Source organism: Leeuwenhoekiella marinoflava DSM 3653 (assembly GCF_900129005.1).
GTDB lineage: Bacteria > Bacteroidota > Bacteroidia > Flavobacteriales > Flavobacteriaceae > Leeuwenhoekiella > Leeuwenhoekiella marinoflava.
This window is the reverse complement of record NZ_FQUN01000008.1, coordinates 230,686-276,008: the sequence shown is the minus strand read 5'-3', so window position 1 is coordinate 276,008 and position 45,323 is coordinate 230,686. Positions and strand designations below refer to the sequence as shown.

The window sequence follows — 45,323 nt, the reverse complement described above, 5'->3', positions numbered from 1 at the left end:
ATTGAGTTTGTAAAATAAAGAAAGCCAGCTGCGAGAGCTGGCTTTCACCCCAAATCATAATTGATTATTACAAGTCAATTATAACAGTCTTGAATATTTTTCGCCATAAGGCACGAAACAAAACTAAGTTATTTTTTTCGTTTTAAAAAAGAGTAGAATACAAAAAAAGCCTTAAAATAAACTAATGATTTTCATTATTTTAGGTGACTGCCTGCAGCAATCGGATTGTTTTTTCCGTTGCTATATTTCATCATTTTGAACCCCGGGTGTATGCAGTAACATCCCGTTTCACCTTCTTTGTTGATTGCGATATAGGCTACTTGAAAATTAGTATGGTTAGGATTTGTAGTCACAATACGGCTTACCGCTTCTTCACAAGCTTCTTGCGGAGACATGCCATTGCGCATCAATTCTACAATTAAAAAACTACCTACAGTTTTAATGACTTCTTCTCCCATGCCTGTTGCAGCAGCTCCACCTATAGCATTGTCTATAAAGAGACCGCTTCCTATCACCGGGCTGTCACCTACGCGACCTTTCATCTTATAAGCCAGACCGGAAGTTGTGCAGGCTCCTGAAATGTTACCGTCTTTATCAAGACCTAACATCCCAATGGTATCGTGGTTTTCAATATTAATGACTGGTTTGTAGTCAGAAGTTTTTAACCATTCTTTCCAAGCTTTTTCGGTTTCGGGGGTTAAAAGATCTTCTGCTGTAAAACCGCTTTGCACTGCAAATTCTTCAGCGCCTTTGCCGGCAAGAATTACGTGCGGCGTGTCTTCCATTACTTTACGTGCTAATGCTGCAACATTGGTTATGTTTTCCACAGCCATTACAGATCCGCAATTGCCGGTATGATCCATAACGCATGCGTCTAATGTTACATTGCCTTCGCGGTCTGGTGAACCTCCCTTACCTACTGTTGTATTTTTTATATTTTCTTCCTCTACAGCAACACCTTTTATAACAGCGTCAAGAGCGGGCAAACCTTGGTCTAATAAAGCACCTGCAGTGGCATTTGCTTGTGTAAATTCCCAGGTGCAAATAGCAACCGGATCGCTGGCAGGTTTATTTGATGTTTTCAATTTTAGGTTTTTTTGTTTGGAATTGGCATTAGCCAGACTGTTAATTCCCAAACCTAAAGCGAGGGTGTTTAAACTGGTTTTAGTAATAAAATTACGGCGTTTCATGTGTGTAGTAGTTAAAAAAGGAAAGTTACTAAAGCGTTAAATAATCTCAGTGTTTTTATTCTCAAAAAAATAAGATCATATTTAAATATTCTGTACGAGGCTTTGCTAATATTGCTGTTCTTAAAATTGAATTATGCGTTGGTTTCTTTTTATTGTCTTTTATATTCTGGTAGATCTTTATGCATTTCAGGCATTTAGAACCTTTTCTAAAGGTTTACTGATTAACGCTCTTTACATAATAGTGTCTCTTGCTGTTCTCGCAGTCCTTATCTATACACTTTCAACAATGGATCGTTCTGAAGGAATCACAACAAAAGAGATGTATGTATTTGGGTGGTTTCTGGTTTTCTTCGTGCCAAAATTGCTTTTAGTGCTGTTTATGTGTGGAGAAGATGTCGTTCGATTCTTTATAGCAGTATTTTCCAGGATGTTCAATAGTCAATCTTCATTTCATTTTCCGTCAAGGCGGAAATTTGTCAGTGCTCTTGCGCTTGGTGTTGCGGCGATTCCTTTTGTTTCTTTGATCTACGGAATGTATAAAGGGAAATACAGATACCGGGTGTTGTCTTATGATTTAGAATTTGAAGACCTGCCGGAAGCTTTTGATGGGTACACCATTACCCAAATAAGCGATGTGCATAGCGGTAGTTTTGATGATGAAGAGAAGATTGCTTATGGTGTGGATTTGATAAATAAACAACAGAGCGACGTGATTTTATTTACAGGAGATCTGGTAAATAATTTTGCAAAGGAGGTGGAGGGGTGGACTTCCTTATTTTCTACTCTTAAAGCAAAAGATGGCGTCTATTCGGTTTTAGGTAACCACGATTATGGGGATTATGCCAATTGGGAATTTCAAAATGCTAAAGCTCAAAATCTTGAGAGTCTAAAAGATTTGCAGCGTAAAATGGGTTGGCATCTTTTACTAAACGAACATGTTTGGTTAGAGAAAGGTAGTGGACGTATAGCATTAATAGGTGTTGAGAATTGGGGCGCAGGTTTTAAGCAAGCCGGTGATATAGATAAAGCTTCAGAGGGTTTAACTGAAAGAGATTTTAAAGTCTTGATGAGTCACGATCCATCGTACTGGGCAGAGCGTCTAAAAAAAGATCCTAAAAATTATCAGTTAACTTTGAGCGGTCATACACACGGGATGCAATTTGGTATCGAAATTCCCGGGTTTATAAGATGGAGCCCGGTGCAATACAGGTATGAGAATTGGGCCGGTATTTACAAAGAAAATAATCGTATTTTAAATGTAAATCGAGGTTTTGGCTATTTAGGCTATCCCGGAAGAGTAGGTATTTGGCCAGAAGTTACCGTGATTAAGCTTAAAAAGAAGATTTAATACTAAATCGATTAACGAAAGGTATTTCTTACTTAAATTTAATTTTTTTCTGTTAAAAGGATTTAAAGTGTTTATTTTGATCGTTTAAATACATAATTTAATAGAAAATAATAACTATTGATTTATGTATTTGAGAAGATTTCTCTTTTGTGTTATGCTCCTGTTGAGTATAACTGGTTTTGCTCAGATAGGTATAGGAACTACCAGTCCTGATGCTTCTTCATTGCTTGATGTAAACTCTACTACTCAAGGTATTCTTACACCCAGAATGACTACCACTCAGCGCTTGGCAATAAGTGACCCTGCTGAGGGTCTTTTAGTTTATGATACCGACGAATCTGCATTTTACTATTATGAAACAGGTTCTTGGTCTCAATTAAAAGGAGCTGAAACTCGTGATAATTTTGTATTAGTAAAGAGCGAGGCAGATTTTCCGGCCGTTTCGGGAAGTGCTATTACGTTAGAAGAAAATACGTATTATGAAATAAATGGTACAATTGAATTATCTGCTCCCATAAATCTTAATGGCGCGTATGTTTCTGGTTTGGACGCTAATGAAGACGTTCTGAGTTATAGCGGAGGGGTGGTTTTTAAAGGTTCTAAAGGAGGGAGTATCCGTAATGTAACCATTACAGGTCAAAAAGCTTTTGAGATTGCCGGTACAGCTGCTGAAACCTTATTGGTTCAAAACACGGTGATTGTTAATACAACAACCAGTGTAGGTTCAATTTCCGGCTTGGGATTGTTTTTTGGGAATATTGTTCAATTTGTAGGTAATGCTAATGGAATTACCTATTCAGATATTGGAAATCTGTTGCTTAATAATCAGGCGTGGCTGAGTTCAAATAGTGGAACTTATGAAAAACTAACAGGTGCTTTTAGTCTGGTTCAAAAAGTGAGTGGATTTAGCACGGTCAATGGATCGGCTATTGCTTTTGATGTAAGTGCAAATCCTACCGTAAGTAATGGGGTTTTGTTGAGTACTGTTTTTTCAGGTACGTCTAGTAATCCTTATGTTAGCAGGTATACAGCCGGGAGCTATACGGGCTATAATTTTACAAATAACTGGACGGTGAACTGTCCCGGAATACCTGTGGAATCTGATAATGCAGCTACAGGAGATATTAATTTTTCATTTCCTGTGGGTTCTGGTGCTATTACAACCTTTTCTACTACAGGAAGCTCTGGTAGAACAAAGATTCAAGGGACAACAGCATCAAATAACCTATTTAGATTTGAAAAAGTAGGAGAAAATAGAATTACTTATCGTGGAAAAAAAACACGCTATTTCCAAATAAACGCTTCAGTTTCTTATCAGGCATCGGCAGACTTAACGCTTATTCTATATATTGCTAAAAATGGAACTGTTTTAACTGATACTAAGGTTTACGGTAGAGGAGCCAGTGGTTTTTTTGTAAGTGATTCGGGGATTCTGGCACTTCCTATAGTAGGTACAGTTCAGCTTGCTCCTGGTGATTATATAGAAATTTTCGGAGAGCGTTTTTCTGGATCTGGTAGTATATCTGTTGTTTCTGCTAATTTAGCCATTAAATAAACATAATTTAAGTTTTAGAAATGAGTGTGTAAGTCAGGTTATTTCTGAAAATCTGACTAAAGTTACTTTATTTAAATATTACAAATACTTTTTAGCTATAAACCTTATCTTTAGGTTTCTAAAGACCAGAAGCTATGTCAAAATTTGGAGCACTTATTGATCAGGACGTACCGGTTTTGTTAGATTTTTATACTGAATCTGATGAGCGATCAGCAATTATGAATCCTATATTGCGTGATGTGGCGGCTGCATTGGGAGATCAGGTAAAAGTGGTAAAAATTGACATAAATAAAAATCTTGAACTTGCAGAAGCATTGCGCATAAAAGGCTTGCCTACGCTTGTTATTTACAAAAAGGGTGAGATGAAGTGGCGTCAGAGCGGTGAGCAAGATGCTCAGACTCTCATTACAGTTTTTCAAAAATTTATCTAAAGCTTTTCAAAAGTATATCCTAGTTTACTGAAATGATCTAAAACTTTTGGTAACGCGTGTCTCATATTTTTTTCAGCTTTGAGACTGTCGTGAAAAACTACGATGCTTCCTGATTCAGCATTGTTGATTACATTAGCAGCACAAGCATCTCCACTTAGTTCTTTTTCCCAATCGCAAGCAATGGTGTCATACATGATGATCTCATAGCCTATTTTCTGTATTGTTTTTGCCTGATTGCGCTTGATTTTTCCGTAAGGAGGTCTGAAGAGTTTTTGGGGCTTCGCGTAAGTGGTAATCTCGGTTTCAGTCTTCAGCATATTATTGATGTAAGCAGTTTTGCTGCAACCCCAACCTTTTAAGTGGTTATAGGTGTGATTGCCTATGCTGTGCTCACTATCTGTAAGTTGCTGAAAAATGTGTGGATTTTTTTTGATGTTTTCACCAATGCAAAAAAAAGTTGCTTTAGCATCGTATAGAGCTAACGTCTCTAATACCCATGGAGTAACTTTAGGAATGGGGCCATCATCAAAAGTGAGGTAGAGTTTTTTTTGACTTTTATTGTCTTGGGTTTTATCCCATACGTACCCGGAATAAAGACGCTTAAGTAGCTTAGGCGTCTTTACGGGTAAGTTAATTTTAAATGACATTACTCTGTGGTGTCTGTCCCGGCAGGTATCGCAATTGAGGAGTCTAAAGTCTGCTCGGTGGGTTGCACAGTTTCCGGTTCGGTCTCGTCTTCACCATAAAACTGACTGAATTTACGCAGGTATGCGTTGAACTCTTTAGCTTTCTCAGGGATGATCTCCTGATCTTGATTTATAATCAAAAGATCAACAAGACTGCGGTAGCGTTCAATATCAGTGATGATATCTTGAGCATACTTGTATTGTCTCTCGAGATTTAAGGAGCTCCAGTAATCCAGTTTTTCCTGATATTTACCTGCAACGGCATTCCATAGTTCACGAGCTTTTGCTTGTTCGCCTACTTCATAATACCCGCTGATATAGGGTTCTAAAAGTGTGTAGTATTCAAAAATATCTACCGGCATCTTTTCCATTGCCAGATCTAAGATATTCTTTGCTTTATCAAACTTTTGCTCTTGGATTAGTTTTTCGGTAAGACGTGCCAAATTTCCTCTATAGGTGATTCCATTTCGGCGGGTTTCTGTATCGTGATAAATATCAGGATCACCACTGTTACCCCAGTACCAGTTGGTTGCAATGTCATAAAACTTATCAGCATCTATTCGCCCCATATCATAAGGAGCCTGAGGATCTATAGGGGTTCTAATAGGAACCAGTTTATAACAAACTCCATCTAGTTGTAAATAATCTTTCATCCAGAGGTAATCGTCATCACCAAAGCTTCCGCCGGTGAAATAGATTGGACGTTCCCAGTTGTTATTTGCGATAACGTCTAGCATCAAGAGTCTGTTCTTGTAAATAACCGTTTCTTTAAGATTGATTACAATTTCAGAGACTATTTCATCTGCATCTTCTTGAGATACTATTCCGTTAGCTAAAACACTTTGTTTGTCTACCGGTATGCTGATGTGTTGCGTAGGGAAGGAGTGAACCATACTGCCACTTTGTAATTCTTCCATAGTTCTGGGGTCGTCACTGGCAATCCAGTTCATCCAGGTTTTGATATCTAAGGTGTCATTAGGACGTAATTCGTTATAAAAAATGGCATCCCTGTTTCCTGCGACATACTTATCATGAGTTAGTTGTGAAGGAATAGGAGCGCTTTCATAAGCTTTGCGTTTCATGTCATCTATATACCACGCAGTTTGAAATAAGCTGGTATTTACAATACGAACATCGCGGCGGTAACCTTCAATTTCTTGAGCATACCAAAGTGCAAAAGTGTCGTTGTCGCCTATAGTAAATAGTATGGCGTTTTCATCACAGCTGTCTAAATACATTTTTGCCATTGCAAGAGCGGTCTTTCGGTTGGAGCGATCGTGATCATCCCAGTTTTGAGCGGCTAGAATTACGGGGGCTGCTAGTAAGCAAACTACCGTGACAACCGGCAATACAATTTTTGCACTAATTTTTTCTTTAAGCATATCGTATAGTGCATATACACCAAAACCTATCCAGATTGCAAAAACGTAAAACGAAGCTACAAGGGCATAATCGCGTTCGCGAGGTTCAAATGCACGCTCATTGAGATAGATCTTTAAGGCAATACCGGTAAAAAGGAAAAGCACAAGCAAAACCCAAAAACTCTTCTTGTCTTTACTTGCCTGAAAAACCAAGCCTAATAATCCAAGGATAAGCGGTAAGAAGAAATACGTGTTTCTTGCCTTATTGTCTAAAACGTCGGTAGGGAGATTTTCCTGTGGTCCTAGTCGAGCTTCATCAATAAAAGGGATTCCGCTTAACCAATTTCCGTGGAGGTCGTCGTATTTCCCCTGAACGTCATCCTGGCGTCCGGTGAAATTCCACATAAAATACCGCCAGTACATATAGCCGAATTGAAAATCAAACATATATGCCAGGTTGTCTCCAAAAGAAGGTGGATTTACATTTATATATTGTCTAATACGCATTAGAAAGGACTGAAATCCTTCGTTGTCTATTCTGCCTTGCGCATAATCTGTCTTAAATTTAGCAACAGCTTGCTGTAGTTCTTGATTGTCTGCGTATTCAGGTTTTACCTGAAAATCAAGCGGACCGGTAAACTGCATGTAATTGGCTATGTGGTCTGTACTCCACATTCTGGGTAAAAATACCTTGTGACGGTCTTCGGAATTTTGAACGGAGTTTTTCCATTCATTTATGATGACGTATTTGCCGCTTTCTTCATCTTTCTCATAATTGGGCTTTCCATCTATATATGGATTTTCAGCATCTAATCCGCCAAAAATCTCAGTAAACTGAGGGCCATAAAATAAATGTGTTTCCGGATATTGCTCCCTGTTGTAGTATGCTAGTAATTTACGAGCGTTATTTGGGTTGTTCTCGTTAATGGTTGTGCCTGCGTTTGCACGTATGGGTAGCATGAGCCAACTCGAAAAGCCAATGAATATAAAAAGTATAGAAAGTATTAAGGTGTTTAACTGGTAATACGACTTCTTTCTGGTGAAGCTTAGTAAGTAGTAGAAGATGCCTATAAATACAATTCCTGCTACGATGGTTCCGCTATTAAATGGAAGTCCAAAGGTGTTGACGAAGAAAACTTCGGCGTAGCCAAAAAAGCTTAGTGTATAGGGTAGTAGGAATTTGAATATGAACATCAAAATACCAACAACGATAATGTTGGCTAAGATGAAATTCTTGATGGTAATCTTTTTATAATTCTTGAAAAAATACAGGAATCCAATTGCGGGTATAGCAAGCAATGCCATAAAGTGAACCCCAAAAGATAAACCGATGATGAAGCAGATAAGCATGAGCCAGCGGTTTCCGCGAGATTTAAACATATCGCGTTCCCAAAGTAAAGCAACATAAAATAAAGCAGAGAACATAAACATCGCCATCGCGTAAACTTCAGCTTCAACAGCGCTAAACCAGAAACTGTCTGTAAACCCATATGCTGTAGCGCCAATAAATGAAGCTGCTAAAATTGCTATCTCATCATAAGAAGTTAATACTTCTTTGTTTCGCTTGAGTAATTTACGCAAGAGTAATGCGATTGACCAGCACATAAATAAAACGGTAAATGCTGAGGCTAAGCATGACATAAAGTTGACGCAAAGCGCAACATAGGTGCTGTCTGGAGCAAAAATTGAGAAAAAGGCTCCAAGCATTTGGTATAATGGTGCTCCGGGTGGGTGGCCAATTTCTAACTTAGACGAAGTAGAGATGTATTCTCCCGCGTCCCAAAAACTGGCAGTAGGTTCTACAGTTAAGCTATACGAGATGAGCGCGATGGCAAAAGCACACCATCCTACTATTTTAGTATACTTCGGGAAATTGAAGTTTGTCATAAGGCAGATTTAACTCACAAGTGAGATTTGAACGTTTCGAGGGTTTCCTCGATATAAATTGGTTTAATCGTAAAGACCTTAGCAAAGCCTTGGTTTTATATTCGGGCGAATTTAAGAATTAATACGATAATGAATTCTATATTTATGAACTAACTAAATCGTTGAATTGCTGAAGCGTTGATTTTGATTGATTTTAAGCGTAACTATACAGGTCTTTAAACGCTTGGGGAGGAGAAATATTTTTCAATTAAATTTTTCCTGAAAAAATATTTGCTGAACAAAAACTTTGTTTTAAATTTGCAGCCGCATTCGCAAGTCAGGTGAGTGTCTCCTTTTTTAAAAGGAAAGGTTAATGGCCTATGGTGTAACTGGCAACACGTCTGGTTTTGGTCCAGAAGAGTCTAGGTTCGAGCCCTAGTAGGCCAACTGCAATAAAACCCGCATCTCAAAAGAGTGCGGGTTTTTTATTCTCTTTTGTGTGGCCGAATGTACCGTAAACCAGTCGTTGTATTGTTAATAAAATCTTAATTTTACACTTTTAAAAAGCGGTTTTCATACACTCTTCATACACTATCCTAGGGGATGCCTAGGCTTTGCCTGGGAGTTGCCCTACTTTTGGCTTGAATTTGCCCTACCTTTAGGATCATTTTTAATGCAATCCTGTAACAACGAAGCGATGTGTTTTTGAGGTATTTCAAGGGTCACTTCTGTTTCCGGTGCGCTTGATAATACGGGTTTCATCGTGATGTGAAAGGTGTTTTCTCTTTCAGTAATTATAACTTCAGATGCTTTAAAGAATTTTTTCAAGATTGCTTTCTGAATAATTCTGGCTTTAGCAGATTTGTCAGTACAATTTTGGTTTATTAATTGAAATAGGTTTGCGGTGATGTTTTGACCTTCGATATGCATAGCTTTAGTTTTTAACTCAATAATCAGATTTAAAAGTTTGGTGTGTTTTATTAAGTTGAATGTTCACTCACAAAGCACTTCAATACTTTAATTAATTGATGATTTGAAGCTACTTTTATTTTTAATTCTTAAATTTTAAAAGAATGTTATTTAGAGATTTATTAACCTTTTTGAGTCAATAGCTATCCAATCATATTTTAAAAGTCAATACCGGTCTTTTAGCATGGTTGACCAAATCTTCACTTAAGGAACCGTTAAAAAAATGTGCTAGTCCTTTTCTGCCGTGTGTGCCAATAGCTATGAGATCTGCATTTAAATTTTTTGCATAATTCATAATGCCACGCTCCACTTTAAGATCGTTATAAATTTCAAAATCATTTATGGTTTTATTGATTTTTGCAGAAAAGGTTTCGAATAAGCTTGTAATCTTTTCGGTAGTTTCAAAACGATCTGGTGTGTTTATGTAAACCAATTTTAGGGTGGCTTCCTCAGCTTCTGCGAATTCAAAAGCCTTTTTTAAGGGTTTTACATTGTCATCGTCAAGATCTGTGGCAAAAACTAATGTTTTGACTTTAAAATGGATGTGTTGTTTTTTAATTACTAAAACCGGTCGTGTTGCGTGTCTTACAATTTTTTCGGTATTAGAGCCTATAAAAAGTTCTTCGAAGCCGCTGGTTCCGTGAGAGCCCATGATAATTGTGTCAATAGATTCGCTTTTTGCATAATCTAAAATTCCTTGATAGATATTATTGAATTTCACCATCTCGATGATTTCAATACCTTTAGCGCAAGGTTGAGATTTCAACTCCTGAAAACTTTTCTGTGCCATCTTTAGAAAAAACAATGCTTCTGGGGGCTCAAAACGTTGAGTTCCGGTCACAGATTCTAAAATCGTGTGGGGAAATTCAATCAGATGAATCAGGTGCAATTGAGCGTTGTAACGCTTAGCAAGCTGGCATGCAACTTCAAAGGCTTGGTCTGCTTGCTCAGAAAAATCTGTAGGTACTAGTAGTTTTTTTATCATAACAAACTGTTTTTAAAAGGTATAGGGTTTAAAATGGGCTTATTAAAGTTAAGCATTTAATAGAGAGGTTGTTCTATTTTATATGTTGATAAATATTATTATATTTGCAGTGTTGAATTAAGAAAATTAATCGAGGGGACACATTGAGTCCCCTCTTTTTATAGGAACATGTTGAAGGAACGCGTAAAAACTCTTTTAGAAGAGGCATTTGAAGAGTATGGCTCTTTATTTTTGATAGATATGACCATTAAAGGTAACAATGAGATTGTTGTTACTATTGATGGAGACGAAGGTGTAACCGTACAAGACTGCATTAATGTAAGTCGTAAGGTAGAGCATAACTTGGATAGAGAGGAAGAAGATTTTTCTCTTGATGTTATGTCTGCGGGAGCTACAGAGCCTTTGGTAAATCAAAGACAATACAAAAAAAATGAAGGTAGAGATCTTGAAGTGAAGCTTCAAGACGGCTCAAAAATAACCGGCGAACTTATTGCTGTGGCAGATGATGCTGTTACACTTGCGTGGAAAGAGCGCGTGCCTAAAGAGGTGGGTAAAGGTAAGGTTACTTTAGAGCGTGAAGAGGTGATTGCATACGACACCATCAAGCAAGCAAAAGTTAAGATAAAATTTTAAGTACACACAATGGAAAATATTGCGTTAATCGAATCATTTTCTGAGTTTAAAGATGATAAACTCATAGATAGAGTAATGCTAATGGCAATACTCGAAGAAGTTTTTAGAAGTACGTTAAAAAAACGTTTTGGAAGTGATGATAATTTTGATATAATTATTAATCCTGATAAAGGGGATTTAGAGATTTGGCGTAATCGTGTTGTTGTTGCAGATGGGGAGGTTGAAGATGAGAATTCTGAGATTAGTCTTGAAGAGGCGCGTAGAATAGAGCCTGACTTTGAGGTTGGGGAAGATGTTTCTGAAGAAGTTAAGCTGATAGATTTAGGGCGTCGCTCTATTTTGGCTTTACGTCAGAATTTGATCAGTAAAATTCACGAGCACGACAATACTAACATTTATAAGCAGTTTAAAGATCTTGAAGGAGAGCTTTATAATGCGGAAGTGCATCATATTAGACATCGTGCTATTATTTTGCTTGATGATGAGGGTAACGAGATTATTATGCCTAAAGACAAGCAGATTCCTTCAGATTTCTTTAGAAAAGGAGAAAACGTACGTGGTATCATTGAAAGTGTAGAACTTAAAGGAAATAAGCCTGCAATTATAATGTCTCGTACTTCGCCATTATTCTTAGAGAAATTATTTGAATCTGAGATTCCGGAAGTTTTTGACGGTTTGATTACCGTTAAAAAAGTAGTTCGTATTCCGGGAGAGAAGGCAAAAGTTGCTGTTGACTCTTATGATGATCGTATTGATCCGGTGGGAGCTTGTGTAGGTATGAAAGGTTCAAGAATTCATGGAATAGTTCGTGAATTGGGTAATGAGAATATAGATGTAATTAATTTTACAAATAACCTGCAGCTTTATATCACGAGAGCTTTGAGTCCTGCAAAAATCACGTCTATTAAGATAGATGATGAGAATAAAACAGCAGAGGTTATGCTGAAGCCTGAGGAGGTTTCTAAAGCGATAGGTCGTGGTGGTCATAACATCAGACTAGCTGGCCAGCTTACGGGTTATGAGATTGATGTATTTAGAGAAGGTGTGGAAGAGGATGTTGAGCTTTCTGAATTCTCTGATGAAATAGAAGATTGGGTGATTGCCGAATTTTCAAAAATAGGTTTAGATACCGCAAAAAGTATTTTAGAACAAGACGTAGAAGATCTGGTTAGAAGAACAGACCTTGAAGAGGAAACCATTGCAGATGTAATGAGAATTCTTCGTGAAGAGTTTGAATAATTTTAGGACTGTACAGGTTTTTTAGGTTAATTTTATAGCGAATTAAAGCATTTTATGGCAGAAGTAAAGAACATGAGGTTAAATAAGGTATTGCGTGAACTTAATATTTCACTAGATCGTGCTGTTGATTTCCTTAAGGAAAAAGGGCATGATATAGAGGCGCGTCCTACCACAAAAATCTCTGCCGAAATCTACGGGGTGTTATCTGATCAATTTCAGACTGATGCCAGTAAAAAAGTAGCGTCAAAAGAGGTTGCTCAGGAGAAACAGAAGGAGAAAGAAGCTATACGCCAAGCTCGCGAAGAAGAGATTGAAGAAAAACGCCAGGAGCGTGAGCCTCAGCAAGAGGTTATACGTGCTAAGACAAATCTTCAGGGACCTAAGCAGGTTGGTAAAATTGATTTAGATAAATCTGGAAAGCCTAAAGCTCCTGAAGCTGAAAAACCAAAAGCAGAAGAAACTCCTGTTAAAAAGGAGGAGCCTGTTGCGGAGGTTAAAAAAGAGGAAGTGAAAGAGGTTAAGGCTGAGAAGCCTGCCGAAGTTGAAAAGGTGGAAGAGAAGCCGGTTCCAAAAGCAGAAGATCCTGTAGAGAAAGCCCCTGCTAAGGAGAAGGCTGTTGAAGAGAGATCTGCTCCTAAAGTTGAAGCTCCTAAAGCTAAAGAGGCAGGAAAGCCTTCTGAGGCTAAGGCAGAAGAGCCGAAATTAGGTGATGACGTTTTAAAAACCGACTATAAGAAATTAGACGGACCTAACTTTACTGGTCAGAAGATTGATCTTTCTCAGTTTAAAAAACCAGAGAAAAAGAAAAAGCCTGTAGCTAGCAAAGACGATAAAAAGCGTAAGCGTAAGCGTATAAGTAAGTCTCTTGGTGCTAATCCTAGTACTGGAGGGAATAATAACAATACCAGAAGCAGGAATCAAAGAGGCGGAAGTCGAAGAAATGCTCCTGTTGTTAAGGAAGAGCCTACAGAAGAAGAAGTTCAAAAACAAGTGCGTGAAACGCTTGAAAAGCTTCAAGGTAAATCTAGTAAAGGTAAGGGTGCTAAATATCGTAGAGATAAAAGAGATCAGCACCGTCAGAAGAATGAGACTGAGCAAGCTCAGCAAGAAGCTGATAATAAAGTATTGAAGGTAACAGAGTTTGTGACGGTAAGTGAAGTTGCAACAATGATGGATGTTTCGGTAACACAAATTATATCTGCGTGTATGTCACTGGGTATGATGGTGACGATGAATCAACGTCTTGATGCAGAAACACTTTCAATTGTTGCTGATGAATTTGGTTACGAGGTGGACTTTGTTAATGCAGATATCGAAGAATCTGTGGCTGTTGAGGTAGATGCAGAAGAAGATCTTAAGCCAAGAGCTCCTATTGTAACGGTAATGGGTCACGTTGACCACGGTAAGACATCGCTTCTGGATTATATTCGAGAAGAAAATGTTATTGCTGGTGAAAGTGGTGGTATTACGCAGCATATTGGTGCTTACGGTGTTACTTTAAAAGATGGTCAAAAGATAGCTTTCTTAGATACACCGGGTCACGAGGCTTTTACAGCGATGCGTGCGCGTGGTGCTCAGGTTACAGATATTGCAATTATTGTAATTGCAGCAGATGATGATGTGATGCCGCAAACTAAAGAAGCGATTTCTCACGCTCAGGCGGCGGGAGTTCCTATCGTCTTTGCGATAAATAAAGTTGATAAGCCAACTGCAAATCCTGAGAAAATTAAGGAGCAGTTAGCAAGTATGAACTTACTTGTTGAAGATTGGGGTGGTAAAATACAGTCTCATGATATTTCAGCAAAAACGGGAATAGGTGTTCCTGAATTATTAGAAAAAGTATTGCTTGAAGCAGAGATATTAGAGCTTAAGGCTAATCCTGATAAACGTGCTAATGGTACTGTTGTTGAAGCTTTCTTGGATAAAGGTCGTGGATACGTTTCTACAATACTTGTTGAAGGTGGTACACTTAAGATTGGGGATTATGTTCTTGCCGGTACAAATAGCGGTAAGGTGAAAGCAATGCACGATGAGCGCGGTAAGGAAGTTAAGGAAGCGGGTCCTTCGACTCCGGTTTCTATTCTAGGTCTTGATGGAGCTCCTCAGGCAGGTGATAAGTTTAATGTGATGTTGGATGAGCGTGAAGCTAAAGACATTGCTAACAAGCGTACGCAGTTGCAACGTGAGCAGTCTGTTAGAACTCAGAAGCATATTACGCTTGATGAAATCGGTAGACGTATTGCTTTAGGAGACTTTAAGGAGCTTAATATTATCTTGAAAGGTGATGTTGATGGTTCTGTTGAAGCCTTAACGGATAGTTTTGGTAAGTTATCTACAGAAGAGATTGTTGTGAATATCATACATAAAGGAGTTGGTGCAATTACTGAAAGTGATGTGTTACTTGCTTCGGCATCAGATGCGATTATTATCGGATTTAACGTACGTCCTGCAGGTAATGCGAGACAGGTTGCTGATAAAGAAGAAATCGACATCCGTACGTATTCAATCATTTATGATGCGATAAATGATCTTAAGGATGCGATGGAGGGTATGCTTTCTCCAGTGATGAAAGAAGAGATTACGGGTAACGCTGAAATTAGAGAAACGTTTAAAATCTCTAAAATTGGTACGATTGCAGGTTGTATGGTTACCTCAGGTAAGATATTCCGTAACAATGGAGTTCGTTTAATTCGGGATGGAGTAGTGGTTTATACCGGAGAGCTAGCATCTTTGAAACGCTTTAAAGATGATGTACGCGAAGTTGCCAAAGGTTATGATTGTGGTATGCAAATTAAAAACTACAATGATATACGAGAAGGTGATATTGTAGAATCTTACCATGAAGTAGCTGTTAAGAAGAAGTTGAAATAAGATTTAAATTCCTATAAACAAAAAAAAGCCTTTGAAAATTTCAAGGGCTTTTTTTGTTATTTGATGTTTAGGTTTAACGCTCTGGTTTCATAACAAAAGCATTCGGGAAACTTTTTTGAATTTGTAAAAGCGCTTGATCAGCTTCCAGGCGATTTCTAAAGTTTCCTACCCAAACTTTATAGTTAGGGCTTTCATATACAATCTTAGGTTTCCATTCGGGATACTGCGAATTGTACTTGCTGTGTATCTTGTTTGCTTCGGTTATATTCCCGTAAAACAGCTGAATCTTATAGCGATCAGTTAATTCGTCATTGACAGTCATTTCGGACTTAAGTTTCAGTAATTCAGGCAGTCTGTCATCTTGAATGATTTTAGTAGTTGCTGATTGACTGTATATTGAAGTTGTTAAAAATCCACCAAAAATGCAGGATATTGAAAGTTTTAAAAGGGTTCTTTTCATAAGAAAAAATGTTTAAGCAAAAGTAAAAGTTATAACTCAAAATGTGCTCTTTTTATTATTTAGAACTTATATAAATTACCTTTTAACGCTTTGGTAACACTTCAAAAATCCACTTCTAAGTGTTACTTTTGCCATCAAATTTGTTGGCATTCTTTTTGGTTTATAGATGCTTTTAATCGCTGAGATTAGTGCCGCGCTAAGATGACAATTCTATCATACTATGAAACAGGGTAAATACCTTAATTCAGCTTCTCGATTTTCTTTAATCACTTTAGCATTATTGCTTTCTTTTTCGTCGATTGTGTTTGCTCAAGAAGCTACCGCAGATGAAGGTGCTGCTGAGTCTGAAACTACAGCTGCAGCTCAAGGTGGTGATGCTGCTGCCGGAAAGGCTTTGTTTAACGCTAATTGTGCTGCGTGTCATAAGTTGTACAGTCGTGCTACCGGGCCTGAGCTATACAATGTTACTGAGCGCCGCGATCGTGATTGGTTGTACCGGTGGATTAAAAACAATAAAGAGTTAAGAGATTCAGGAGATCCTGAAGCTATAGCTATTTATGAAGAGTATAATCAAACTGCGATGAACTTGTTTCCGCAGTTGACTAATGCTGATATTGATGATATCTTAGCTTATACGGATACTCCTAAGCCAGAGCCTAAAGCTCCTGTTAATGCAGGTGGTGGTGCTCAAGGTGGAGGCGGTGGTGTCTCAAGTACAATTATTTTGGCAATTCTTGCTGTGGTATTGGTTATGCTTGTGGCGGTATTGTTTCTCGTGAATAATACGCTTAGAAAATTCGCCGTAGCTCAAGGTGTTGAGCTTCCTGTTAAAGAATCTCGCAAGCCTATCTGGAAAGCATTTGTTGAAAATCAATTCCTTGTTTTGGTTTGTGTGATTGTTTTGTTGTTGGGTGGTGCTTATTTCGCCTACGGGTGGATGATGCAGGTAGGTGTTGATCAGGGCTATCAGCCAATTCAGCCAATTCATTATTCGCATAGAATTCATGCTGGTGATAATCAAATTGAATGTAAGTATTGTCACTCTTCTGCCAGAACCAGTAAAACATCAGGGATACCTTCTTTGAATGTTTGTATGAATTGTCATAAGAGTATTAGTGAGGTTGCAGATCAAACATCAGAGTTTAGTTCTGTTACTGAAGATTATTCAAAAGAATTCTACGATAAGGAAATTCAGAAATTATATAAAGCAACAGGATGGGATCCTGCAACTCAGTCTTATTCTGGGGAGACTCAGGCTGTAGAGTGGGTGCGCATTCATAAGCTTCCTGACTTTGCATATTTTAATCACTCTCAGCACGTAAGTGTAGCAGGTGTGCAATGTCAAACTTGTCACGGTCCTGTTGAGGAGATGGAGATTATGTATCAAAACGCTCCGCTGACAATGGGGTGGTGTATTAACTGTCATCGTGAGACTGATGTAAAAATGGATGGTAATCCTTATTACGAAAAGATTCATGAAGAGCTTTCTAAGAAGTATGGAGTTGAGCAATTGACTGCGGCTCAAATGGGAGGTCTTGAATGTGGTAAGTGTCACTATTAATAGAGTTTAAGAATACGTGTAGTCTAACTCGCGTTCCAAAATAAATAACAATAGATTTTATGTCATCAAACAAGAAATACTGGAAAAGTGTTGAGGAGCTAAATGAAAACAGCTCTATTGTTGAGGCGCTTAAACAGAATGAGTTTGCGCAAGAGATTCCGATGGATGAATTTCTTGGCGATAAAGATTCGTTAGATGCTTCATCTACTACGCGTCGTGATTTCTTAAAGTATGTAGGTTTTTCTACAGCTGCGGCAACTCTTGCTGCGTGTGAAGGGCCTGTGAATAAATCAATTCCTTATGTGGTTGCTCCGGAGCGTATTACTGCTGGTAAGGCAGATTATTATGCTACAACAATGGCAGATGGTTTTGATTTTGCAAGTGTTTTGGTAAAAACACGTGAAGGAAGACCTATTAAGATTGAAAATAACAAGCTTGCTGCTTCTTTAGGGGGTAATAATGCAAGGGTTCATGCTTCTGTATTGTCAATGTATGATACGAAGCGTTTGCAAGGGCCTAAAATTGACGGAGCTGATGCTTCTTGGGAAGAGTTGGATAGTCAGTTGGGTGATAAATTAAAGAATTTAGGAGGTAAAAGTATTGTGTTGTTGACGCAGACTTTTGCAAGTCCTTCTACTTCTAAATTAATTTCTGAATTCAGTGCAGCGTATCCAAATGTTAAGCATGTGGTTTACGATGCTGTTTCAGAAAATGATGCTTTAGATGCTTTTGAAAGTAAGTTTGGAATGCGTGCATTGCCAGACTATGATTTTTCTGAAGCTGAAGTTATAATTTCTGTTGGTGCTGATATTCTTGGTGATTGGCAAGGTGGTGGTTTTGGACCGAGTTATTCTAAAAGCCGTGTTCCTAAGAATGGGAAAATGTCACGTCACGTTCAGTTCGAAGCTAATATGACATTGTCTGGTGCGAATGCTGATAAGCGCGTACCGATGACTCCTAGTGAGCAGAAAAAAGCTGTGGCTGCAATACAGCGTATTGTTGCTGGAGGTAGTTCTGATACAGGTCTTTCTCCTGAGCTTGATGAGGCTGTTAAGAATGCTGCTAAGCAATTAAAGAATGCCGGAAGTAAAGGTGTTTTTGTTACTGGTGTGCAGGATGTAAATGCTCAGACAGTAGCGCTTTCAATAAATGAGACCATAGGTAGTACTATTATTGATACTCAAGCGCCAAAAATGACTCGTGAGGGTGATGCTCAGGCAGTTCAGCAATTGATTCAAGATATGAATGCTGGGTCTGTAGGGGCTGTTCTTATAGCAGGTGTTAACCCTGCTTATAGTTTGCCAAATGTTGAAGCGTTTAAAACGGGTTTGGAAAAGGTTGATGTGAAGGTTTCTTTCAATATGAAAGAAGATGAGACTGGCTTGCTTTGTAATTATTTAGCTCCTGCTCCGCATTATTTGGAGTCTTGGGGAGATGTTGAGATTAAAAAAGGTCAGATCTGCTTAACGCAGCCTACAATTAGACCTTTGTTTAATACAAGACAATTTCAAGACACGTTGTTGGCTTGGGTTGGTCAGGATGTAAGCTATTACGATTATCTAAAAAATAACTGGAGTAATACTTCTGTAAGTTGGAATCAGGCTTTACATGACGGTTTTGTTGCTGGTACTGTTCAGGCTTCAACTGGTGAAGAAGAAACTGCAGAGGTGTCTAGTTCTTCTCAAAATGGAGCTGTTTCTTTATCAAGTGCTTTAGCTGCCTTGAATCAGGAAGGTGGTGCTTCTGGTTATGAATTGACCCTGTATTCTAGTACAGGTCTTGGTGATGGTCAACAAGCAAATAACCCTTGGTTGCAAGAGTTTCCTGATCCTATTACCAGAACGTCTTGGGATAACTATTTGACGATGTCAAAAGTTGATGCTGATAAGTTGGGTGTTGAGAATGAAATTACTTCTAAAGGTGCTCTAAATGGTAGTTATGTAAATCTTACTCTAGATGATGTTGCTTTAGAGAATGTGCCGGTTTATATTCAGCCTGGTCAGGCTCCTGGTTCAGTTGGTTTGGCTTTAGGTTATGGTAAAAAGGCTGCCGTACAAGAAGAAATGCAGGTTGGTGTTAATGCTTACCCGTTATATAAAGAATTTAGTGCTACTCAATCTGTTCAGATCGAGAAAGCTAGCGGATGGCACGAGTTTGCTTGTGTTCAGATGCAAAATACAATGGCTGGTCGTGCAGATGATATCGTTCGTGAGACCACCTTGGAGATTTTTAATACAAAAGATGTTCACGCTTGGAATCCGGTAGGGGAGGTAGATTACAACCACTCTGAGATCTCTGTTCGTGATAAAAATGCGGATATTTGGGAGTCTTTTGACGACACGATGGGGCCTCATTTTAATCTTTCTATTGACTTGAATGCTTGTACTGGTTGTGGTGCTTGTGTTATTGCTTGTCATGCAGAAAACAACGTTCCTGTTGTAGGTAAGCAAGAAGTTAGAAACTTTAGAGATATGCACTGGTTGCGTATTGACCGTTACTATTCTTCTGCTGATACTTTTGAAGAGGAAACAAAAACACTTGAAGAGTTGCCGGCTTTTGATAGTTATTCTGTTGTTGAAAAACAATCTTACGACAATCCAGAGGTTGCGTTTCAGCCTGTGATGTGTCAGCATTGTAACCACGCACCTTGTGAAACTGTTTGTCCGGTTGCTGCAATTGGTCACGGAAGACAAGGTCAAAACCAAATGACGTATAATCGCTGTGTAGGTACGCGTTACTGTGCTAACAACTGTCCTTATAAAGTACGTCGTTTTAACTGGTTCTTGTATAGTGAAAATGATGAGTTTGATTACAATATGAACAATGACTTAGGTCGTATGGTTCTTAATCCAGACGTGACTGTACGTTCTCGTGGTGTGATGGAGAAATGTTCTTTCTGTATTCAAATGACTCAGAAAACAATTCTTGATGCTAAACGTGAAGGCAGAGCTGTTGAGGATGGAGAGTTTGCAACTGCTTGTAGTAACGCTTGTGATAACGGTGCTATTAAGTTTGGTGATGTGAACATGGAAGACTCTGAGATTGTAGCGTTGAAAAATGATAAACGTAAGTATTATTTACTGGAAGATATAGGTGTGAAGCCTAATGTATTCTACCACGTAAAAGTTAAGAATACTGCTGAAGTTTAAATTTAGTTTAAAATAAATATCAATATATTAATATGTCGTCACACTACGAAGCACCCATAAGAGAGCCTTTGATTCTTGGAGAGAAATCTTACCACGACATCAGCGTGGACGTAGGTGCTCCTATCTTAGGGAAGGCCAATAAATCTTGGTGGATTGTTTTTTCTATAGCGCTAATCGCATTCTTGTGGGGTCTTGGCTGTATTGTTTATACAGTAACTACAGGTATTGGGGTTTGGGGTCTTAATAAAACTATAGGATGGGCCTGGGATATTACCAACTTTGTATGGTGGGTAGGTATTGGTCACGCAGGAACACTTATCTCTGCAGTATTATTATTATTTCGTCAAAAGTGGCGTATGGCAATTAACCGTTCTGCAGAGGCGATGACAATATTCGCAGTAGTTCAGGCAGGTTTGTTTCCTATTATTCATATGGGGCGTCCTTGGTTAGCATATTGGGTATTGCCTATTCCTAATCAGTTTGGTTCACTTTGGGTAAACTTCAACTCACCGCTGCTTTGGGATGTATTTGCGATTTCTACTTATCTTTCTGTATCATTGGTTTTCTGGTGGACAGGTTTATTACCAGATTTTGCGATGATCAGAGACCGTACTAAGAGTCCTTTTCAGCAAAAAATCTATGGAATATTAAGTTTCGGATGGAGTGGTCGTGCAAAAGACTGGCAGCGTTTTGAAGAGGTTTCGTTAGTTCTTGCGGGTCTTGCAACACCTTTGGTACTTTCGGTACATACCATTGTATCTTTTGACTTTGCTACATCAGTAGTTCCTGGATGGCACAGTACAATTTTCCCTCCTTATTTCGTGGCGGGTGCGATTTTTTCAGGATTCGCAATGGTGCAAACATTACTTCTTGTAATGCGTAAGGTGGTAAACCTTGAAAATTATATAACAATCGTTCATATTGAATTTATGAACAAAGTAATCTTACTTACCGGTGGTATTGTAACGGTTGCTTATTTAACAGAATATTTTATCGGATGGTATTCTGGTGTTCCTTATGAGAATTACACATATCTTTCTTTTGGTGCAGCAACTGGTCCTTACTGGTGGGCTTTCTGGGCACTTATTATTTGTAACCTTATTGTGCCACTTACACTTTGGGTTAAGAAGTGGAGAAGAAATATCGTCTGGACTTTTATCGTAGCCTTAATTATAAATATAGGTATGTGGTTTGAGCGTTTTGATATTATTGTAATCTGTTTGAGTAAAGACCGCTTGGCTTCCTCTTGGTCAATGTTTCAGCCAACATTTGTAGATATAGGTGTATTTGTTGGGACAATAGGATTCTTCTTTGTATTATTCTTATTGTATGCAAGAACATTCCCGGTGATAGCGCAAGCTGAGGTTAAGAGTATTCTGAAGTCTTCTGGGGCACGCTACAAGAGAATAAGAGAGTCTGGTGAAGATTTAGCAGGTACTGCTACAGACGCTCGTACTTCTAATTACGCTGAACGAACAAGTTTGGCTTCAGCTTCAAATGCTTCTGATACGTATCACCAGTCAACTGTACACGCAGATGCATTGGTAGATACCGAAGCTAAAAAATCTGAAATAGATTTAATGCTAGCTAAAATCGGTACGTATAATCCGGCAACGCAAGCGGCAGATGATCTTAAGAAGATAAGTGGAGTAGGACCGGTGCTAGAGCAAAAGCTTCATCAGCTTGGGATTTATACCTATGATCAGGTGAGTAAAATGACAAAAACAGAATATGACCTTCTAGATGAGATTATCGATGCGTTTCCTGGTAGAGCAGAACGTGATGATTGGGCAGGTCAGGCACAAAATCTTAAACAATAATTATGGCATCAGGAAACGTATTACACGTGCTTTATAATGATGATGATATTCTCATGAGAGCGGTTAAAGAGTTGCGTTCTAAGCATTATAGGATTATTGAGGTATATACACCTTTTCCGGTTCACGGATTGGACAAGGCAATGGGTCTTCCTCATACACGTCTTGCTATATGCGCTTTTATTTACGGACTTATAGGTCTTAGCGTAGCAACTTTGATGATGAATTATATAATGATCGAAGACTGGCCAAGAAATATAGGTGGTAAACCTAGTTTTTCTTATTTGCAGAATATGCCTGCTTTTGTGCCAATTATGTTTGAATTGACTGTGTTTTTTGCAGCTCACTTAATGGTTATTACTTTTTATATGAGAAGTAAAATATGGCCTTTTAGAAAAGCTGAAAATCCTGATGTTAGAACAACAGATGATCATTTTCTAATTGAAGTAGATGCAGCTGATCACGATCTTGATGCGCTTTCTAAGTTTCTTTATGATACTGGAGCATCTGAGATAAGTCTAATTCATAATGAAGAACACGCTTAACAAATGAGAAATAGTATTCAAATATTAGGTTCATTGGTAATGCTGGTTTTATTGGCCTCTTGTCAAGATAAAGACTATAGAAATTACCAGTACATGCCTAACATGTATGAAGAGGTGAGTTACGAGACTTACGGTAATTATGATGTGTTTCCTAACGGAATGGAAGCGATGTTACCTGCTGAAGGTAGTGTTTCGCGTGGTTGGATGCCTTATGGTTATGAGGATAGCACTGAAGGATATGAGGCTGCGAAAGCTAACCTTAAAAATCCAGTACCATACACAGAAGATAATTTAAATGAAGGTAAAGCCCTTTATACTATTTACTGTGCAATTTGTCACGGTGATAAAGGAGACGGTAAAGGGACATTAGCTAAGCGTGAGAAAATTTTAGGTGTTCCTGCATATAATGATCAGGGTCGTGCTATAACAGAAGGTAGTATTTATCACGTTACTTATTATGGTCTTAATACGATGGGTTCTTATGCGTCTCAGACTACAGAAAAGGAATTATGGTTGATTAATCACTATGTTCTTGATCTAAAGGATGCACTTGACGGAAAACCTAAAAGAGCATTTGAGAATGCAGATTCTTCTGAAACAGTAACTACTGATGAGGCTGTTGAAGAGCATCAAATGACTGAAGAAGCGCAAACTGAAGAATAATAAAGGCAGGATATTTCAAAATTATGTACACGTTATCAAGTAAATTAAGACTTTTCGCCATAGTTTGTATGGTTCTTGGACTGATAGGTTTGGTATTTGGATTCTTATCTGTACCGACTACAGTTGAAGAAGCAAGCGAAATCCTGGCTTCTCACGAGGAGCATCACGGTTCTGGCGAAGAAGCAAGTCACGAGGAAGCAAATTTTGTTGACGAAGTTCGTCAAGAGCACGGATATTCTGAACATGCTATGGCTCAAGATAAAGACTTAGGTCACGATGCACACGAAGACGGTGAGCATATGGAGCACGTTTTGCATCAAATGCAAACAAAACCTTGGTCTGCTGCTTTTGTTGCTGCATTTTTCTTTATGATGATTGCATTAGGAACTTTAGTGTTTTATGCAATACAAACAGCAGCTCAGGCGGGTTGGTCTCCAGTTCTCTTTAGAGTTATGGAAGGTATAACCAATTATTTGCTTCCAGGTTCTGTGATTGTTTTACTTATAGTAATCTTTGCGGGTGAGCATTTTTATCCTTGGCAGAATCACGAGCTGGTTGCAGAAGATGCTATTCTCCAAGAAAAATCAGGTTATTTAAATTTTCCATTCTGGTTAATAAGAGGAATTACCTACGTTATCGGATGGAACTTATACCGTCACTTCGCAAGAAAGAACTCACTTGCAATGGATCATGCAGAAGATTTAAAGCCTTATAAAAACTTATTTAGATATTCAGTTTACTTCTTAGCATTCTTTATAGTTACTGAGTCAACAATGGCTTGGGACTGGTTTATGTCTATGACGCCACACTGGTATAGTACATTATTTGCTTGGTACATTTTCGCAAGTATTATTGTATCTGCAGTAACCGTTATTGCTATTGTAACTGTTTCTTTAAAAGCTATCGGTAAATTAGACTTTGTTAATGATAGTCACTTGCATGATTTAGCGAAGTTTATGTTTGGATTTAGTGTATTCTGGACGTACCTGTGGTTTGGTCAATTTATGTTGATCTGGTATGCAAACATCCCTGAAGAAGTAACGTATTTCATTTTGAGAATACAAGAATACAACCCTATCTTCTTCGGAATGATTATCATTAATTTTGTATTCCCTATTGTTATTTTGATGAATAGTGATTTTAAACGTGTATCCTGGTTTGTAGTAATAGCAGGTGTTATTATTCTAGTCGGTCACTACATAGATATATTCCTTTTGGTTATGCCATCAACAGTTGGGCCTTACTGGTCATTCGGAATCACAGAATTCGCTGCGTTACTATTCTTCCTAGGTCTATTTATCTTAATGGTAGGTATGGGATTAGCAAAAGTATCGTTGAGACCTAAGAACAATCCATTCTTAGTAGAAAGCGAGCATTTTCACTATTAATATCAACGAACAGAAAAAGCACAACAATGACCGTTTTTTTAGTACTTATTGTAATCATTCTTTTTGCTGTAGCAATATGGCAAATGAATAAAATATACGCGCTTTCTAAAGGAAACTCTTCTGGAGAATCTGGTGAAGTTGCTAACGAAAAAGATAACCGCATCAATGCCAAATTGATGGTTATGTTTATGGTGTTCCTTTACTTTTTAATGTTCTATTGTTTCTGGCATTATTCTAAATTCTATTTGCCTGAAGCTTCATCTGCACACGGTGGTAAATATGACAACTTGATGTTCATATCTATCGCTTTGATTATGGTTGTGCAGATAATTACACAGTTTTTATTACATTTCTTTGCATACAAATACAAGGGGAAAAAAGGACAGCATGCTCTTTTTTACGCAGATAATGATAAGTTAGAATTCATTTGGACTATTATTCCTGTAATAGTATTAGCAGGCTTAATTATCTATGGTCTTTTTACTTGGTCAGATATTATGAACTTTGATGAAGATGAAGATGCATTAGTTGTTGAGCTATATGCGCAGCGCTTTAACTGGAAAGCACGTTATGCAGGAGAAGATAACATCTTAGGGGATGCTAATGTTCGTTTTATAGAAGGGATTAATCAATTAGGTATAGATCCTAGCGATGTAGATGGTCAGGATGATGTAGTTACACAAGAGCTGCATTTGCCTGTAGGACGTCAAGTAGTTTTTAAATTAAGGTCACAAGACGTATTACACTCAGCTTATATGCCTCACTTTAGAGCTCAAATGAACGTTGTTCCGGGAATGATTACTCAATTCTCTTTTACTCCTACTGTTACTACAGAGGAAATACGTAAAACGGATTATATGCAAGATAAGATGCGTACTATTCAAGAAATACGTAAAGAGAAAAGTAAAGAGCTGGCAGCTGCTGGTGAACCTGCTTTAAATGATTATGATGAATTTGATTACTACTTATTGTGTAATAAGATTTGTGGAGAAAGTCATTATAACATGCAAATGAAAATTATTGTTGAGTCTCAGGAAGATTATGATAAGTGGATTAAGACTCAGAAAACCTTTGAGGCTAGTGTAGCTCAATAAAATTGTTATTTAAACGAAACTAGATATGTCAGCAAACGCAACAGCTTTGGAACATGCTCACGATGATCACGCACATCATGACCATCACCAGACTTTTATAACAAAATATATTTTCAGTACAGATCATAAAATGATCTCCAAGCAGTATTTAATTACTGGTTTAATAATGGGCTTCATTGGTATAGCAATGTCCTTGCTCTTTAGAATGCAATTGGCTTGGCCTGAAAAAAGCTTTACAATTTTTGAGATATTTTTGGGTAAATGGGCTCCAGATGGAGTAATGGATCCTAGTATTTATCTTTCGCTTGTAACCATTCACGGTACTATAATGGTATTCTTTGTACTTACAGCTGGTTTGAGTGGTACGTTTAGTAACTTGTTGATTCCATTGCAAATTGGAGCGCGTGATATGGCTTCTGGTTTCTTAAACATGGTTTCTTACTGGTTGTTTTTTATCTCTGCTGTAATCATGTGTTCTTCTTTATTTGTTGAAGCAGGACCGGCAGCTGCTGGTTGGACAATATATCCGCCATTAAGTGCGCTTCCTGAATCTATTTCAGCATCTGGTGCGGGGATGACGCTTTGGCTAGTTTCAATGGCATTTTTTATAGCATCTTCTTTGTTAGGATCCTTGAATTATGTTGTTACTGTAATTAATATGAGAACCAAAGGTATGTCTATGACTAGACTTCCTTTAACTATATGGGCGTTCTTTGTAACGGCAATTATTGGTATTGTATCGTTTCCGGTTTTATTATCTGCAGCGCTACTCTTAATTATGGATAGAAGTTTTGGTACTTCTTTCTTCCTATCTGATATTTATATTGGAGGTGAGGTATTACACAATAGCGGAGGATCTCCTGTTTTATTTGAACACTTATTCTGGTTCTTAGGACATCCTGAGGTGTATATTGTATTATTACCTGCATTAGGGATTTCATCAGAAGTTATAGCCACAAACTCTCGTAAGCCAATCTTTGGTTACCGAGCGATGATTGCTTCAATTCTTGCAATTGCATTCTTATCAACAATTGTATGGGGTCACCATATGTTTGTATCGGGTATGAATCCATTCTTAGGTTCTGTATTTACTTTTACAACTTTATTGATTGCGATTCCATCTGCTGTAAAAGCATTTAACTATATAACGACCTTGTGGAAGGGTAATCTTCAGATGAACCCTGCAATGTTATTCTCTATAGGTTTGGTTTCAACCTTTATAACCGGTGGTTTAACAGGGATTATTTTAGGAGATAGCACGTTAGATATAAATGTTCATGATACGTATTTCGTAGTTGCGCATTTCCACTTAGTAATGGGTATATCTGCACTTTATGGTCTTTTCGCTGGTGTATATCACTGGTTCCCTAAAATGTTTGAAGGTAAAATGCTTAATAAGAATTTAGGTTATGTTCACTTCTGGGTGACAGCAATTGGTTCTTATGCAGTTTTCTTCCCGATGCATTTTATAGGTATGGCCGGTTTACCAAGACGTTATTATTCAAATACTGCTTTCCCATATTTTGATGATTTAGCAGATGTGAATATGATGATTACCGTTGCGGCGATTGTTACTGCTGCTGTACAACTTGTATTCCTCTATAACTTTATTTCTTCTATTTTCTACGGAAAGAAAGGACCTAAAAACCCTTGGAAGTCTAACACTTTAGAGTGGACTACAGAATTAAAGCATATTCATGGAAACTGGGCAGGGGAATTGCCTTCAGTTTACCGTTGGCCTTATGACTATAGTAAATTGAATGAAGACGAAACAGAGTATGTAATACCTGGTCAGGATTTCGTTCCGCAGACTGTTCCACTTCAGGAGAATGAAGAAGAAATGAATCACTAGATTTTATATTCATAACTAATAAAGCCCGCTCTTCAGCGGGCTTTATTAGTTATGAATAATTTTTATTTCTGGTTTAGAGAAGTTGATTCGATTTCCAAAAAGCGTATTTAGTATCTTTACCTTATGAATGAGAATTTAGATGCAAGTGGGGAGGGTTTTACTCCAGAAGAGTATGATGTAGAACGCGCATTAAGACCGCTCAGTTTTGGCGATTTTACGGGGCAAGAACAGGTGATTGAAAATCTAGAGATATTTGTTCAGGCTGCAAACAGAAGAGGAGAGGCATTAGATCATACGCTTTTTCATGGTCCTCCAGGGCTTGGTAAAACCACTTTAGCTAACATCCTGGCAAATGAATTGGGTGTTAGTATTAAAGTAACCTCAGGTCCTGTTTTAGATAAGCCTGGGGATCTCGCAGGTTTGCTTACCAACTTAGAAGAACGCGATGTCTTATTTATAGATGAAATTCATAGATTGAGTCCGATAGTTGAGGAGTATTTATACTCTGCAATGGAAGATTACAAGATAGATATTATGATCGAAAGCGGGCCTAACGCACGCACTGTTCAAATCAATTTGAATCCCTTTACGCTCATTGGAGCAACAACCCGTTCTGGTTTATTGACTGCTCCTATGCGCGCACGCTTCGGTATTTCTTCACGCCTTCAGTATTATAATACAGAGCTATTAACTACTATAGTGCAACGTAGTGCAGATATATTACAAGTACCTATCGGTATGGAAGCTGCAATAGAGATCGCAGGTAGAAGCCGCGGAACACCTCGTATAGCTAATGCTTTGCTGCGTCGTGTGCGTGATTTTGCAGAGATTAAAGGTAATGGTACTATAGATATTGAAATTGCACGTTTTGGTCTTAAAGCTTTAAATGTAGATGCGCACGGTTTAGATGAAATGGATAATAAGATCCTCGCAACTATAATCGATAAATTCAAAGGTGGTCCCGTTGGGATTACGACGCTGGCGACTGCTGTTTCTGAAAGTGGCGAAACCATAGAAGAGGTTTATGAACCGTTCTTAATTCAGCAAGGCTTTATCATACGTACTCCACGGGGACGCGAGGTTACCGAAGCTGCTTATAAACACCTTAACCGGGTAAAAGGTTCTGTTCAAGGAGGTTTGTTTTAGGTTATGAAAAACATTCCGGAAGTTTCTGTATTACAGTTTTTAAGATCAGCACTCCAAATTTTAAAAAATCCATTACCTTTTCACCATAAAAATTTTAAAGTAAAAGGTGACACTTTTCGGTTAAATCTGGGTTTTACCAAGACTGTGATCTTTAGCAGAGATGCTTTGTTTGCACAAAACGCACTTCAGAAGAATCAAAAGAACTATCATAAATCGCCTATTCAGACTAAAGATCTGGCAAAGTATGTTGGCAAGGGGTTACTGACTTCAAATGGGAAACATTGGTCTAAACAGCGTAAACTTATTCAGCCTGCTTTTCACAAAAAGCAGTTGGCACAAATAATAGCCAAAATAGACCAAGCTATAACTGCAGAATTGAATAAAGTTGCTGTCAATAAACCATTTGATATTTTTCCGGTTTTTAATGATTTAGCATTTCAAACTGTTGTTCAGTCGTTATTCAGTAGTGCAGTTGATCAGAAAAGTATTAACCGTCTTCAATACATAACGGAGTCTGCTCAGAACATGATGGTTAGAGAATTGCGTCAGCCTTACTTAGGTTGGTGGTTTAAGGTGTCTGGTAAGCTGAGGGACACTTTAAAACTAACCCAGGAGGCACGTCAAATTCTCGACAAATTGGTAGATGAGCGTATCGCTAGCGGGCAAAAGGAGAATGATGTTTTAGATATGTTGCTTGATGCACGTTATGAAGATGGCGTAGCGATGGATCGGGAACAGTTGCTTGATGAAATTTTAATTTTATTTACAGCTGGGCACGAGACCACTTCTAACGCGTTGACTTTTACAGCAGAATTATTAGCTAGAGACCCTGAAGTACAGGAGCGGATTTTTGAAGAGGTTCAGCAAGTGGAAGGGTTTGAATTAATGGAGCAGCTAAAAGGGATGAGATTTGTGAACAATGTGATCAATGAGTCGATGCGATTGTATCCACCGGCGTATTTTATTGACCGTATTAGTTTAGAAGAAGATTCTATTTCAGGATTTAAGATTGAAGCCGGAGTTAATGTATTATTTTCCATTTATGAGATCCATAGACATAAGGACTTTTGGGAGAATCCGGAGTCTTTTAATCCGGATAGGTTTGAAGACGACAGTCTAAAATATTCTCCTTATTATTATCCTTTTGGTGCTGGACCTAGAATGTGCATCGGTAATAATTTTGCGATGTATGAGATGATTTTGGCGGTAGCTCAACTCATTAAAAAGTTTAAAATAGCACATAAAGAGGAGCCGATTGAAATCAATCCCTTGATAACTTTGAAGCCTAAAAATTCCATTTTAAAATTTATTCCACGCAACATTTGAATTCAAAAAAAGCCGAATATACCAGATTGATCAAAGCCGAAGCAAAACGTCTTGGCTTTATGTCTTGTGGTATATCTCAAGCGGGTTTTTTAGAAGAGGAGGCTCCACGGCTAGAGAACTGGCTAAAGCAAAATATGAATGGTGAAATGCGCTATATGGAAAACCATTTTGACAAGCGTCTGGATCCAACATTGCTTGTTCCAGGAGCAAAAAGCGTAGTCTCTTTAATCTTGAATTATTTTCCGGAAGAAAAACAGCGAGAGGATTCTTTTAAGGTCTCTAAATACGCCTATGGAACCGATTATCATTTTGTTATAAAAGATAAGCTGAAAGAGTTTTTAGAATATATCAGAGAAACCATTGGTGAAGTTGATGGGAGGGCTTTTGTGGATTCGGCACCGGTTCTTGATAAAGCCTGGGCGGCAAAAAGTGGGCTGGGCTGGATAGGTAAACACAGCAATTTACTCACCAAGCAAGTAGGCTCTTTTTATTTTATTGCTGAATTGATAATCGATTTAGATCTTGAATATGACACGCCAGTGACAGATCATTGTGGTTCTTGCACTGCGTGTATAGATGCGTGCCCCACACAAGCTATTGTGGATCCATATATTGTAGATGGTAGTAAATGCATCAGTTATTATACCATCGAATTGAAAAATGAAATTCCCGCTTATGCTCAGGATAAGATGGATGATTGGATGTTTGGTTGTGATGTGTGTCAGGATGTTTGTCCATGGAACCGATTCTCCAAACCGCACGCTGAACCCCTTTTTAATCCTAAATCTGAAATTCTAAACAATTCTAAAAAAGAGTGGCGTGAGTTAACGCAAGAGGTATTTTCTGAGATTTTTAGAAAATCTCCTGTCAAGCGTACTAAATATTCCGGTTTAATCAGGAATATCGAGTTTTTAGATAAGAAGCAGTAGCTCGTATTTTTCACAGGTTTTTAAGGAATATATTTTTGTATTCTTGTATATTGGTGATTTGAATTATTGTTTTGATAACGAAAACGTTTGAATTTTATAATAATTTAATTTAGTGTTTTTAAACGAATAGGCCTTCTATTTTACCACACTCACTTATGAATAAAATTTTAAGTGCTTTAAAGAAACCCAATCTTTCCTTTTGGCAGATTTGGAATATGAATGTCGGTTTTTTTGGTATTCAGTTTAGTTTCGGTCTACAGCAAACAGCTATTAATCCTATATTTTCTTTTCTGGGTGCAGATCATGCAGATCTACCTTTACTAAATCTTGCGGGTCCCGTTACCGGACTTTTGATTCAGCCTATAATTGGTGCGATTTCAGATAAGACCTGGTTGCCTAAATGGGGCGGGCGCAGAAAACCATTCTTTTTAATTGGTGCAGTTTTAGGAAGTATATGCCTCTTCGCTTTTCCTTTTAGTCCGGAGTTGTGGTTTGCAGTCGGTCTCTTATGGATTCTTGATGTGGCCAATAACACTGCAATGGAACCGTATCGTGCTTTTGTAGGAGATAAATTGAATGATGATCAGATTACGTTTGGGTATCAGATGCAAAGTCTTTTTGTAGGTGCTGGTATAACTATAGCTAACTTCTCACTGTTTATGTTTCAGGATTGGTTTGGAGTTCCTGCAGATCAGAGCGCAGCTTTGTGTAGTACAGCTACAGAAACTATTTCAAATATTCCAACCTGGGTCTATTACTCCTTCTTTTTAGGGGCAATCGCTTCGGTAGGAAGCATTTCTTGGTCAGTATGGAAAACTCCTGAAATTCCACCTTCTGATGAAGCTTTAGCAGAACTGAAGCGTGAAAAACGAGAGTCTGATTTTATCGATCGCATTCAAGAGCCTTTTGCTGAAATTATTGGAGCCCTAGGTAGAATGCCCAAGATGATGCAAAAACTCGCAGCAGTTTATTTCTTTCAGTGGTATGCATTATTTGTGTATTGGCAATTCATAACTCCAATGTTGCGCAATAGCATTTACGGGATAACCGAAAAAGATAATCAGCGTTTTGAAGGTATTATGGAAGCTTGCCGCAGCGGTGGGATAGTTGGCACTGGTGACACTGCTTTTGCGCAGAACTTTCAGATGGTTTCTGAGCAAGCTTTGGCTCAAACCGGTTTGATGAATGGTACTTACAATTTTGTGACGATGATTGTGGCGCTTGCATTAGTTCCTTTCGCTAAGAAATACGGCTCGCGAAACGTTTATGTGATGAGTCTCGTTTTTACAGGTATCGCAATGTTGAGTATGCCTTATATTAAAAATGAATATGCGTTACTCATCCCGATGATTTTGTTTGGAATAGGTTGGGCAGCGATGATGGGTATACCGTATGCGATGGTTTCTAAAGTGATCCCTGAAGAAAAGCGAGGCGTTTATATGGGAATTGTAAATATGATGATCGTGATCCCTATGTTGATACAAACGGTAACTTTTGGACCTATAATTAAAAACTTATTGGGTAACGATGCGATAAACGCCATTCTCCTTGGAGGGGTGTTTTTTATCATCGCGGCAGTATTAGCTTTGCGATTGAAAAGGAGCTATTCTTCAGACGAAATTAAAATGAACTAAATGAAAACAGCATATTCTCAAGCTATAGATTTACTCAATAAAGTTGCTACAGAAAAAGGATTTCTTGCAAGCGCGGATGATATTGCAAATTATCGCCGGGTCTGGGCAAGAGACGGCGTGATATGTGGTCTTGCCGGTCTGGTTGATGGAGATGCAAAACTGGTAGAAACTCTGAAGCAAACGCTGATTACGTTGGTGGAGCATCAGCACGATTTGGGGAATATACCGTCTAATGTACATTTTACAGAAACTGGTGCTGAGCTGAGTTTTGGTGGTCTTGCCGGCCGTGTAGACACAGTGTCGTGGTTTATAATTGGCGTGTGTCAATATGTGCTAAAAACAGAAGATTCAGCATTTCTGAGTAAGATGAAGCCACATCTTTTAAAAGGTTTTGAATTGATGCACAGCTGGGAATATAACGATGGGGATTTGATGTATGTTCCGCGAAGCGGAAACTGGGCGGATGAATATCCTACTCAAGGGTTTATTTTATATGATCAATTACTTCGAGTCTGGGCAATACGCTCGTATTTGAAGTTGAATTCAGATGTTGCTCTTTCAGGAAAAATGGATGCTATTACCGCAAAACTAACTAAGAATTACAAACAGCGTGGTCCACAGGACGGCATATATCATCCTAAAGCCTATGCCGCTTTAAGTGAAAAACCATATTGGGTCGCTTCGTTAGAGCCGGCTGGTTATCAAACACAGTTTGATGCATTTGCAAACAGCTTGGCACTGATGTTAGACTTAGGAAATGAACAAGATAAAGCCCAACTTATAGCTTATACCGAAGCTACACGTACAAGTGTAGCTACGCAATTATTACCTGCTTTCTGGCCGGTAATTGAAGAAGGTGATGAAGATTGGCGTTTTTTAACTAACAATTGCAAATACGAGTTTAGAAATTACCCGTACGAATTTCATAATGGTGGGACCTGGCAAATGCTAAATGGTTTTTACGCTTTGGGGCTTGTTCAACATGGAGAGTTAGAATTGGCTGCAGAAGTTTTGAGTCAGATAGACAAGCTAAACGCAAAAGAGAAGTGGTCTTTTTATGAGAATTTTAATTCTAAAACCACTGAGGCTAACGGAGTGCCTTTTTGTGCGTGGAGTGCTGCAGGAGCAGTTTTAGCAAGTCAGGCGCTGCAAGGAAACACACTTTTTTTATGAAAAAGGAAATAGACATTATTTGCGTAGGAGAAATTCTTATAGATTTTATAGGAATTCAAGAAAATGTATCCCTCTCAGGGACTGAAAATTTCCAGCGTTTTTTAGGTGGAAGTCCTACGAATGTAGCTGTTAATACAAGACGTTTGGGTTTGAATTCCCGATTGGTTTGTGCAGTAGGTAAAGATGGTCTGGGAGATTTTATTCAGCAAAAATTAAAAGACTTAAATCTGAATACGGAAGGAGTTGCTGTACGGGATGAATTTCCAACCAGCGTGATCTTCGTGTCGAAAACCACCGGAACTCCAGATTTTATAGCATACCGGGAAGCAGATAAAGAGTTGGTTGCAGACCAACTATCAATAACTCTTTTAAAACAAGCTAAACTATTTCATACCACTTGTTTTGCGCTTAGTAAAAAACCGGCGCAGCAAACAATCTTAAAAGCGGCAAAAGAAGCTTCAGAATTGGGATTGCAATTGAGTATTGATGTGAATTACAGCGAGCGTATCTGGCCAGATCGTAGAGAGGGTTTAAGGATAATCAAAGAATATTTCAGTTATAATCCTTTGGTTAAGATAAGTGAGGATGACATGTTTAGACTTTTTGCCGAGCATAAACCGCACCAAGAGATTTTCGATTTTTTTCACACAAATGGTGTTGATCTGGTGTGCTTGACATTAGGTGCAGAAGGAGTTAAGCTTTCCAGAAAAGAAAATCATGTGCTAACACTTCCGGCTTTAAAGTTAGATTTTATTGCAGATGCAACCGGTGCGGGTGACGCATTTTGGTCCGGATTTTTATACAGTTATTTACAGAATGCTTCAGATGAAGAAGCGGCTCAAACTGCTTTGAAAACGGCAGCTTTAAAACTTCAATATTTAGGTAGTATTCCTGAAAATATTGATATTTTGGCAGAAATCAGCTAAAGGAAACCTTGTAAATTCTTAGTCTGATTCAATAATAGGTTTACTTTTGTAAGACGAGTAAACAACTTTAATATGAGCAAAGAAAGTAAGCGCCGAGAGGCTCTAATCTACCATGCAAAACCTACTCCGGGTAAAATCGCAGTAGTCCCTACTAAAAAATATTCTTCGCAACGCGACTTATCATTAGCCTATTCGCCAGGAGTTGCAGAGCCTTGTCTTGAGATCGAAAAAGATAAAGAGAATGCTTATAAGTATACAGCAAAAGGAAATCTTGTTGCTGTAATTTCTAACGGAACAGCTGTGTTAGGTCTTGGAGATATAGGTCCCGAAGCTTCTAAACCGGTGATGGAAGGTAAAGGTTTGCTTTTTAAAATTTTTGCAGGTATAGACGTTTTTGATATCGAAGTAGATACTAAAAATGTAGAAGAGTTTATCGCAACCGTTAAGAATATAGCGCCCACTTTTGGGGGTATTAATCTGGAAGATATCAAAGCTCCTGAAGCTTTTGAGATAGAAAGAAGGCTTAAAGAGGAATTAGATATTCCGGTAATGCACGATGATCAGCACGGTACTGCGATTATTTCTGCCGCAGCTTTACTCAACGCAGTAGAACTTACTGACAGAAAGATGGATGAAATCCGAATTGTGGTGAGTGGAGCTGGAGCTGCTGCTGTTTCTTGTACCAGACTTTACAAAGCTTTCGGAGCAAAGCCTGAAAATATAGTAATGCTAGACAGCAAAGGAGTGATTCGCAGCGATCGGGAGCGTCTTTCTTCGGAGAAAGCAGAGTTTGCTTCAGACCGAAAAATAGATACGCTTTATGAGGCGATGGTAGATGCAGATGTGTTTATCGGTCTTTCTATAGCAGATATCGTTTCGCCCGAAATGCTAAAAGCTATGGCGCCTAACGCAATTGTATTTGCAATGGCAAACCCTAATCCTGAGATTGATTACAATCTTGCGATGGATACGCGGGACGATATCATTATGGCGACCGGCCGTTCTGACCATCCTAATCAGGTGAATAACGTGCTTGGTTTCCCATTTATATTTAGAGGAGCGTTAGATGTGCGTGCCACTAAAATTAATGAGGAAATGAAAATGGCGGCTGTTAAAGCCCTTGCCGAACTCGCTAAAGAATCAGTACCTGAGCAGGTGAATATAGCTTATGGTGAAACCCGCTTGAATTTTAGTAGAGAATATATTATCCCAAAACCTTTTGACCCCAGGTTGATCACAAAGGTTCCGCCAGCAGTAGCGAAAGCTGCAATGGAAAGTGGTGTTGCACGTGAGCCTATTACAGATTGGTTAAAGTATGAAGACGAATTATTAGAGCGAATGGGCTCAGATAATAAAATTGTACGTCTTATACTCAACCGTGCTAAAACCGAACCTAAGCGCATTGTGTATGCTGAAGCAGATCAACTTGATGTGCTTAAGGCTGCGCAGATTGTTTATGATGATGGGATTGGAACTCCGGTTTTATTAGGAAATCGTGAAACGATTATAGAGTTGATGCAAGAGTTGGATTTTGATGCAGATATTCAAATTATAGATCCAAAAACTCCTGAAGAAAAACCAAAGCTTAATGAATATGCACATATTTATTGGCAAGAGCGTAAGCGTAAAGGAGTGACCTTGTATGATGCTCAAAAGTTATTGCGACAGCGTAACTATTATGCATCTATGATGGTGAAACAAGGAGATGTAGATGCGATGATTACCGGATATAGCAGTAGTTATCCTTCAGCAGTAAAGCCGGTCTTAGAGGTTATAGGTTCTGCGCCTAATGTTCAGAAAGTTGCTGCGGCAAACTTGATGAATACAAGTAGAGGGCCTTTGTTTTTAGCAGATACTTCTATTAATATTGAACCTTCAGCAAAAGAACTGGCAAAGATTGCTTTGATGACAGCTCGTACCGTACGCTTGTTTGGTATGGAGCCTGTAATTGCAATGATCTCGTATTCTAACTTTGGTTCTTCAAAAAATCCTCAGGCAGATAAAGTGCGTGAAGCTGTTTCGTATTTACATAAATTCTATCCAGAATTAGCTGTAGATGGGGAGTTGCAGGCAGATTTTGCTTTAAATTCTGAATTGCTAAAGAGTAAATTTCCGTTTTCTAAACTGGCCGGCAAAAAGGTAAATACGCTTGTTTTTTCTAATATAGATTCAGCAAACATTACCTATAAGATGATCAAAGAGCTCAATAAAGCAGATAATATTGGGCCTATTATGATGGGTATGAACAAGCCAGTACACGTGCTTCAGTTAGGAGCAAGTGTAGATGAGATTGTTAATATGTCTGCTGTTGCAGTTATTGATGGTCAACAAAAGGGGAAGAAACTTCAAGAAGAACTTCTGGGAGATAGCTTAAAAGCATAATTTTCTAAAATAAAAGGCTTCAGGTGTGCTCAATTATTTTAGTACATTTGAAGCCTTAACGTTTTTTATAGCAAATGATTACATTCTTAAGAGGTAAATTGGTCGAAAAAAACCATACCGATGTCGTTATCGAGTGTAACGGAGTGGGGTATTTTGTGAATATATCTCTACATACTTTTTCGCTTTTGCCTGAAGGGGAAAGTATAATGTTGTATACTTATCTTCATATTAAAGAGGATTCTCATACACTTTATGGATTTTCTCATAAGTCTGAACGAGAGATTTTTAAATTGCTTATTTCTGTAAGTGGTGTGGGTACAAGTATAGCGCGTACGATGCTGTCTTCTTTAGATCCCAGTCAGGTAAAACAAGCCATTGCTAATGGTGATGTAAGGACTATACAAGGTGTTAAGGGCATAGGAGCTAAAACAGCACAACGTGTTATTTTAGACTTAAAGGATAAGATTCTTAAAGTTTATGATATTGACGAAGTTTCTCCTGTTGCAAGCAATACGAACAAAGATGAAGCGTTATCAGCTTTAGAGACGCTTGGTTTTGCGCGAAAGCAAGCAGAGAAAGTGTGTGATGGTATTGTGCGCGAAGATCCTCAGGCTTCTGTAGAAACAATTATAAAGTTGGCACTTAAAAAACTATAATAGACTTTGGGTACAAAACTACGCTGGTTTTTCTTTCAAATGCTATTGCTGTCAGGAACGCTTCTGTGTTCTATGCCTATGCTTGCTCAGGAAGAAGAACAAGATAGTATAAAAACCGGTGTTTCACTTGGGCGTCTAAATCTCAAGAATCCTAATTCTATAGTTTCTAAATATACTTATGACCCGTTAATAGACAGGTATATTTATACTGAAACCTTGGGTCAATACAACATCAATTATCCGCGTATTTTGACACCAGACGAATTTAAAGAACTGGTTAAGAAAGAACGGATGCGTACGTATTTTCAACAGAAAATAGCTGCAGTTGATGGTCGCACCGAAGAAGGAAAAGAAGATCAAAAAAGCCTTTTGCCTAACTTCTACGTAAACTCGGGTTTATTTGAATCTATTTTTGGAGGAAATTCTATCGAGTTTATACCTCAGGGTTCTGTAGAGATGGATATTGGTGGACTGTTCACCAAACAAGATAATCCTAGTTTTTCACCGCGTAACCGTTCTAACTTCAGCTTTGATTTTGATCAGCGTATAAGTTTGAGTTTGCTGGGTAAAGTAGGAACACGGCTTCAGGTAAATGCCGTTTATGATACCGAATCTACGTTCAATTTTCAGAATCAAATCAAGTTAGAATATACTCCGGATGAAGATGATATTGTGCAAAAAATTGAAGTGGGTAATGTAAGTATGCCGCTCAATAGTGCGCTTATTCAAGGTTCGCAAAGTCTTTTTGGAGTTAAAACTCAGTTGCAATTTGGTAAAACAACAATTACCGGGGTTTTTTCAGAACAGCAATCACAAACCAATCAGGTAGTTGCTCAAGGCGATGGGACTATTCAGGATTTTGAGATTTTTGCTTTAGAATACGACGAAAACAGGCATTATTTTTTAGCACAATATTTTAGAGATACCTACGATAGAGCACTTGCTAATTATCCTTTCGTAAATACTAATGTTCAGATTACGCGTATAGAAGTATGGGTTACAAACCGTACACAGCGTTTTGAAAATACGCGTAATATTGTTGCGATACAAGATATTGGGGAGTCAGACCCTTCAAAAATAGGATTGCCTAATATACCGGGTGGGTTTGTGAATTTACCCGCTGGTGCATATCCAAGAAATTCCAGTAATGATTTCAATCCTTTTGGGATAAGTGGTACGGGACAATCTGTATTAACTTCTGCTATACGCGATGTTTCAACGATAGGTCAGGGTTTTGGGGGAGTTCAAGTTTCAGATGGATCCGATTATGTTTCTTTAGAAAATGCACGACAACTTACACCATCAGAATATACCTTAGATACGCAATTGGGGTATATCTCTTTAAATCAACGTTTGAATAACGATGAGGTTTTGGCTGTTGCTTTTCAGTATACAGTTAATGGACAAGTATATCAAGTTGGAGAATTTGCTAACGACGGTGTTGATGCAACAAGCGGGGCTTATGCTGATACAGATGGAGATGGAGTGCCTGATATTGTTGATGTAGATCCTGATGGTGATGGTGTAAATAATAACGGTCAGGATGCCGATGGAGATCAGATTGCAGATGCTGCAGATCCAGATCAGACAAATGGAAGTGATGTTAATAACGATGGGATATTAGATAGTTTTATTACACCGGGGCAAGGCGGGACTTCGCAGGCTCTTGTTGTGAAATTATTGAAAAGTAATATAACAGATGTCAACGAGCCGGTTTGGGACTTGATGATGAAAAATATTTATGGTCTGGGTGTGGGACAGTTGGAGCCTGATGGCTTTAGGATGAATATTGTCTACAATTCGCCATCTCCTATAAATTATATCACTGCTGCAGATGGTGGTCCTGCTTTGCCAGATGACGTTGTAAACACCCCTTTGTTAAACGTTTTTAATCTGGATAGGCTTACCCAAAACGGAGATCCGCAAACCGGTGGTGATGGATTCTTTGATTTTGTTGAAGGAAGGACCGTTAACGTACGAAATGGGAGCATTATTTTTACATCTGTAGAGCCATTTGGTGAATATTTATTCAATAAGCTTAGAAGTGTAGGTGGTGAAACTTATGAGAATGAGGACTCTTATAATGCAAATCAGCAAAAGTATGTTTACCGTTCGCTCTATAGTTCGACAAAAACAGTAGCGCAGGATAACGCAGATAAAAACTTGTTTCAACTTCAGGGAACATTTAAATCGAAGCAAGAAGAGGGAATTCCAATAGGAGGGTTTAATATACCTCAAGGTTCTGTTACGGTTACTGCAGGAGGACGAGTGCTTCAAGAAGGTTTAGATTATTCCGTAGATTATCAGCGAGGAAGAGTTATCATTCTTGATCAGGCTCTTAAAGGTTCTGGGGTTCCTATTCAAGTTTCTACAGAAAACAATTCACTTTTTGGACAGCAAACCAAACGTTTTACCGGTTTAAATGTAGAACATCAGTTTAACGAAAATTTCATGGTGGGTGGTACATTGCTCAACCTTAATGAAAGACCGTTGACTCAAAAAGCAACCTATAGTTTTGAGCCGATTAACAATACCATTTTTGGGCTGAATGCAAACTTTTCTACAGAAGTACCATTTTTAACCAGATTGGTTAATAAACTTCCTAATATAGATACCGATGTTCCTTCTAATATTTCCCTTAGAGGAGAAGTGGCTTATTTGCTTCCGGGACAGCCAAAGGCTACAGACTTTGGAGGAGAAGCGGCATCTTATATAGATGACTTTGAGGGAACTCAAACTTCGCTAGATATCAGTTCGCCTTTACAGTGGTTTTTGTCTTCAGCTCCTATTGGTTTGGGCGGTGAATTATCTAATGGAGATCTAGCGGCAGGTTATAAACGAGCAAAACTAGCATGGTATAGCATAGATCCTATTTTTTATACGAGTCAGCGACCTGAAGGCATTACCGATGCTGATGTTTCAACGTATGCAACTCGACGTGTTTTTAGAGATGAAATTTTTCCGGAACAAGATATTATTGCCGGTACGACACAGGCGTTGTTTACGTTAGATTTAGCGTATTACCCAAGTGAACGCGGACCTTATAATTTTAGTTTAGATGCTCAGGATGGCATTCTTGAAAATCCTACTGAGAATTTCGGTGGAATTATGCGATCTTTTGCTTCAACAGATTTTGAGCAATCTAATGTTGAGTTTATTGAGTTCTGGGTAATGGATCCTTTTATTTATGCTGAAAATGCAACCAATACCGGTGGTCGATTAACCCTGAATTTGGGTAATATTTCTGAAGATGTACTTAAGGACGGCCGCAAGCAATATGAAAATGGTTTGCCTCAGGATGGTGCTGCTGCAAATACGGTTTCAACTGTATGGGGGAAAGTGCCTACCAGTCAGGCGCTGATTTATGCTTTTGATACAGAAGGGGAGCAGCGTACTAATCAGGATGTGGGTTATGATGGTTTAAGTGATGAACAGGAGACTGAGAAGTTTCCGGGTTTTGCAGGGTTAGAAGATCCTTCAGGTGATAATTATGAATATTTTGTCTCTGCTACAGGTTCGGTATTAAATCGATATAAGAATTACAATGGTTTAGAAGGAAACTCTCCTGTTAATGTATCTCAAACAGATCGTGGTTCTACAACGGTTCCTGATGTTGAAGATTTTAACCGGGATTTTACAATGAATACCGTTGATAGTTATTATGAGTACGAGCTGGATATAACTCCACAGAGTTTAACTATTGAGAATGAATTTATTGTTGATCAACGTGATATTGAAGTAACGCTTCAAAATGGGAATAGTTTGCCGGTGACTTGGTATCAATTTAAAATTCCTATTAGCCAGCCTACAGGTAGTCAGGGGGGGATTAGTGATTTTAGGTCTATTCGCTTTATGCGTATGTTTATGAGTGGCTGGCAAGATTCTACCGTCTTGCGATTTGGTGCTTTTGACTTAGTCCGTGGAGATTACCGGCGTTATTTATATACGTTAGATCCTGATGAATCAGACCCTTCTACAGAGAGCACCCGCTTTGAAGTAACTTCTGTAAATATAGAAGAAAACAACAATCGTAATCCCATACCTTATGTTTTGCCTCCGGGAGTTTTTAGGGAAGAATTGATTAACAATAACAATAATATTCGTCAAAATGAGCAGTCTCTTTCTTTGCGAGTTTGTGATTTAGAAACTCAAGATGCTAGAGCGGTTTATAAGAATTTCAGATTAGATATGCGTCAGTATAAAAATCTTGAAATGTTTATTCATTTAGAGTCATTACTTAATGAAACTCCTGTGCAGGATAATGAGGTTGTGGCTATCATACGTATGGGTACAGATCTTACGCGCAACTTCTACCAGATAGAATTGCCGTTAAGTCCAACTGCTTTTGGTACAAGTAGTCCAGATCTGATTTGGCCAGACGTCAATCAGCTCAAACTTCCTTTAGAGGTGCTTCAAACAGTAAAAGCTACTTTCTTTAATGGAGAGTTCAATACGCTTTTAGATGAGGTCACTTATTTTGATCAAGACGGAAATGTGATAGCAGATCCAGCAAGTACACCTTATGAGTCAGGTAGCGTACGTGTAGGGATACAAGGTAATCCTAGTTTTGGTGATGTGCGCGTGTTAATGCTTGGTCTTAAAAACGGAAATGATGAAGGTCTTAGTACTGTTTGTGCTGAGGCTTGGTTTAATGAATTGCGTTTATCAGGACTACAAAATCAAGGAGGCTGGGCAGGTATCATAAATATGGATGCAAATCTGGCTGATTTTGCGACTGTCTCTGGTACTGCACGCCAATCTACTGTAGGTTTTGGTAGTATAGATGCTGGTCCTAACCAGCGTAACAGAGAAGATGTAAAATCTTTTGATGTTGTTACAAATGTTAATCTGGGCCAGCTTATGCCTAAGAAATGGGGTGTGAAACTCCCATTTAATTATGCGAGAGGTGGGCAAACTATAACTCCTCAATACGACCCGTTGTATACAGATTTGGAGCTTGATGAAAGATTAGCAGCTGCTAGTACTGAGGTAGAACGTGACCGTATTAATGATATTGCTATTGAACGTACAAAGCGGGAAAGCATCAATTTTATTGGTGTTCGTAAAGAACGTACCGGTGATAAAAAACCAATGCCTTGGGATATTGAGAATTTGACTTTAGCTTATAGCCATAATCAGGAGAATCATAAAGATTTTGAAATTGAAGAAGCCGTTAGTCAAAATGTTAGGGCGGGTGCAACATATGCTTTTGCTTTTCAGCCTAAAACAGTAGCACCTTTTAAGAAAAATGATTCGCTTTTTACCGGTAAGTATTGGAAGTTGTTGAAGGATTTCAATTTTAATTATTTGCCGGCAAGTGTAAATATATCTTCAAACATCACGCGTCAATTTAGTCGTCAGAAGTTTAGGGATTTGCTGGCAAATGAGAATTCAATTCCAATCCCGGAATATCTGCAGCGAAACTATCAATTTGATCGAAATTTTACGGTTAATTTTCCTGTTACTAAATCATTGCGGATAAACCTTGATCAATATCAAAATAGAATTGTACGTAATTATCTGAATCCGGATAGTTCTTTAGATGAAAATGCCGGTGGAGTTTATTCCAGCTTTTTTGATGTAGGTACGCCAGATCGTCATAACCAGACGATGCAGTTGAACTATGATCTTCCGGTAAATAAATTACCTTACTTAGAATTTGTGAAATCTACATATTCCTACAGTGCGGATTTTCAGTGGACGCGAGGTTCCTATCAATTGCAAACTTTAGAAGGAATACCGGATCTTGGGAATTCGGTTCAGAATGCAAATACGCATGCATTACAGACTACTTTGGATATGAAAAGCCTTTATGATGCGTTGGGATTATCTAAAAAGACTGCAGGGCCTTCCTCAAAATCAGACCGTAGTCGTGCGGTACCTACTTTAGGAACACCTACTCAGCCTCAAGAAGTTCCGGAGGAAAACAAACTAAGTACTGCAGATAAAGCAAAAAATACATTAATAGGTATTGCAACAGGAATTAAGCGTATTCAGGTTAATTATGAGCAAAATAACGGTACGTATTTGCCGGGTTATTTACCAGGCGTAGGCTTTTTAGGAACTGTAAGGCCTACTACAGGCTTTGTTTTTGGTAGCCAGGCTGAAGTGCGTGATTATGCTGCAAGACAAGGTTGGTTGACGCTGTATCAAGAGTATAATCAGCAATACAGCGAGGTAGAAAACCGAAATTTAGACATACAGGCCCAAACCAGTTTTCTTGAAGATCTTACGATAGATATTAACATGAATCGTATTTATCAAGAGACTTATAATGAAAACTATCGCGTTAACCCTACTACATTAGAATATACAAGTCTTACCGGGAATACACTGGGTAATTACAGCATTTCAACGCTGATGATAGGTACGGCTTTCAATACAAGTTCTTTAGAATCTTCAGCTAATTTCAATCAGTTTAAGTCTAATAGGCTTGTTGTTGCAGAGCGGCTTGCTGAAGATTTTTATGGTAATGACCAGTATCCACGTGATGAAAATGGATATCCGGTAGGTTTTGGTCGTACTAGCCAGCGGGTGTTGCTTCCGGCATTTCTGGCTGCTTACACGCCGGGTAATGCATCAAATGTTTCTTTAGGAGCATTTAGGAGTTTTCCGCTACCCAATTGGAATTTGAAATATACCGGTCTTATGAAGTTAGGCTGGTTTAAAAAGCGATTCAAGCGTTTTTCTGTTAACCACGGGTATCAGGCAGGATATACGATTAATCAGTTTCGCACTAATTTAAATTATGATCGTTCACTTAATACAAGTGTTGACGATGTGCAGACCAACCAAGCCGGAGATTTTATAAGTCCTACATTGTACTCAAACATTAACCTTACTGAATTGTTTTCACCTTTAATACGGCTTGATTTTGAGATGCAGAATTCGATTAAAATTCTGGCAGAATTACGTAAAGACCGTACCTTGTCTTTAAGCTTTGATAATAATCTGCTTACAGAAATTCACGGAAATGAATATATAATAGGCTTAGGATATCGACTAAAAGATATTAGATTTGCGACAAGAATAGGGGGTAGGCAAACTATTTTAAAGAGTGATTTAAACTTTAGAGCAGACCTATCATTAAGACAGAATGAGACGATAGTACGTTATTTAGATCTTGAAAATAGTCAGATAACAGCCGGTCAGGATATTTATGGGTTGACCTTTAAGGCAGATTATGCATTGAGTAAAAACCTTACGGCGATTTTCTATTACGACCATTCTTTTGCGACCTATGCGATTTCAACTGCATATCCGCAGACGACAATACGCTCAGGAATGACATTGAGATATAATTTTGGAAATTAAATTAAATACAGATTATGAGTTTACCAGCAGATTTAAAATATACTAAAGACCACGAGTGGGTGCGTATAGAAGGTGGTATTGCCACTGTGGGAATTACAGATTTCGCTCAAGGCGAATTAGGGGATATCGTTTATGTTGAAGTAGAAACCGAAGGAGAGACTTTAGATAAAGAAG

Annotated in this window: 30 protein-coding genes and 1 tRNA gene (1 of these 31 running past the window's edge); 25 read left to right on the top strand and 6 right to left on the bottom strand. The window is 38.4% G+C overall.

Features of this window, described 5'->3' with window-relative positions; genetic code table 11:
• Positions 1 to 194 precede the first annotated feature (194 nt).
• Complete coding sequence (locus tag BUB91_RS08645) at positions 195 to 1,190, bottom strand: isoaspartyl peptidase/L-asparaginase family protein (RefSeq protein ID WP_073098826.1); 996 nt, start codon at positions 1,188 to 1,190, stop codon at positions 195 to 197.
• Between the two features lie 133 nt (positions 1,191 to 1,323).
• Here BUB91_RS08645 and BUB91_RS08640 point away from each other — a divergent pair, with 133 nt between their 5' ends.
• The 3 genes from BUB91_RS08640 to BUB91_RS08630 all read left to right on the top strand — a co-directional run bounded on the left by BUB91_RS08640 (position 1,324) and on the right by BUB91_RS08630 (position 4,524).
• Positions 1,324 to 2,538: a metallophosphoesterase gene (locus tag BUB91_RS08640; protein WP_073098825.1), complete on the top strand. Its 1,215-nt coding sequence runs from the start codon at positions 1,324 to 1,326 to the stop codon at positions 2,536 to 2,538.
• 124 nt (positions 2,539 to 2,662) lie between these two features.
• Positions 2,663 to 4,093, top strand: coding sequence for a hypothetical protein (locus BUB91_RS08635; protein WP_073098824.1), 1,431 nt, complete (start codon positions 2,663 to 2,665; stop codon positions 4,091 to 4,093).
• A gap of 134 nt (positions 4,094 to 4,227) precedes the next feature.
• On the top strand, positions 4,228 to 4,524 hold the full coding sequence (locus BUB91_RS08630; protein ID WP_073098823.1) for a thioredoxin family protein: 297 nt from the start codon (positions 4,228 to 4,230) through the stop codon (positions 4,522 to 4,524).
• On the opposite strand, the gene BUB91_RS08625 is transcribed toward BUB91_RS08630, so the two are convergent.
• Both BUB91_RS08625 and BUB91_RS08620 read right to left on the bottom strand, forming a co-directional pair.
• On the bottom strand, positions 4,521 to 5,171 hold the full coding sequence (locus BUB91_RS08625; protein ID WP_073098822.1) for a polysaccharide deacetylase family protein: 651 nt from the start codon (positions 5,169 to 5,171) through the stop codon (positions 4,521 to 4,523). The genes BUB91_RS08630 and BUB91_RS08625 overlap by 4 nt on opposite strands.
• Positions 5,171 to 8,458, bottom strand: a complete 3,288-nt coding sequence (locus BUB91_RS08620) for a glycosyltransferase family 117 protein (RefSeq protein WP_073098821.1) — start codon at positions 8,456 to 8,458, stop codon at positions 5,171 to 5,173. Before BUB91_RS08620 ends, BUB91_RS08625 begins: the two co-directional genes overlap by 1 nt.
• A gap of 353 nt (positions 8,459 to 8,811) precedes the next feature.
• Here BUB91_RS08620 and BUB91_RS08615 point away from each other — a divergent pair.
• Positions 8,812 to 8,884, top strand: a tRNA-Gln gene (locus BUB91_RS08615).
• A gap of 183 nt (positions 8,885 to 9,067) precedes the next feature.
• On the opposite strand, the gene BUB91_RS08610 is transcribed toward BUB91_RS08615, so the two are convergent.
• A complete protein-coding gene (locus tag BUB91_RS08610) occupies positions 9,068 to 9,367 on the bottom strand; it encodes a hypothetical protein (RefSeq protein ID WP_073098820.1) in 300 nt (99 codons plus the stop codon).
• 190 nt (positions 9,368 to 9,557) lie between these two features.
• Positions 9,558 to 10,391, bottom strand: a complete 834-nt coding sequence (locus BUB91_RS08605) for a universal stress protein (protein ID WP_083557886.1) — start codon at positions 10,389 to 10,391, stop codon at positions 9,558 to 9,560.
• 168 nt (positions 10,392 to 10,559) lie between these two features.
• Between BUB91_RS08605 and rimP the strand changes: the two genes are divergently transcribed.
• From rimP to infB, 3 genes are read left to right on the top strand one after another with little or no spacing between them, the layout of a single operon-like run.
• The gene (gene rimP / locus BUB91_RS08600) at positions 10,560 to 11,024 is read left to right on the top strand and encodes a ribosome assembly cofactor RimP (protein ID WP_073098819.1); all 465 of its coding nucleotides are present in this window, start codon (positions 10,560 to 10,562) and stop codon (positions 11,022 to 11,024) included.
• Positions 11,025 to 11,033: 9 nt separating this feature from the next.
• Positions 11,034 to 12,263 carry a transcription termination factor NusA gene (gene nusA, locus BUB91_RS08595; RefSeq protein ID WP_073098818.1) on the top strand — a complete coding sequence of 410 codons (1,230 nt, stop codon included), beginning with the start codon at positions 11,034 to 11,036 and terminating at the stop codon, positions 12,261 to 12,263.
• A 54-nt stretch (positions 12,264 to 12,317) separates the two neighbouring features.
• Complete coding sequence (infB, locus tag BUB91_RS08590; RefSeq protein ID WP_073098817.1) at positions 12,318 to 15,134, top strand: translation initiation factor IF-2; 2,817 nt, start codon at positions 12,318 to 12,320, stop codon at positions 15,132 to 15,134.
• A gap of 73 nt (positions 15,135 to 15,207) precedes the next feature.
• On the opposite strand, the gene BUB91_RS08585 is transcribed toward infB, so the two are convergent.
• Positions 15,208 to 15,594 (bottom strand): SPOR domain-containing protein, encoded by a 387-nt coding sequence (locus tag BUB91_RS08585; protein ID WP_073098816.1) that lies wholly within the window; start codon positions 15,592 to 15,594, stop codon positions 15,208 to 15,210.
• Positions 15,595 to 15,814: 220 nt separating this feature from the next.
• On the opposite strand from BUB91_RS08585, the gene BUB91_RS08580 reads away from it, so the two are divergent.
• The 18 genes from BUB91_RS08580 to gcvH all read left to right on the top strand — a co-directional run.
• Positions 15,815 to 17,155 carry a c-type cytochrome gene (locus BUB91_RS08580; protein ID WP_073098815.1) on the top strand — a complete coding sequence of 447 codons (1,341 nt, stop codon included), beginning with the start codon at positions 15,815 to 15,817 and terminating at the stop codon, positions 17,153 to 17,155.
• 59 nt (positions 17,156 to 17,214) lie between these two features.
• The gene (locus BUB91_RS08575) at positions 17,215 to 20,304 is read left to right on the top strand and encodes a TAT-variant-translocated molybdopterin oxidoreductase (RefSeq protein WP_073098814.1); all 3,090 of its coding nucleotides are present in this window, start codon (positions 17,215 to 17,217) and stop codon (positions 20,302 to 20,304) included.
• A 32-nt stretch (positions 20,305 to 20,336) separates the two neighbouring features.
• A complete protein-coding gene (gene nrfD / locus BUB91_RS08570) occupies positions 20,337 to 22,124 on the top strand; it encodes an NrfD/PsrC family molybdoenzyme membrane anchor subunit (protein ID WP_073098813.1) in 1,788 nt (595 codons plus the stop codon).
• A 2-nt stretch (positions 22,125 to 22,126) separates the two neighbouring features.
• Positions 22,127 to 22,666 carry a DUF3341 domain-containing protein gene (locus tag BUB91_RS08565; RefSeq protein ID WP_073098812.1) on the top strand — a complete coding sequence of 180 codons (540 nt, stop codon included), beginning with the start codon at positions 22,127 to 22,129 and terminating at the stop codon, positions 22,664 to 22,666.
• Positions 22,667 to 22,669: 3 nt separating this feature from the next.
• Positions 22,670 to 23,329 (top strand): c-type cytochrome, encoded by a 660-nt coding sequence (locus BUB91_RS08560; RefSeq protein ID WP_073098811.1) that lies wholly within the window; start codon positions 22,670 to 22,672, stop codon positions 23,327 to 23,329.
• A 23-nt stretch (positions 23,330 to 23,352) separates the two neighbouring features.
• On the top strand, positions 23,353 to 24,717 hold the full coding sequence (locus BUB91_RS08555; protein WP_073098810.1) for a quinol:cytochrome C oxidoreductase: 1,365 nt from the start codon (positions 23,353 to 23,355) through the stop codon (positions 24,715 to 24,717).
• 26 nt (positions 24,718 to 24,743) lie between these two features.
• Entirely contained in the window at positions 24,744 to 25,811 is a 1,068-nt protein-coding gene (locus tag BUB91_RS08550) for a cytochrome c oxidase subunit II (protein ID WP_073098809.1), read from the top strand.
• Between the two features lie 25 nt (positions 25,812 to 25,836).
• The gene (locus BUB91_RS08545) at positions 25,837 to 27,663 is read left to right on the top strand and encodes a cytochrome c oxidase subunit I (protein WP_073098808.1); all 1,827 of its coding nucleotides are present in this window, start codon (positions 25,837 to 25,839) and stop codon (positions 27,661 to 27,663) included.
• A 123-nt stretch (positions 27,664 to 27,786) separates the two neighbouring features.
• A complete protein-coding gene (ruvB, locus tag BUB91_RS08540) occupies positions 27,787 to 28,809 on the top strand; it encodes a Holliday junction branch migration DNA helicase RuvB (protein WP_073098807.1) in 1,023 nt (340 codons plus the stop codon).
• Between the two features lie 3 nt (positions 28,810 to 28,812).
• Complete coding sequence (locus tag BUB91_RS08535; protein ID WP_073098806.1) at positions 28,813 to 30,135, top strand: cytochrome P450; 1,323 nt, start codon at positions 28,813 to 28,815, stop codon at positions 30,133 to 30,135.
• On the top strand, positions 30,132 to 31,064 hold the full coding sequence (gene queG / locus BUB91_RS08530; RefSeq protein WP_073098805.1) for a tRNA epoxyqueuosine(34) reductase QueG: 933 nt from the start codon (positions 30,132 to 30,134) through the stop codon (positions 31,062 to 31,064). The genes BUB91_RS08535 and queG overlap by 4 nt, the downstream gene beginning before the upstream one ends.
• A 155-nt stretch (positions 31,065 to 31,219) precedes the next feature.
• On the top strand, positions 31,220 to 32,698 hold the full coding sequence (locus BUB91_RS08525; protein WP_073098804.1) for an MFS transporter: 1,479 nt from the start codon (positions 31,220 to 31,222) through the stop codon (positions 32,696 to 32,698).
• On the top strand, positions 32,699 to 33,871 hold the full coding sequence (locus BUB91_RS08520; RefSeq protein ID WP_073098803.1) for a glycoside hydrolase 100 family protein: 1,173 nt from the start codon (positions 32,699 to 32,701) through the stop codon (positions 33,869 to 33,871).
• The gene (locus BUB91_RS08515) at positions 33,868 to 34,797 is read left to right on the top strand and encodes a carbohydrate kinase family protein (protein WP_073098802.1); all 930 of its coding nucleotides are present in this window, start codon (positions 33,868 to 33,870) and stop codon (positions 34,795 to 34,797) included. Before BUB91_RS08520 ends, BUB91_RS08515 begins: the two co-directional genes overlap by 4 nt.
• Positions 34,798 to 34,869: 72 nt before the next feature.
• A complete protein-coding gene (locus tag BUB91_RS08510) occupies positions 34,870 to 37,179 on the top strand; it encodes an NADP-dependent malic enzyme (RefSeq protein WP_073098801.1) in 2,310 nt (769 codons plus the stop codon).
• A 74-nt stretch (positions 37,180 to 37,253) separates the two neighbouring features.
• The gene (ruvA, locus tag BUB91_RS08505; protein ID WP_073098800.1) at positions 37,254 to 37,835 is read left to right on the top strand and encodes a Holliday junction branch migration protein RuvA; all 582 of its coding nucleotides are present in this window, start codon (positions 37,254 to 37,256) and stop codon (positions 37,833 to 37,835) included.
• A 39-nt stretch (positions 37,836 to 37,874) separates the two neighbouring features.
• On the top strand, positions 37,875 to 45,149 hold the full coding sequence (gene sov, locus BUB91_RS08500; RefSeq protein WP_073098843.1) for a T9SS outer membrane translocon Sov/SprA: 7,275 nt from the start codon (positions 37,875 to 37,877) through the stop codon (positions 45,147 to 45,149).
• A gap of 14 nt (positions 45,150 to 45,163) precedes the next feature.
• On the top strand, positions 45,164 to 45,323 hold the 5' portion of the coding sequence (gene gcvH, locus BUB91_RS08495; RefSeq protein WP_073098799.1) for a glycine cleavage system protein GcvH. The gene runs 221 nt beyond the window's last position; the window shows 160 of its 381 coding nt (coding positions 1–160); the start codon lies at positions 45,164 to 45,166; the stop codon falls past the right edge of the window.

Bases quoted from the DNA above. Each gene is read 5' to 3' on its own strand.
- BUB91_RS08645 (WP_073098826.1), bottom strand. From the start codon at position 1,190: ATGAAACGCCGTAATTTTATTACTAAAACCAGTTTAAACACCCTCGCT.
- BUB91_RS08640 (WP_073098825.1), top strand. From the start codon at position 1,324: ATGCGTTGGTTTCTTTTTATTGTCTTTTATATTCTGGTAGATCTTTAT.
- BUB91_RS08635 (WP_073098824.1), top strand. From the start codon at position 2,663: ATGTATTTGAGAAGATTTCTCTTTTGTGTTATGCTCCTGTTGAGTATA.
- BUB91_RS08630 (WP_073098823.1), top strand. From the start codon at position 4,228: ATGTCAAAATTTGGAGCACTTATTGATCAGGACGTACCGGTTTTGTTA.
- BUB91_RS08625 (WP_073098822.1), bottom strand. From the start codon at position 5,171: ATGTCATTTAAAATTAACTTACCCGTAAAGACGCCTAAGCTACTTAAG.
- BUB91_RS08620 (WP_073098821.1), bottom strand. From the start codon at position 8,458: ATGACAAACTTCAATTTCCCGAAGTATACTAAAATAGTAGGATGGTGT.
- BUB91_RS08610 (WP_073098820.1), bottom strand. From the start codon at position 9,367: ATGCATATCGAAGGTCAAAACATCACCGCAAACCTATTTCAATTAATA.
- BUB91_RS08605 (WP_083557886.1), bottom strand. From the start codon at position 10,391: ATGATAAAAAAACTACTAGTACCTACAGATTTTTCTGAGCAAGCAGAC.
- rimP (WP_073098819.1), top strand. From the start codon at position 10,560: ATGTTGAAGGAACGCGTAAAAACTCTTTTAGAAGAGGCATTTGAAGAG.
- nusA (WP_073098818.1), top strand. From the start codon at position 11,034: ATGGAAAATATTGCGTTAATCGAATCATTTTCTGAGTTTAAAGATGAT.
- infB (WP_073098817.1), top strand. From the start codon at position 12,318: ATGGCAGAAGTAAAGAACATGAGGTTAAATAAGGTATTGCGTGAACTT.
- BUB91_RS08585 (WP_073098816.1), bottom strand. From the start codon at position 15,594: ATGAAAAGAACCCTTTTAAAACTTTCAATATCCTGCATTTTTGGTGGA.
- BUB91_RS08580 (WP_073098815.1), top strand. From the start codon at position 15,815: ATGAAACAGGGTAAATACCTTAATTCAGCTTCTCGATTTTCTTTAATC.
- BUB91_RS08575 (WP_073098814.1), top strand. From the start codon at position 17,215: ATGTCATCAAACAAGAAATACTGGAAAAGTGTTGAGGAGCTAAATGAA.
- nrfD (WP_073098813.1), top strand. From the start codon at position 20,337: ATGTCGTCACACTACGAAGCACCCATAAGAGAGCCTTTGATTCTTGGA.
- BUB91_RS08565 (WP_073098812.1), top strand. From the start codon at position 22,127: ATGGCATCAGGAAACGTATTACACGTGCTTTATAATGATGATGATATT.
- BUB91_RS08560 (WP_073098811.1), top strand. From the start codon at position 22,670: ATGAGAAATAGTATTCAAATATTAGGTTCATTGGTAATGCTGGTTTTA.
- BUB91_RS08555 (WP_073098810.1), top strand. From the start codon at position 23,353: ATGTACACGTTATCAAGTAAATTAAGACTTTTCGCCATAGTTTGTATG.
- BUB91_RS08550 (WP_073098809.1), top strand. From the start codon at position 24,744: ATGACCGTTTTTTTAGTACTTATTGTAATCATTCTTTTTGCTGTAGCA.
- BUB91_RS08545 (WP_073098808.1), top strand. From the start codon at position 25,837: ATGTCAGCAAACGCAACAGCTTTGGAACATGCTCACGATGATCACGCA.
- ruvB (WP_073098807.1), top strand. From the start codon at position 27,787: ATGAATGAGAATTTAGATGCAAGTGGGGAGGGTTTTACTCCAGAAGAG.
- BUB91_RS08535 (WP_073098806.1), top strand. From the start codon at position 28,813: ATGAAAAACATTCCGGAAGTTTCTGTATTACAGTTTTTAAGATCAGCA.
- BUB91_RS08525 (WP_073098804.1), top strand. From the start codon at position 31,220: ATGAATAAAATTTTAAGTGCTTTAAAGAAACCCAATCTTTCCTTTTGG.
- BUB91_RS08520 (WP_073098803.1), top strand. From the start codon at position 32,699: ATGAAAACAGCATATTCTCAAGCTATAGATTTACTCAATAAAGTTGCT.
- BUB91_RS08515 (WP_073098802.1), top strand. From the start codon at position 33,868: ATGAAAAAGGAAATAGACATTATTTGCGTAGGAGAAATTCTTATAGAT.
- BUB91_RS08510 (WP_073098801.1), top strand. From the start codon at position 34,870: ATGAGCAAAGAAAGTAAGCGCCGAGAGGCTCTAATCTACCATGCAAAA.
- ruvA (WP_073098800.1), top strand. From the start codon at position 37,254: ATGATTACATTCTTAAGAGGTAAATTGGTCGAAAAAAACCATACCGAT.
- sov (WP_073098843.1), top strand. From the start codon at position 37,875: ATGCTATTGCTGTCAGGAACGCTTCTGTGTTCTATGCCTATGCTTGCT.